The sequence below is a fragment of the Promicromonospora sp. NPDC090134 genome (assembly GCF_044746965.1).
Classification (GTDB): domain Bacteria; phylum Actinomycetota; class Actinomycetes; order Actinomycetales; family Cellulomonadaceae; genus Promicromonospora.
The window spans coordinates 1-53,424 of record NZ_JBIVCZ010000016.1; the positions used below are offsets into that span (position 1 = coordinate 1).

Annotated in this window: 59 protein-coding genes and 3 tRNA genes (1 of these 62 only partly in view); 23 read left to right on the top strand and 39 right to left on the bottom strand. The window is 70.7% G+C overall.

What is annotated here, in order from left to right; all coding sequences use genetic code 11:
* Positions 1-86 precede the first annotated feature (86 nt).
* The 9 genes from ACIPN7_RS28400 to idi all read right to left on the bottom strand — a co-directional run bounded on the left by ACIPN7_RS28400 (position 87) and on the right by idi (position 8,110).
* Complete coding sequence (locus ACIPN7_RS28400; protein ID WP_400550330.1) at positions 87-791, bottom strand: 2-keto-3-deoxygluconate permease; 705 nt, start codon at positions 789-791, stop codon at positions 87-89.
* Between the two features lie 420 nt (positions 792-1,211).
* Positions 1,212-2,549: a TIGR01777 family oxidoreductase gene (locus tag ACIPN7_RS28405; protein ID WP_400550332.1), complete on the bottom strand. Its 1,338-nt coding sequence runs from the start codon at positions 2,547-2,549 to the stop codon at positions 1,212-1,214.
* Positions 2,550-2,558: 9 nt separating this feature from the next.
* A complete protein-coding gene (locus ACIPN7_RS28410; protein WP_400550334.1) occupies positions 2,559-3,419 on the bottom strand; it encodes a prenyltransferase in 861 nt (286 codons plus the stop codon).
* Positions 3,409-3,738 carry a lycopene cyclase domain-containing protein gene (locus ACIPN7_RS28415; protein ID WP_400550336.1) on the bottom strand — a complete coding sequence of 110 codons (330 nt, stop codon included), beginning with the start codon at positions 3,736-3,738 and terminating at the stop codon, positions 3,409-3,411. The genes ACIPN7_RS28410 and ACIPN7_RS28415 overlap by 11 nt, the downstream gene beginning before the upstream one ends.
* A complete protein-coding gene (locus ACIPN7_RS28420) occupies positions 3,735-4,073 on the bottom strand; it encodes a lycopene cyclase domain-containing protein (RefSeq protein WP_400550338.1) in 339 nt (112 codons plus the stop codon). Before ACIPN7_RS28420 ends, ACIPN7_RS28415 begins: the two co-directional genes overlap by 4 nt.
* Positions 4,070-5,635: a phytoene desaturase family protein gene (gene crtI, locus ACIPN7_RS28425; RefSeq protein ID WP_400550340.1), complete on the bottom strand. Its 1,566-nt coding sequence runs from the start codon at positions 5,633-5,635 to the stop codon at positions 4,070-4,072. Before crtI ends, ACIPN7_RS28420 begins: the two co-directional genes overlap by 4 nt.
* Positions 5,623-6,513, bottom strand: a complete 891-nt coding sequence (locus tag ACIPN7_RS28430; protein ID WP_400550342.1) for a phytoene/squalene synthase family protein — start codon at positions 6,511-6,513, stop codon at positions 5,623-5,625. Before ACIPN7_RS28430 ends, crtI begins: the two co-directional genes overlap by 13 nt.
* Positions 6,510-7,553 carry a polyprenyl synthetase family protein gene (locus ACIPN7_RS28435; RefSeq protein ID WP_400550344.1) on the bottom strand — a complete coding sequence of 348 codons (1,044 nt, stop codon included), beginning with the start codon at positions 7,551-7,553 and terminating at the stop codon, positions 6,510-6,512. Before ACIPN7_RS28435 ends, ACIPN7_RS28430 begins: the two co-directional genes overlap by 4 nt.
* Entirely contained in the window at positions 7,550-8,110 is a 561-nt protein-coding gene (gene idi, locus ACIPN7_RS28440; RefSeq protein ID WP_400550346.1) for an isopentenyl-diphosphate Delta-isomerase, read from the bottom strand. The genes ACIPN7_RS28435 and idi overlap by 4 nt, the downstream gene beginning before the upstream one ends.
* Positions 8,111-8,260: 150 nt before the next feature.
* Between idi and ACIPN7_RS28445 the strand changes: the two genes are divergently transcribed.
* From ACIPN7_RS28445 to ACIPN7_RS28460, 4 genes are all read left to right on the top strand, one after another.
* Positions 8,261-8,839 carry a DapH/DapD/GlmU-related protein gene (locus tag ACIPN7_RS28445; RefSeq protein ID WP_400550348.1) on the top strand — a complete coding sequence of 193 codons (579 nt, stop codon included), beginning with the start codon at positions 8,261-8,263 and terminating at the stop codon, positions 8,837-8,839.
* Between the two features lie 97 nt (positions 8,840-8,936).
* The gene (locus tag ACIPN7_RS28450) at positions 8,937-9,839 is read left to right on the top strand and encodes an ATP-grasp domain-containing protein (RefSeq protein ID WP_400550350.1); all 903 of its coding nucleotides are present in this window, start codon (positions 8,937-8,939) and stop codon (positions 9,837-9,839) included.
* 16 nt (positions 9,840-9,855) lie between these two features.
* Positions 9,856-10,269, top strand: coding sequence for an HIT domain-containing protein (locus ACIPN7_RS28455; protein WP_400550352.1), 414 nt, complete (start codon positions 9,856-9,858; stop codon positions 10,267-10,269).
* A gap of 35 nt (positions 10,270-10,304) precedes the next feature.
* Positions 10,305-10,709: a GNAT family N-acetyltransferase gene (locus ACIPN7_RS28460; protein ID WP_400550354.1), complete on the top strand. Its 405-nt coding sequence runs from the start codon at positions 10,305-10,307 to the stop codon at positions 10,707-10,709.
* 23 nt (positions 10,710-10,732) lie between these two features.
* Here the strand turns inward: ACIPN7_RS28460 and ACIPN7_RS28465 are convergent, their stop codons facing one another.
* Both ACIPN7_RS28465 and ACIPN7_RS28470 read right to left on the bottom strand, forming a co-directional pair.
* Positions 10,733-11,026: a DUF4287 domain-containing protein gene (locus tag ACIPN7_RS28465; protein ID WP_400550356.1), complete on the bottom strand. Its 294-nt coding sequence runs from the start codon at positions 11,024-11,026 to the stop codon at positions 10,733-10,735.
* A complete protein-coding gene (locus ACIPN7_RS28470) occupies positions 11,026-11,361 on the bottom strand; it encodes a cupin domain-containing protein (RefSeq protein WP_400550358.1) in 336 nt (111 codons plus the stop codon). Before ACIPN7_RS28470 ends, ACIPN7_RS28465 begins: the two co-directional genes overlap by 1 nt.
* A gap of 86 nt (positions 11,362-11,447) precedes the next feature.
* On the opposite strand from ACIPN7_RS28470, the gene ACIPN7_RS28475 reads away from it, so the two are divergent.
* Positions 11,448-12,428 (top strand): DUF5937 family protein, encoded by a 981-nt coding sequence (locus tag ACIPN7_RS28475; protein WP_400550360.1) that lies wholly within the window; start codon positions 11,448-11,450, stop codon positions 12,426-12,428.
* 70 nt (positions 12,429-12,498) lie between these two features.
* A complete protein-coding gene (locus ACIPN7_RS28480) occupies positions 12,499-12,921 on the top strand; it encodes a hypothetical protein (RefSeq protein ID WP_400550362.1) in 423 nt (140 codons plus the stop codon).
* On the opposite strand, the gene ACIPN7_RS28485 is transcribed toward ACIPN7_RS28480, so the two are convergent.
* The 4 genes from ACIPN7_RS28485 to ACIPN7_RS28500 all read right to left on the bottom strand — a co-directional run bounded on the left by ACIPN7_RS28485 (position 12,902) and on the right by ACIPN7_RS28500 (position 15,997).
* Positions 12,902-13,729 (bottom strand): hypothetical protein, encoded by an 828-nt coding sequence (locus tag ACIPN7_RS28485; protein WP_400550364.1) that lies wholly within the window; start codon positions 13,727-13,729, stop codon positions 12,902-12,904. The genes ACIPN7_RS28480 and ACIPN7_RS28485 overlap by 20 nt on opposite strands.
* Positions 13,730-13,802: 73 nt before the next feature.
* Positions 13,803-14,540 carry a hypothetical protein gene (locus ACIPN7_RS28490; protein ID WP_400550366.1) on the bottom strand — a complete coding sequence of 246 codons (738 nt, stop codon included), beginning with the start codon at positions 14,538-14,540 and terminating at the stop codon, positions 13,803-13,805.
* A 123-nt stretch (positions 14,541-14,663) separates the two neighbouring features.
* Positions 14,664-14,736 (bottom strand) — tRNA-Asn (locus ACIPN7_RS28495).
* 274 nt (positions 14,737-15,010) lie between these two features.
* Positions 15,011-15,997 (bottom strand): aldo/keto reductase, encoded by a 987-nt coding sequence (locus tag ACIPN7_RS28500; protein ID WP_400550368.1) that lies wholly within the window; start codon positions 15,995-15,997, stop codon positions 15,011-15,013.
* Between the two features lie 186 nt (positions 15,998-16,183).
* Between ACIPN7_RS28500 and ACIPN7_RS28505 the strand changes: the two genes are divergently transcribed.
* Positions 16,184-16,558 carry a DUF2255 family protein gene (locus tag ACIPN7_RS28505; protein WP_400550370.1) on the top strand — a complete coding sequence of 125 codons (375 nt, stop codon included), beginning with the start codon at positions 16,184-16,186 and terminating at the stop codon, positions 16,556-16,558.
* A 43-nt stretch (positions 16,559-16,601) separates the two neighbouring features.
* Here the strand turns inward: ACIPN7_RS28505 and ACIPN7_RS28510 are convergent, their stop codons facing one another.
* Positions 16,602-17,171, bottom strand: coding sequence for a hypothetical protein (locus tag ACIPN7_RS28510; protein WP_400550372.1), 570 nt, complete (start codon positions 17,169-17,171; stop codon positions 16,602-16,604).
* A gap of 124 nt (positions 17,172-17,295) precedes the next feature.
* On the opposite strand from ACIPN7_RS28510, the gene ACIPN7_RS28515 reads away from it, so the two are divergent.
* Together ACIPN7_RS28515 and ACIPN7_RS28520 are read left to right on the top strand one after the other, a co-directional pair.
* Positions 17,296-18,417, top strand: a complete 1,122-nt coding sequence (locus ACIPN7_RS28515) for a M15 family metallopeptidase (protein ID WP_400550374.1) — start codon at positions 17,296-17,298, stop codon at positions 18,415-18,417.
* A gap of 120 nt (positions 18,418-18,537) precedes the next feature.
* A complete protein-coding gene (locus ACIPN7_RS28520; RefSeq protein ID WP_285103938.1) occupies positions 18,538-18,687 on the top strand; it encodes a hypothetical protein in 150 nt (49 codons plus the stop codon).
* Between the two features lie 72 nt (positions 18,688-18,759).
* On the opposite strand, the gene ACIPN7_RS28525 is transcribed toward ACIPN7_RS28520, so the two are convergent.
* The 3 genes from ACIPN7_RS28525 to ACIPN7_RS28535 are packed head-to-tail and all read right to left on the bottom strand — an operon-like array spanning position 18,760 to position 21,067.
* Positions 18,760-19,440, bottom strand: a complete 681-nt coding sequence (locus tag ACIPN7_RS28525; protein WP_400550376.1) for a CE1759 family FMN reductase — start codon at positions 19,438-19,440, stop codon at positions 18,760-18,762.
* Complete coding sequence (locus ACIPN7_RS28530; protein ID WP_400550378.1) at positions 19,437-19,877, bottom strand: MarR family winged helix-turn-helix transcriptional regulator; 441 nt, start codon at positions 19,875-19,877, stop codon at positions 19,437-19,439. Before ACIPN7_RS28530 ends, ACIPN7_RS28525 begins: the two co-directional genes overlap by 4 nt.
* Before the next feature lie 2 nt (positions 19,878-19,879).
* A complete protein-coding gene (locus tag ACIPN7_RS28535; protein WP_400550380.1) occupies positions 19,880-21,067 on the bottom strand; it encodes a CE1758 family FMN-dependent luciferase-like monooxygenase in 1,188 nt (395 codons plus the stop codon).
* 228 nt (positions 21,068-21,295) lie between these two features.
* Between ACIPN7_RS28535 and ACIPN7_RS28540 the strand changes: the two genes are divergently transcribed.
* Positions 21,296-23,998: a polysaccharide lyase family 1 protein gene (locus ACIPN7_RS28540; protein ID WP_400550382.1), complete on the top strand. Its 2,703-nt coding sequence runs from the start codon at positions 21,296-21,298 to the stop codon at positions 23,996-23,998.
* A gap of 87 nt (positions 23,999-24,085) precedes the next feature.
* Here ACIPN7_RS28540 and ACIPN7_RS28545 read toward each other — a convergent pair whose 3' ends face one another.
* The 7 genes from ACIPN7_RS28545 to ACIPN7_RS28575 all read right to left on the bottom strand — a co-directional run bounded on the left by ACIPN7_RS28545 (position 24,086) and on the right by ACIPN7_RS28575 (position 28,582).
* Entirely contained in the window at positions 24,086-24,568 is a 483-nt protein-coding gene (locus ACIPN7_RS28545) for a hypothetical protein (RefSeq protein ID WP_400550384.1), read from the bottom strand.
* Positions 24,569-24,616: 48 nt separating this feature from the next.
* Complete coding sequence (locus tag ACIPN7_RS28550; protein WP_400550386.1) at positions 24,617-25,429, bottom strand: HAD family hydrolase; 813 nt, start codon at positions 25,427-25,429, stop codon at positions 24,617-24,619.
* A 115-nt stretch (positions 25,430-25,544) separates the two neighbouring features.
* On the bottom strand, positions 25,545-26,051 hold the full coding sequence (locus ACIPN7_RS28555; RefSeq protein ID WP_400550388.1) for an Ltp family lipoprotein: 507 nt from the start codon (positions 26,049-26,051) through the stop codon (positions 25,545-25,547).
* A 70-nt stretch (positions 26,052-26,121) separates the two neighbouring features.
* Positions 26,122-26,937 carry an HAD family hydrolase gene (locus ACIPN7_RS28560; RefSeq protein WP_400550390.1) on the bottom strand — a complete coding sequence of 272 codons (816 nt, stop codon included), beginning with the start codon at positions 26,935-26,937 and terminating at the stop codon, positions 26,122-26,124.
* A 49-nt stretch (positions 26,938-26,986) separates the two neighbouring features.
* Positions 26,987-27,850, bottom strand: a complete 864-nt coding sequence (locus tag ACIPN7_RS28565) for a helix-turn-helix domain-containing protein (protein ID WP_400550392.1) — start codon at positions 27,848-27,850, stop codon at positions 26,987-26,989.
* Complete coding sequence (locus ACIPN7_RS28570) at positions 27,822-28,331, bottom strand: DUF6879 family protein (RefSeq protein ID WP_400550394.1); 510 nt, start codon at positions 28,329-28,331, stop codon at positions 27,822-27,824. Before ACIPN7_RS28570 ends, ACIPN7_RS28565 begins: the two co-directional genes overlap by 29 nt.
* Positions 28,332-28,348: 17 nt before the next feature.
* Positions 28,349-28,582, bottom strand: a complete 234-nt coding sequence (locus tag ACIPN7_RS28575) for a hypothetical protein (protein ID WP_400550396.1) — start codon at positions 28,580-28,582, stop codon at positions 28,349-28,351.
* A gap of 176 nt (positions 28,583-28,758) precedes the next feature.
* Between ACIPN7_RS28575 and ACIPN7_RS28580 the strand changes: the two genes are divergently transcribed.
* Both ACIPN7_RS28580 and ACIPN7_RS28585 read left to right on the top strand, forming a co-directional pair.
* The gene (locus tag ACIPN7_RS28580) at positions 28,759-29,400 is read left to right on the top strand and encodes a GNAT family N-acetyltransferase (RefSeq protein WP_400550398.1); all 642 of its coding nucleotides are present in this window, start codon (positions 28,759-28,761) and stop codon (positions 29,398-29,400) included.
* Between the two features lie 222 nt (positions 29,401-29,622).
* The gene (locus ACIPN7_RS28585; RefSeq protein ID WP_400550400.1) at positions 29,623-30,243 is read left to right on the top strand and encodes a hypothetical protein; all 621 of its coding nucleotides are present in this window, start codon (positions 29,623-29,625) and stop codon (positions 30,241-30,243) included.
* 47 nt (positions 30,244-30,290) lie between these two features.
* On the opposite strand, the gene ACIPN7_RS28590 is transcribed toward ACIPN7_RS28585, so the two are convergent.
* Together ACIPN7_RS28590 and ACIPN7_RS28595 are read right to left on the bottom strand one after the other, a co-directional pair.
* A complete protein-coding gene (locus ACIPN7_RS28590; protein WP_400550402.1) occupies positions 30,291-30,977 on the bottom strand; it encodes a hypothetical protein in 687 nt (228 codons plus the stop codon).
* Positions 30,978-31,173: 196 nt separating this feature from the next.
* Positions 31,174-31,247: transfer RNA gene (locus ACIPN7_RS28595), tRNA-Ile, on the bottom strand.
* A 158-nt stretch (positions 31,248-31,405) separates the two neighbouring features.
* Here ACIPN7_RS28595 and ACIPN7_RS28600 point away from each other — a divergent pair.
* From ACIPN7_RS28600 to ACIPN7_RS28620, 5 genes are all read left to right on the top strand, one after another.
* Positions 31,406-33,004 (top strand): MFS transporter, encoded by a 1,599-nt coding sequence (locus ACIPN7_RS28600; RefSeq protein ID WP_400550404.1) that lies wholly within the window; start codon positions 31,406-31,408, stop codon positions 33,002-33,004.
* Positions 33,005-33,125: 121 nt separating this feature from the next.
* Positions 33,126-34,364, top strand: coding sequence for an RtcB family protein (locus ACIPN7_RS28605; protein WP_400550406.1), 1,239 nt, complete (start codon positions 33,126-33,128; stop codon positions 34,362-34,364).
* Between the two features lie 97 nt (positions 34,365-34,461).
* Entirely contained in the window at positions 34,462-35,049 is a 588-nt protein-coding gene (locus ACIPN7_RS28610; protein ID WP_400550408.1) for a potassium channel family protein, read from the top strand.
* Positions 35,050-35,090: 41 nt separating this feature from the next.
* Positions 35,091-35,993, top strand: coding sequence for a DUF5819 family protein (locus tag ACIPN7_RS28615; protein WP_400550410.1), 903 nt, complete (start codon positions 35,091-35,093; stop codon positions 35,991-35,993).
* Entirely contained in the window at positions 35,990-36,889 is a 900-nt protein-coding gene (locus tag ACIPN7_RS28620; RefSeq protein WP_400550412.1) for an HTTM domain-containing protein, read from the top strand. The genes ACIPN7_RS28615 and ACIPN7_RS28620 overlap by 4 nt, the downstream gene beginning before the upstream one ends.
* Here ACIPN7_RS28620 and ACIPN7_RS28625 read toward each other — a convergent pair.
* The 7 genes from ACIPN7_RS28625 to ACIPN7_RS28655 all read right to left on the bottom strand — a co-directional run bounded on the left by ACIPN7_RS28625 (position 36,841) and on the right by ACIPN7_RS28655 (position 43,379).
* The gene (locus ACIPN7_RS28625; RefSeq protein ID WP_108493757.1) at positions 36,841-37,338 is read right to left on the bottom strand and encodes a DUF3145 domain-containing protein; all 498 of its coding nucleotides are present in this window, start codon (positions 37,336-37,338) and stop codon (positions 36,841-36,843) included. The two genes, ACIPN7_RS28620 and ACIPN7_RS28625, sit on opposite strands and share 49 nt — an antisense overlap.
* 277 nt (positions 37,339-37,615) lie before the next feature.
* Positions 37,616-38,101, bottom strand: coding sequence for a peptide deformylase (gene def, locus ACIPN7_RS28630; protein WP_400550414.1), 486 nt, complete (start codon positions 38,099-38,101; stop codon positions 37,616-37,618).
* Positions 38,102-38,215: 114 nt separating this feature from the next.
* On the bottom strand, positions 38,216-39,460 hold the full coding sequence (fabF, locus tag ACIPN7_RS28635; RefSeq protein ID WP_400550416.1) for a beta-ketoacyl-ACP synthase II: 1,245 nt from the start codon (positions 39,458-39,460) through the stop codon (positions 38,216-38,218).
* A 130-nt stretch (positions 39,461-39,590) separates the two neighbouring features.
* Positions 39,591-39,839: an acyl carrier protein gene (locus ACIPN7_RS28640; protein WP_020014121.1), complete on the bottom strand. Its 249-nt coding sequence runs from the start codon at positions 39,837-39,839 to the stop codon at positions 39,591-39,593.
* A 126-nt stretch (positions 39,840-39,965) separates the two neighbouring features.
* A complete protein-coding gene (locus tag ACIPN7_RS28645) occupies positions 39,966-40,967 on the bottom strand; it encodes a beta-ketoacyl-ACP synthase III (RefSeq protein WP_400550418.1) in 1,002 nt (333 codons plus the stop codon).
* Positions 40,964-41,950 (bottom strand): ACP S-malonyltransferase, encoded by a 987-nt coding sequence (locus tag ACIPN7_RS28650; RefSeq protein ID WP_400550420.1) that lies wholly within the window; start codon positions 41,948-41,950, stop codon positions 40,964-40,966. The genes ACIPN7_RS28645 and ACIPN7_RS28650 overlap by 4 nt, the downstream gene beginning before the upstream one ends.
* A 130-nt stretch (positions 41,951-42,080) precedes the next feature.
* The gene (locus ACIPN7_RS28655; protein WP_400550422.1) at positions 42,081-43,379 is read right to left on the bottom strand and encodes a PucR family transcriptional regulator; all 1,299 of its coding nucleotides are present in this window, start codon (positions 43,377-43,379) and stop codon (positions 42,081-42,083) included.
* 201 nt (positions 43,380-43,580) lie between these two features.
* On the opposite strand from ACIPN7_RS28655, the gene ACIPN7_RS28660 reads away from it, so the two are divergent.
* Positions 43,581-44,159: a hypothetical protein gene (locus ACIPN7_RS28660; RefSeq protein WP_400550424.1), complete on the top strand. Its 579-nt coding sequence runs from the start codon at positions 43,581-43,583 to the stop codon at positions 44,157-44,159.
* 91 nt (positions 44,160-44,250) lie between these two features.
* Here the strand turns inward: ACIPN7_RS28660 and aceE are convergent, their stop codons facing one another.
* Positions 44,251-47,016, bottom strand: coding sequence for a pyruvate dehydrogenase (acetyl-transferring), homodimeric type (aceE, locus tag ACIPN7_RS28665; RefSeq protein ID WP_400550426.1), 2,766 nt, complete (start codon positions 47,014-47,016; stop codon positions 44,251-44,253).
* Between the two features lie 435 nt (positions 47,017-47,451).
* Between aceE and ACIPN7_RS28670 the strand changes: the two genes are divergently transcribed.
* The 5 genes from ACIPN7_RS28670 (at position 47,452) to ACIPN7_RS28690 (ending at position 51,194) form a co-directional block, all read left to right on the top strand.
* A complete protein-coding gene (locus ACIPN7_RS28670) occupies positions 47,452-47,859 on the top strand; it encodes a DUF3052 domain-containing protein (protein ID WP_400550428.1) in 408 nt (135 codons plus the stop codon).
* Positions 47,860-47,865: 6 nt separating this feature from the next.
* Positions 47,866-48,357 (top strand): peroxiredoxin, encoded by a 492-nt coding sequence (locus tag ACIPN7_RS28675; RefSeq protein WP_400550430.1) that lies wholly within the window; start codon positions 47,866-47,868, stop codon positions 48,355-48,357.
* Between the two features lie 92 nt (positions 48,358-48,449).
* Positions 48,450-48,526: transfer RNA gene (locus ACIPN7_RS28680), tRNA-Val, on the top strand.
* Between the two features lie 158 nt (positions 48,527-48,684).
* A complete protein-coding gene (locus tag ACIPN7_RS28685) occupies positions 48,685-49,917 on the top strand; it encodes a tyrosine-type recombinase/integrase (protein WP_400550432.1) in 1,233 nt (410 codons plus the stop codon).
* Positions 49,918-50,366: 449 nt separating this feature from the next.
* A complete protein-coding gene (locus tag ACIPN7_RS28690; protein WP_400550434.1) occupies positions 50,367-51,194 on the top strand; it encodes a hypothetical protein in 828 nt (275 codons plus the stop codon).
* Between the two features lie 229 nt (positions 51,195-51,423).
* Here the strand turns inward: ACIPN7_RS28690 and ACIPN7_RS28695 are convergent, their stop codons facing one another.
* The 3 genes in view from ACIPN7_RS28695 to ACIPN7_RS28705 are tightly spaced (at most 58 nt apart) and all read right to left on the bottom strand, a layout consistent with a single transcriptional unit that may run on beyond the window.
* Entirely contained in the window at positions 51,424-51,945 is a 522-nt protein-coding gene (locus ACIPN7_RS28695; RefSeq protein ID WP_400550436.1) for a hypothetical protein, read from the bottom strand.
* A 39-nt stretch (positions 51,946-51,984) separates the two neighbouring features.
* Positions 51,985-53,001, bottom strand: coding sequence for a hypothetical protein (locus ACIPN7_RS28700; RefSeq protein WP_400550438.1), 1,017 nt, complete (start codon positions 52,999-53,001; stop codon positions 51,985-51,987).
* 58 nt (positions 53,002-53,059) lie between these two features.
* A protein-coding gene (locus ACIPN7_RS28705; RefSeq protein ID WP_400550440.1) for a hypothetical protein crosses the window boundary here: on the bottom strand, positions 53,060-53,424 show its 3' portion. The gene runs 610 nt beyond the window's last position; the window shows 365 of its 975 coding nt (coding positions 611-975); its start codon lies beyond the right edge, outside the window — the gene reads right to left on this strand; its stop codon occupies positions 53,060-53,062.

A 53,424-nucleotide genomic window follows, 5' to 3' on the forward strand; every position in this document is an offset into this window, starting at 1 on the left:
TCCTCGGAGTAGTTCTTCCTGGCCATAGTTCCTGATCATCTCGCTTCCCCAGCAGATGCTGGAATCAGCGTGTCCAAGAACCAGGGTCAGGCCCCGATGCCGCTCGCCCCGCCGGTCACGACGTCGCGCAGGTTGATCCCGGTGCCGAGCGCGAACGCGAAGAACGGGATGACGATGTTCGGCACGGGCCGCATGATCTCGGTCCAGCGCGGGTCCAGGTTGCCCACCACGAAGCCGAGCACCAGCGGGACGAGCGCCGCGAGGAACGCCGTCAGGGGGATGTCCGCCAGGCCCGAGGCGCCGAGGAACAGCATCGAGATGAACGGGCCGTCGTTGATCGCGGAGGCCATGTAGGCGCCACGGTCGCGCTCGTCGCCGTACCTGCCCGTGAAGGCGAGCCACAGCCCGCCGTTGCTGTTGTCGATGGTGGCCATGAGGGCCAGGATCGAGACCCCCAGGAACCCCTCGATCCCGAAGATGCTGCCGGCCAGCGCGACCAGCGCGGCGGGGATCAGGGACTTCGTCAGCAGCAGCGTCCCGGTGGCCGCGAGCACCGGCCCCGACGTGCGCGCCGTGATCTGCATGCCGGTCGCGAAGATGAGCACGGCGATGAGCGGCAGCGCCGAGTCCTTGAACAGGGCGGTGGTGAACGAGCCCAGTTCCAGGAAGCCGGGGAAGAACGTCCCGACCACTGAGCCGAGGACCAGCGGCACGAGCATGAGCCCGCCCGGGATCTTGTTCATCCAGTCGTAGAGGGGCACGGTCGACCTCGGTGTCAGTCCGGCATCCATGGCGGAACCTCTCGTTTGTGCGCGACCGGCGGTGGTCGCAATTGTCAGGACAAGAAAGTACGGACAAAGTACGGGACGATGCGGGCGGCAGGCAAGTCCCCTGCATACGCGCCCCGGCGCGCGCGTATTTCACCCGGCACTTAGCGTTTCCGGGTGACCGACGTGTGGACGTGGCCGTCCCGGATCGGCGTGCTCATCGGAACTGCCCTCTTCGTGGCCCTGCTCGTCCCGATCCTCGTGATCCAGGTGCGCCGGTACGGCGCCATCAACCCCGCCCGGCTGCTCGGCGCGGCGGCGCTCGCCGTCTACGGCACCGCGCTCGTGGCGTACACGCTGCTGCCGCTGCCGTCGGGCGACCTCGCCGCCTGGTGCGCGGGCCCCGTACCTCCTGGTCGACGCGCGGTCCCTCGCGCCCGAGGGTCAGTCGCGGGTGCGGGGGTCCCGGCCGAGCAGGTGACGCAGCGCCGGTTCCAGCGTGGGGTGCCGGAACCGGTGGCCCAGCGCGAGCAGCGCTCCGGGCGAGACCCGCTGGCTCGCCTGCGCCAGCTCGTCCGCGCCCTCCTGGCCCAGCAGCAGCCGCGGCCCCAGGTCGGGCACCGGCAGCAGGGCCGGACGGCGCAGCACCGTGGCCAGCGTGGCGGTGTAGGCGGCGTTGCGCACGGGGGTGGGCGCGACGGCGTTGACCGGGCCGGACAGGCGCTCGTCGTACAGCGCGCGATGGTAGACGTCCACCAGGTCGTCGATGCCGATCCAGGACTGCCACATCCGCCCGTCGCCCAGCCGGCCGCCCAGGCCCGCGGCGAACAGCGGGTAGAACAGGCGCAGCGTGCCGCCGCGCGGTGACTGCACCAGGCCGGCGCGCACGTTCACCACCCGCAGGCCGTCCGCGGCCGACGTCGCCTGCTCCCAGTCGTCGACGACGTCGGCGAGGAACCCGTCGCCGCGCTCGCTCGTCTCGGTGAGCACCTCGTCGCCCCGGTCCGGGCCGTAGAACCCGATCGCCGACGCGCTGACGAAGACCCGCGGCCCGTCGGGGGTGCGGCCGGCCAGCGCGGCGAGCGCCGTCGTCGGCCCGACGCGGGAGCCGCGGACCGCGGCGCGGTGCGCGTCGGTGAACCGGCCCGCGATCGACGCGCCGGCGAGGTGGATGACGGCGTCGACGCCCCGCAGCAGGTCGTCGGCGGGCGCCTGCGGGTCCCAGTGCCGCTCGTCGGGGCCGTGCGGCGCGCCGCGCACGAGCCGGATCACGCGGTGGCCCGCCGTGGTCAGGAAGGGCACCAGGGCGCTGCCGACCAGCCCGCGGCTGCCGGTGACCGCGACGACCTTGGGCCGGTCGCCGGCGTTGCGGGCCGACGCCTGGGCCGCGAGGTCCAGGCCGAGCTGGCGGTGCCGGTAGGCGAACATCGGTCGCAGCACGGCCTCGGGCACCCGGGTGTCGACCGTGTCGGTGATCCGGGTGCCGCCGCCCTCGTCGTGGAACTCGTGGGTGTGCCGCCACGGCACCACCCAGCGCAGCGGCGCGGAGACCAGCTCGTCCACGAACCGCTCCGGCGGCTCGTAGCCACTGTGGCGGGCCACCCACCGCAGACCCAGCGGCAGCCGCAGCACGGCCGCGCCGCCCGCGAGCGTGGACGCCTCGCGGACCACGTGCAGGGGCGACCAGGGCGGGGTGAGCCGCATGACCGCGCCGGGTCGCTCGTGCCAGGCGAACACCTCGGGGCGCGGGTGCCCCACGACGCTCGAGTACGTCAGCCCCATGGTTCCTCCCTACAGGTATCCGGCCGCGGTCGCGATGAGGAGGATCGTCACCGCGGCGCCCGCGGCGTAGTTGACCCACAGGAAGTGCCGCCAGCCGCCGTTCGCCCGCGCGGAGTCCTCGTCGCTCACACCCGCGTACGGCGCCGCGAGCATGAGGTAGGGGACGGCGAGCAGGCCCAGGAGCGCGGTGGGCCACCCGGTCGTGAGCATCAGCAGGCCCGCGACGACCCACGCGCCCAGCGCGAGCCGCACGGTGGTGGCCGCGCCGAACGCCGTCGCGATCGAGGAGATGCGGCCCTCGCGGTCCGGGACCACGTCCTGCACCGCGCCGAAGGCGTGGCTGGCCATGCCCCACAGCAGGAACGCGCCGAGCACCGCGAACGTCTGCGGCGTCGGGTCGGCCTGCGCCAGCGCCAGCCCGTAGACCGCCGGGCTCACGAAGTGCACGCTGGACGTCAGGGAGTCCAGCACCGGCACCTCCTTGAACCGGAACGGCGGCGCGGAGTAGGCGACCAGCGCGAACAGGCTGACCGCGAGCACCGCCCACGACGCCGGCGGGCCGAGCACCACGAGCGCGGCGACGAACGGCACGCAGGTCGCCACGGACGCGACGAGGATCGGCCGGTGCCGCCGGGGTGCCAGCAGTGCGCCCTCGACGCCGCCCTTGCGGGGGTTGGTCAGGTCGGACGCGTAGTCGAACACGTCGTTGATCCCGTAGAGCGCCAGGTTGTAGGGCACGAGGAAGAACAGCGTGCCCACGACCAGCGCGACGTCGACCGTGCCCGTGGTCAGCAGGTAGGCGGCGGCGAACGGGTAGGCCGTGTTGATCCAGCTCAGGGGGCGCGACGCACGCACCAGGTCAGCGAGCACGACGACTCCCGAACAGGGTCCAGAGGGCGGGCAGCAGCACGACGCCCGCCAGCGGGTAGGCGAAGTCCTCGACCGGCGCGAGCCCGATCCGGAGCCCGGAGATGTGCGCGTCGGCGTACGTGAACAGCCCGCTCGCGATCATCAGGTTGTCGAAGACGGCGGTGAGCACGAGCAGGGCGACGGCCGCCAGGACGACCGGCCGCCAGCCGATCGGGCGGGCGCCGGGCGGCGCGGCGCGGCGGGTCGCGATCCGGTGCGCGACGGCGGCGACCGCCGCCGCGATCGCGAGGAAGAGCACCGCGAGCAGCAGGTAGGTCATCGCGGCCCGTCCTCTCGGACGGCGTCCCGGCCCAGCAGCCGCTGGGCGCCCAGGACCAGTACCATCGTGAGCTCGCAGAGGAACGCCAGGAACACGATCTCCTCCACCGGCAGCTCGGGCGCGAGCAGGAGCCCGGTCATGTACGGGCCGGCGCCGTGCAGGAACACGCCGAGCCCGATGCCCGCCAGGTCCCAGGCCAGGAAGAACGCGGTGCCGGCGACCAGCACGGCCGCCGCCCGGCCCGGGGCGTCCCAGACGAAGAGCCGGAACCGCCGGTCGACCACGAGCACGCCCGCCGCCGAGACCAGCAGCACGGCGAGGTAGACGAAGCTCATGACTCCTCCCGCAGCGGCCCGGCGCTGGTGTCGCCCCGCAGCCGCTTGACCACCAGCTCCGCGCTGATGAGGCACATGGGCAGGCCGATCCCGGGGATCGTCGTCGCCCCCGCGTACAGCAGGCCCGAGACGCGCGACGACGCGTTGGACCCGCGGAACATCGCGCTCTGCCGCAGGGTGTGGCCCGGGCCGAGGGCGCCTCCGCGCCAGGCGCCGAGGTCGCGCTCGAAGTCCGCGGGCCCGATCGTGCGCCGCACGACGACGCGTTCGGCGAGGTCCGGGGTGTCCGTCCACTTCGCGATCTGCGCGATCGCGTCGTCCACGACCTGTTCGACGCCGAAGGCCCCGGCGCCGTCGACCCCGCCCGCGCCGATCGACGTGTCGGCCGGCACGGGGACGAGCACGAACAGGTTCTCGTGCCCGGGCGGCGCCACGGCGTCCGTGGCGCTCGGCCTGCAGACGTAGAGCGACGTCGGCGTCCGCACGGACGGGTTCGCGCCGTAGATGGCGTCGAACCCCTCCTGCCAGTCGCGGGCGAACAGCAACGAGTGGTGGGCCAGCCGGGGGAGCTCGCCGCGCACGCCCAGCAGCGCCAGCACGGCACCCGGCCCGGGGTCGCGGCGCTTCCACCAGCGGTCGCTCCGGCTGCGGTGCCGCGGCCCGAGCAGCTCGTGCTCGGTGACGCGCAGGTCCGCGGTCGAGACCACGACGTCGGCGGCCAGGTGGCGGGTGCGGCCGTCCGGGCCGGTGACGTCGACGCCGGTCGCGGCGCCGTCCGACACCGTGATGCGGCGCACCCGCTGGCCGGTGAGCAGCCGGGCGCCCTGGCGCTCGGCGAGGCGGGCCACCGCGTTGATCACCGCGCCGAACCCGCCGCGTGGGTACAGCACGCCCTGGGTCACGTCGAGGTGGCTCATCAGGTGGTACATGCTCGGCGCGGCGCTCGGCGACGTTCCCAGGAAGACCGCAGGGTAGCCGAGGATCCGGCGCACCCGCTCGTCCGTGGTGTGCCGGGAGATGAAGTGGTCCAGCGACTCGCCCAGCAGGCGCAGGAGCCGCGGGGCGCGCCGCACGACGTCGGGCGCGAGCAGGGGCGCGGGGGAGGCGAACGTGGCGTAGAGGAACCGCTCGGTGGCGATCCGGTAGGTCTCGGCGGCCGAGTCCAGGTACGCGTCCAGCCGCGGGGCCGACGCCGGGTCGAGCGCGAGCAGGGCCTCGCGCGCGCCGTCGGCGGGCAGGTCGAAGGGCTCGGCGTCGTCCTCGAAGAACACCCGGTACGACGGATCGAGGCGCACCAGGTCCAGCTCGTCGGCGGCGCTCGTGCCCAGGAGGCGGAAGAAGTGCTCGAAGACCTCGGGCATGAGGTACCAGGACGGGCCGGTGTCGAAGACGAATCCGTCGCGGTGCCAGCGTCCCGCACGTCCGCCCAGCTCGTACCGGGCCTCCAGCAGGGTGACCGACGCGCCCTCGCGGGCCAGCAGGGCGGCGGTCGCCAGGCCCGAGATGCCGCCGCCGATCACGACCACGCGCCGTCCGGGCTGCCCGTCGTTCATGCCGCCCATCGCTTGCCCGTCCGGGTGCCCGCGAGCGTGGCGACGACGATGCGCATCTTGACGCCGGCCGGCACCGAGACCCGCCGGACGTGCAGCTGCGCCGCCGGCATGTCGCGCAGCCGGTCGTTGAGCTCGGAGAACAGGCCCGCCGCCAGCGCCGTCGCCCGACGCGGCCCGACCGGCAGCAGCGGGAGCACGGCGCGCGCGGCGGCCAGGTCGGCGTCGATGTCGGCCACGACGGCGGCCTTGTGGTCCTCGTCGAGCCGCTCGGGACCGGCACCCGGGAAGTAGGTGCGGCCCAGCCGCTCCTGGTCGTCGCCGAGGTCGCGCAGGAAGTTGATCTTCTGGAACGCCGCGCCGAGCCGGCGGGCGCCCTCCTCCAGCCGGGCGCGGACGCCGGGCGGTACGGGGTGGCCGTCCAGGAACACGCGCAGGCACATCAGGCCCACCACCTCGGCGGAGCCGTGCACGTAGGCGCGGTACTCGTCGTCGCCGAGGGCGACCACGGGGTCGAGGTCGCGGCGCATGGACGCGAAGAACGGGCGCACCAGCGTCTCGTCGATGCCGACGGCGCGCGCGGTGGTGCCGAAGGCGTGCACCACCATGTTGGTGCTGAACCCGCGGCGCAGCGTCAGGTACGTCTCCTCCTCCAGCGCGTCCAGGGCCGCGCGCCGCTCGACGTGCGCGAGCCCGGCCTCCTGCGCCGGCCCGTCGACGATCTCGTCGGCCACGCGCACCAGCGCGTAGACGTCCTCGATCATGCCGCGCGTCGTGGGCGGCAGCAGCCGCGTGGCCAGGCTGAACGACGTCGAGTAGGCGCCGATCACCTGGGCGGCGGCCGCGTGGGCGGTGTGCGAGTACAGGGCCAGCGAGGACGACGGGATCACGACTCACGCTCCGCGAGCCGCACGGCGAGCCCGGTCAGCTCCCGCTTCAGCACGGTGGGCAGCCCGGACCGCTCCACCATCGCGACGGCGGCCCGCCGCTTGGCGTCGATGAGCTCCGCCACCGCCGCGCGGGCACCGCTGGCGACCAGGGCGGCGCGGAGCAGGTCGGCGTCGGCGTCGTCCAGCTCGGGACGACCCCACAGGTGCCGCACCGCCGTCCACTCCGGGTGGCCCTCGGCGCAGGCGACCAGCAGGGTCCGCTTGCCCTCGCGCAGGTCGCCGGTCGTGCTCTTGCCGGTGTGGTGCGGGTCGCCGAACACGCCGAGCAGGTCGTCGCGCACCTGGTAGAGCATGCCCAGGGCGATGCCGACCTGTTCGAGCTCGGCCGAGGCCTGCGGGCCGGCACCGGCCAGGGCGCCGCCGGCCCGCAGGGGGCCCGCGAAGGAGTAGCTGCCGGTCTTGTTGGCCATCATCCGCAGCACCCGGTCGGGGGTGGCCGGGGCGGTGCCCAGGCCGAACCCGACGTCGTCGTGCTCGCCGGCAGCGGCGCGGAACAGGCTCTCGGCGATGATGTCGGTCAGCTCGGCGCGGCCCTCGGACCGGATCCGGCCGACCAGCGCGTATGCCGAGCTGAGCAGCAGGTCGCCGCCGAGGATGCCCGAGGCGGTGCCCCAGGCCGTCGCGGCGTCGGGGGACAGCCCGTTCTGGCTCGCGTCCCCCGCGAACTCGGCCGCCAGGTTGGGGCGCCCGCGCCGGGTGAGGTCGCGGTCGAGCACGTCGTCGTGCAGCAGCAGGGCCGTGTGGAGCAGCTCGAACGCGGCGGCCGCGACGGCGGCGTCCTGCGGGTGCGGGCCGCCGAACGCGGCGTGCGCGTCGAGCAGCAGCCGGGGGCGCAGGCGTTTGCCGCCCTCGCTCGACCGGGCGAGCCGGCGCCACAGCAGCGCGTAGTGCTCCGCGAGGGGCGTGGCACGCCGGACCTGGTCGGCGAAGAAGTCGGCCAGCACCACGTCCACCGCGTCGTGGGTCAGCATCTCGGTCATGGCCAGGTCACGTCTCGGGCGGACCGCACGGCCAAGGCTGCGTACAGCGGCATCTCGTCGGCCTGCTCCACGAACCAGGGCGAGAACGCCCACGGTGTGGCGCGCAGGGCCTGGCCGAGCGCGCCGCCGTCGGTCCACCTGGCCTCCATGGCCTCGTACGGGTTGACCTGCGGCTCGTCCTCGGTGACCGCGACGTAGACCGGGCACAGCTCGTTCTCCACGATCCCGCTGGCGTCGACGGCGCGGTACCGGAAGCGCGGCAGCTCCACGCGGAGCTCGCGCAGGGTGAGGCCGAGCTCGTCGTGCGCGCGGCGCAGCACTGCCTCCTCGCTCTGTTCGCCCGGCTGGGGGTGGCCGCAGAAGGAGTTGGTCCACACCCCCGGCCAGGTCTGCTTGTGCAGGGAGCGCCGCGTGACCAGCACCTCGCCCGCCGGGTTGAGCACGTGGCACGAGAACGCCAGGTGGAGCGGCGTGTGCTCGGAGTGCACGGCACTCTTGAGCTCTGACCCGACGGGCGTCCCGTCGTCGTCGAGCAGGACCACTCTCTCGGTCGTCACTGTGACCCCTTCGTAATTTTGCTAGCCTGGCTATATTCAAGCACAGGAAGCAGTTTTTCTCACTGCTGATTCCGGACAGACCGCATGGGTTTTGACGGGAGTTCGGAGCGGGCGGGGGATCGGGTGGGTTCGGTGCGCCACAATCGTCCGGTGACCGGCGACCGCTTCATGCGTATTCACGATCCGGAGCTCGAAGCCAGGGGTGAGCGCGTCCTGGGACCCGAGTTCAGAGCCATGCACCAGCGGGTCATGGAGGTCACGGCGCTGACCTCGCGCCTGAACGCGCTTCCGTTCGACGACGAGGCGGGCAAGGCGGAGCTGTTCGAGCAGATCTTGGGCCGCCCGCTCCCGGACCGTGTCACGATCTACCCGCCCTTCTACACCGACCACGGCCTGCGGCTCGACCTGTCCGAGCGGGTGTTCGTCAACCAGGGCTGCACATTCCTCGACTACGCCGGCATCCGGCTGGGCGACGGCGTGATGGTCGGCCCCAAGGCCACGTTCATCACGATGGGACACCCCGTGGACCCCGAGGAGCGGCGGGCCTGGCTGACGGGCTCGCCCATCGACGTGGCCGAGAACGTGTGGATCGGCGCGGGCGCGACCATCCTGCCCGGCGTCAGCATCGGGCGCGACGCCGTCATCGCGGCCGGGGCCGTGGTCGCCGACGACGTGCCGGCGGCGAGCCTGGTGACGGGGCCGAAGGGGACGGTGTCGAGGCGGTGGTAGTGCCCTGACCGGGGTAGAACCAGGGGGCCAACCACGTGCCGACGGCCCGCGCCGAATCTTCTGGCAGCGCGGTGGCGCTGGTCGGTACCGTCCAGCAATGGCTGCGCCCCTGCTCCTGGTCCCCGCCGACCCGCTCGCGCCCCGACTACCCGACGAGCACTTCGCGCGGGAGGCCGAGGCCGCACGGGACGCCGGCCTGACGATCACCGTGGTGGACCACGACGCGATCGTCGCAGGCGAGCTCCGGGAGGCGCTGCGGCGGGTACCTGATTCCGACGTCGCGCGAACCGCCTGGTACCGCGGGTGGATGCTCTCCGCGGCGGCCTATACGCTCCTCGCGGCCGAGCTGGGGGCGCGGGGGATCCGACTGCTGACGAGCCCCGCTGCCTACGCGGCCGCCCACGAGCTGCCTGGCTGGTACGGCACGTTCGCGGGTTCGACGCCCGCGGGCGTCTGGTCGCCGTGGGAGCCGGGTCGGACGCCGACGCCGGCCGACGTCGGGCCGCTGATCGAAGCGCTGGGCGACGGTCCTGGCGTCGTGAAGGACTACGTGAAGTCGCGCAAGCACGAGTGGGACGAGGCGTGCTTCGTGCCCGACCTCACCGACGCGGCGACCGCCACGCGCGTGGTCGCGCGGATGGTCGAGCTCCAGGGCGACGACCTCGCTGGCGGGATCGTCGTGCGCGCCTTCGAGCAGTTCGTGTCCGACGCCGGCGGACGCGCCCAGGAGGTCCGGGTCTGGTGGGTCGAAGGGGCGCCGGTGCTGGTCACGTCGCATCCCGATTCTCCCGCGGGCATGGATACCGACGTGCCCGCGGAGGTGCTGGACACCGTCGGGCGGAACGTGGGTGCCTTGGGTGTCCCGTTCGTGACCACCGACCTCGCGCTGCGGGCGGACGGCGTCTGGCGGGTGATCGAGGTCGGCGACGGCCAGGTCAGCGACCTGCCTGGTGATCAGGACCCAGGGCCGTTGTTGCGAGCTCTGGCTGCGGCTGGGTGAGGGCGTGGAGGAGCACGTGGAAGGGTCTCTGAGTGGCGGACGGCGGTCGCCGTCGATCGAGCGGCATGCCGGTGAGGTGCACGTGGGTGAGGAGTACGCGGGCGACGACTTCTACTGCGACGTCGCGATTCCGCACGTCTCGCAGCTCCAGGTCGAGCACGACGACGAGTGGGTCCTGGCGTTCCACCACACCAGGCCGTTCTGGGCGAACCACATCGTGGTGGTCCCCAAGAAGCACATCCCCTCGCTGACGTCGGTCACGGCCGAGGACGAGGAGTGGATGCGGCGGTTGTTCGTCGTCGTCCAGACCCTGGCGGGCGTGCTCGAACGGCGTGACGGGGCGGCGTCCGTGCTGACCAACCTCGGGCAGTTCCAGGACTCGAAGCACCTGCACGTGCACATCCACGACGGCCGCCGGCTGCGGGACTGACCCCGGGCTTCCAGGGCTCGGCATAGGGTGCCGCGATGGAGATGACCCTGGAGCTCCGAGGCCTGGTCGACGATGCCGTCCTCTCAGCGCTGCACGCCCGCGCGTTCGAGAGCCCGTCGGAGGCGGTGACGCCGTGGTCCGAGCGCCTGACCCGGCACAGCCTGACCTGGGTCACGGCGTCCGACCCCGCGGGGAAGCTGGTCGGGTTCGTCAACGTGATCGGCGACGGCGGGGCGCACGCCGTGCTGCTCGACACGGTCGTCGACCCCGAGCACCAGGGACAGGGCATCGGGCGAGCGCTCGTCGCGGCGGCCGCCGACGCCGCCCGCGCCCACGGCTGCGAGTGGCTGCACGTCGACTTCGAGGCGGACCGGTCGCGGTTCTACCTCGACGCCTGCGGTTTCCGCACGACGGCGGCCGGACTCATGCGTCTCGCCTAGGTCCCGCCCGCTGGTTCGGCGAATCACCAGTCCGCGGGTCGGCTGTCCTTCCCGTCGAGCCACAGGCGGTCGCTCGCGTCCCGGTGTGTGCCGGACGTGCCGACGTGCTTGCTGGTGATCCGGTCGCCCTTGGTGATGACGTGAGTGACCGCCATCGCGTGACCATGGCCCAGCCCGTAGGTCTCCTTGAGCCACGCGACGACCGGCGTCGCTTTGCTGTCCGGGCCGAAGCCCTGAGCCTGCGCGAGCTCGACGAGCTGTCGCGGGGTCAGCCCGGTCTTGGTCTCGGCGTTGTCGAGGTAAGCCTGGAAGGACATCAGCGGTTCTCCTGGATCATCGTGTCCGAGGCGTGGATGCACATCATCCGCAGCGTGCCCGTGCCGGTGTTCTTGAATCCGTGCCAGACGTCGGGCTGGACCACGGCGGTGTCGCCGCCCCGGGCGACGACCGTCTCGTCACCGACGGTGATCGTGGCCTCGCCCTCCAGGACGGACCAGGTCTCGCTGTACGGGTGGCGGTGCAGCCCGGGCCCCTGGCCGGGGTCGTTGGTGACGAGGAAGAACGAGATGCCCGAGCCGTGGTCGCGACCCTCGTAGCGCAGGGTGCGCGAGCCGGGGATGCGGATCGTGTCGGCGGAGACCGTCGTGGTCATGTCTGCTCCTGGGAAGTCGGGCCGACCCGTGCGATCGGCGTACCCCAAGCCTCGTCGCGGGTCCGACGGCGCACTACGGTTTCGACGTGCATCGAAACATGGTGGAGTTCCGGCTCGCGCCCGACGACATCTCGGCGATCCGGTTCGGCGTCTCGCCTGGCCACGAGCTCGCCCATGCCGTGCGCGTGCTCGTGCAGCCGAGCTACCACCCGCTCCAGTGGGGCTGGCTGCGCCGGGCGCGCACCCAGGTACCGCAGCGGTCGTTCGACCTCATGCGGCTGCTCGTCGGCCCCGACGGGTACATGCCGGACTTCCTCACCTCGACACCTGGCTGGGACCTGAGCCCTGCCGAGGAGCTGGCGCGCCTGCGTGAGGCCGACCTCGCGCCTCTGCGCGTCGACCTCCTCAAGCGCGTCGACCGGACGAGCGGGGCCGAGCAGCGCCTGCTGCGCGCCATGGCGGACGACCCGGAGCGCACCCGGTCGGCCGTCGCCGAGGCCTGGGAGCAGTGCTGGGACGCCCTGCTCGCCCCGTACTGGCCGCAGCTCGAACGGATCCTGCGGGCCGACGTCGGCGTGCGCTCCCGGCGGGCGACGACGGACGGTCTGGGGCCGATGGTCGACACCCTGCACGAGGCCGTGACCTGGGCCCCGCATGCGGTGCGGGTGCGACTGCGCATGCACGGCGAGGTCCTCGACTGCGCGGGCAGCGGTCTCGTCCTGGTGCCGTCGGTCATGGCGCCCCGGTGCTCCGTGGTCACCGAGCAGCCGGCCCAGCCCACCCTCTTCTACCCGGCGCTCGGCGTCTCCGAACGATGGGCCGACGACGGTCCGGGTACCGCCGAGGCGCTCGCCCGTCTGCTCGGGGCGGGCCGGGCGGGAGTGCTGCTCGCCCTGAGGGCGCCGCTGTCGACGAGCGAGGTGGCCGCAACCTGCGGACTCGCCGTGTCGACGGCGTCGCACCACCTGGCGCTGCTGAGCGCCGCCCGCCTGGTCGACGCCCGGCGCGACGGCGCGCGCGTCCTGCACGTCCGGACGCCGCTGGGGGAGGCGCTGGTCGGGGGTTGAGGCAGGCCCAGCGAGCCGAAGGGGCTCATGCTGGTGGCAGGTCCATCACCGCCTAACCGTCAGGAACTCGATGCTGAACTCCGACTCCGTTCCGCAGCTCGCCCGCGATCTGATCTCCCGTGGCGGCCAGGTTCTGGACCACATCGCCGTCGACGCCCAAGAAGCCCGTGCACTCGTGCGGGTGTCACCCGATATTGCTCCGGTGGAGTTCGTCATCGACCTTCGGGGCCTCGCGCGATACATCGAATCGGCGCGAGGGAGCGCACACGATGTCTTTCCCGATGTCGACTGGATCGAGGGTGGGCTCCGGCTGGCATCCGAGAATCTGTGGGCGGAGGTCGGGTCCGGAGACGCAAGAGTGCTAACTGTTGGCGTCGACCGGGAAGGCCGGATCTGGCGTCGTGCGGAGCCTGCGCTGCAGCGGAGCGCCCTTCCTGCGGGCGACTACCGCTGGACTGTGGAGCGCGAGGGGTTCATCGGGCCTGCGTCGTGATCACTGGCTTGCCGGTGCTGGTCTCCACGATGTGCGCAAGAAGATCTCGGACGTCCCCGAGCAGCTCGGCCTGATCGGAGTACGCCGAGATGCCACCGCCATCGCGAAGTCGCAGGCCCTCGACCAGCACTCGATGCCAACGCTCGTCGTAGTGCGTCAGCGCCCAGCGTCCGGCGCGAGACTTCGCGGTCATCTGGTCGGTGACCAGCAGGTGGTGCAGGCGCACCGAGGCGAGGACGCAGTGCGAGAGCAGATAATCGCGCTCGCGCTCGTCGGCCGGAAGATCGGCAGGAGTTGCCCGGGACAGGCCCTCGGCCTTACGCCGCCAGTAGGTGTCGAGATTGTCCGCGGTGTAGTCACGCAGCGCTTCCAGGTCGGTCCACATCGTGAGCGTGGACAGCTCAGGCCCGGTGACCGTGATCCCGGCCCGGGCCAGCTCGTGCCAGACGATCATCCACGACGGCGACGCGACCACCTCAAGCTTCCGGGTGAACATGACCTCTGGCATCGGCGGCACCGTGCGCGGGTCGTGCGCCAGATCGGAGGCAAGGACGTGGGGTCCGTCGAACCGGACCGAGGAGTAGCTGGTCATCTGCGCGTGCACGCCCCGCAGTGCCTCGATCTCCGCCGGCCCCGGCCGGCGCGCCATGGTGGCGACGAAGTCGACGTCGGACTCCCGCGGGGCCCACTCGCCGAAGACCACTCCGCCGTGCAGGTACAGCCCGGTCAGAAGACCCGTGGGCAGCTCCCGTTCGGTCAGTTCGAGAAAGCGGTCGCACAGGCCTTGGACTGGGGCTGGCAACGTCATGCGTCTCTCCTGCTGTCAGGGGTGCCCAAAGGGTACGGCGAGACGCAGGTCCCTTGGTTCGTACGAGCAGCGATCAGTCTTCGGCGGCCTGGTGCTGGTTGCCGCCAACCTGACTGACTCGGTCCTCCCACGAGGGGTGGGCAAGCAGGCTCGCCTTCTCCGCCAGCTCGACCGCTCCCGCCCGTCGTAGCTTCCCGACGCCGACGTCCAGGTACCACCGCTGCGCCGTCACGACGAGCTGCTGCTCGTCGTGCAGGTCTCCGAGCCACCCGAACGGGTTCTCGTCGACGAGGAGGTCCTGCACCCACCACTCGTCGACCGCTACGAGGTGCGCATCAGCAACGTCGTCGTCAGGCCACGCGGCGAGCGCCGCCTCGAGCCCGACGATTGCCGCGTACTGCTCGAACGCGTCAGTGACGGAGTGATTCGGCTCCGGGTTCCGGACCAGGTCCTGCCACCAGGCATCGATGAATCGCTGGATCGGATCCTTCTGCCACCGAGGCCAATCGCGCCAGTCACCCCGTACCAGCGCATGCTGAGCGGCCCAGAAGACGTGGACGGCTCCGTCGGCCATTCCTCGGGCCATCTGCGGCAGGATGCGGCGGACGAGCGCTGCATGGTCATCCACCATGAAAGGACTCTTGTACGTCCACGACGCGAGCACCTCCGGGTCGATGGGTGCGCCGGGCAGTGCAAGCGGCGATCGGGCCTCGTTCGAATAGCAGTGCGAGCAGACATTGTCCGCGTCGCAGGTGCTCCCGGCGAACACGCGATCGATCTCCGCGAGCGCGGTCTCGAGATCAGGCGTCACGCCGCGGATCCTTCCATGCGTGGCACTGCCCCGGGCGGGGGAGCAGGGTCCTTGACCGTCCTTGCCGCCGAGGATTCCGGAAACAGCGAAGCCCGGAATCCAGTGGGATTCCGGGCTTGGTTGCTCCCGCGGTTGGACTTGAACCAACGACCGTCCGATTAACAGTCGGATGCTCTGCCAGCTGAGCTACGCGGGATCGCGTTCGCCCGTCCCGTGGACCGGGTGGGCGACCGGTGAAAACTCTAACAGGTTCCCGGGGGTAGTCCCGACTCATATCTGATCTGCGCGGGAGCGGCGTCGATCACACCGCGCGGCCCCCGTGCGGATGTCACGGTCTACCCAGTCATTGGGCCGGAATCACCTTGGTTCCGGGCCCAATGACTGGGTAGACCATGACATCCGCACCGGCGCCCGCCCCGCCCCGGCGCCCCGCACCGCCACCCGCCCCGCTCACACCGCACGACCAGACCTCACCGCCCCACCATCCCCATCCCGGCCTCGTTGTACCGGTCGCCCTCCACCCCCACCCGCGCGGCCAGCCCGTTCAGGTCGGCCACGTCGTCGGCGGAGAGAGCGACACCCGTCGCCCCCGCGTTCTCCTCGACCCGCGCGATGCGCCGCGTCCCGGGGATCGGCACGATCCACGGCTGCTGCGCCAGCAGCCAGGCGAGCGCCACCTGGCCCGGCGTCGCGCCCTGGGCCTCCGCGAGGGCGCGCACGTGATCGACGAGCACCTGGTTCGCCGACCGGTTCGACTCCGAGAACCGCGGGATCGAGGCCCGCATGTCGTCGCTCGTGAACGACGTCGTCGCTTCGACCGCCCCCGTCAGGAACCCGCGCCCGAGCGGGCTGAACGGGACGAAGCCGATCCCCAGCTCGGCGAGTGTCGGCAGCACCTCGGGCTCGGGGTCGCGGGTCCACAGCGAGTACTCGCTCTGCACGGCGGTGACCGGGTGCACGGCGTGCGCGCGCCGGATCGTGGCCGGGCTCGCCTCCGACAGCCCGAAGTGCCGCACCTTGCCGGCGTCGACCAGCTCCTTGACGGCGCCCGCGACGTCCTCGATCGGCACGTCGGGGTCCACGCGGTGCTGGTAGAAGAGGTCGATCACGTCGGTGCGCAGGCGCCGCAGGGACGCGTCGGCGACGGCGCGGATGTGCTCGGGCCGGCTGTTCAGGCCCACCGTGGCGCCGTCCTCGATGCGCCAGCCGAACTTGGTGGCGATCACCACCTGGTCGCGCACCGGCTCCAGCGCCTCGCCGACCAGCTCCTCGTTGACGTACGGCCCGTAGACCTCGGCGGTGTCGACGAGGGTGACGCCCCGCTCCACGGCGCCCCGCAGCACGCCGATCATCTCCTCGCGCGTGCCCGGGTTGGGGCCGTAGCCCTCCGACATCCCCATCGCGCCCAGACCGATCGCGGAGACCTCCAGGCCCTGGCCGAGCGTTCGCTGATGCATCGTGACAGTCTCCTTCGCAGTGTGTTCGCGGTCACACGCTAGACCCGCGGCACCACGCCGAGGGGTTCCGCCGGTACCGGTCACGCCAGGGACTCCTCGCGCCCACCGATGTGTTGCACCGTGGGAGGGCTGGCCGCGCCCCGCGGTCGGCGCAGACGGCGCCAGGGGTGCCCGGAGGGAGCAGCGATGAGCTGGACCGAGCAGGAGCTGAAGCAGGTCGACGGCACCGACGAGCTGCAGGTCTCGTCCTACCGGCCGGACGGGACCCTGCGCCCGTACGTGATCATCTGGACGGCGCGGCTGGGCGACGGCGTGTACGTCCGCTCCGCCTACGGCCCGGACAACGGGTGGTTCCGCCGCGCCAAGGCCTCGGGCTCGGGCCGGGTCCGGGTGGGCGGCGTCGAGCGCGACGTCCGCTTCGAGGTCCCGGACGACGGCGTCCACGCACCGCTCGACGACGCCTACCGCGCCAAGTACGCCAGGTACGAGAAGCGCATCGTCGACACCGTGGTCGGCCCGGCCGTGGTGGGGACGACGTTGCGCGTGGTCCCGCAGGACTGAGCGAGACCGCACGGGGCAGGCAGGGCAAGCAGGGCGAGCAGGCTCAGGCCGGCAGCCCCGCCGCGCTGCGCACCCGGGCCTCGGCGGCGTCGATCGCCTCCGCGGTCGCGGGGTCGGCGAGGTCGACGTCGTTGCCGCCGATCACCTGGGAGAACAGCTCGCCGTCGACCCGGCGCCGGACCGCCACGCGGGCGGACCGCCCGCCCGGCAGCCTGACCGGCTCCGCCAGGACCACCGACCACTGCACCCGCTCGCGCAGCACCTGGGGCAGCACGGTGCGGCGGCCGTCGAGCGTGAGCGGCGTCGGCTCGTCGCCGTCCACCCAGTGCACCCGGATCACGTTGGAGTCCGTGTCGTAGGTCGCCCGGTCCACGTCGGCCCACTCCCGGTGCACGACGACGGACGGGGCGCCCCGCGACTCCGTGTCGCCCTGGCCTGTGGCCGCCTCCGGCGCGGAGATCAGCAGGAGCTCGGCGCGTGTGGCGAACGCCCACGCCTCGCCCGTGGACGTGACCAGTGGCGCCTGGGCCAGCACCGAGTCTGTGCGGTGCGAGCGGACGGCGCGGCGGACGGCCTTCTGCGGGCGGTGCGCGAACCAGGTACGGAACCCCATGGGCCCCACGTTAGTGGGGACCGGCGCCCGGGCCGCGCAGCCCGTGCGCAATCGTGCCAAGGTGGCACAGTTCACCCCCTGATCGGTCGGCGGGCACCTCCCGGGTGCCGTAGGTTCTGGCCTCGTGACCTTGTCGAACGCCGCGCCGCCCGCCAAACCGACGGACGTGAGGGCCGACGGATCGGCAAGAGAGCGGCGGGAGGCGAAGGCCCGCCGTCGGCGCGCCCTGCGGATCTCCCTCGCCGCGACGATCGTGGTGGTCGTGCTGCTCGGCCTGGCCGGGCTCGGCTGGTACCTCGTCTCGGACGTCGAGGACCTCGGCGACCAGAACGTCGTGGCCGCGCAGCTCCTGGCCACCTCCGCGGGGCGGGTCGCCGACCCGGGGACCCGCGTGGCCCTGTCGGCCGAGATCGCGGAGGCGGACAACCTGCTGGACGAGCCGTTCCTCACGCGGCTCACCCTCGGCACGGCGGACGCCGCCACATCCCTCGCCACGGCGTCGGACGCCGTGCGGGCCTCGATGGTGGACCTCGCCCGCAGCGAGGTCACCTCGGCCCGCGAGAGCTTCGCGGGCGCGGGCAAGCGCGCCGAGAAGATCTACGCGGCCACGGAGGGCAAGGGGGTCGACGACGACGTCCGCTCCCAGCTGCGGGAGGCCCTGGACTCGGGCACCGCGGTCGACGACGCCGCGAACGCGACCCTCGCCGGGACCGACCTGGCCGACCTGGCGCAGGCCGAGCACGACCTGACCACGACCCGCTCCGTCATCACCATGGCCACGGAGGCGCTGACCACCGCGCAGGACGCCGTCAGCTGCCCCGCACCCGACCAGGTCTGGGACCCGGACAGCGGGCTCCTGCCGGACGATGCGCTGGCGCCCATCCCGTGGGCGCCCGACTTCGTCGTGCGGGCGGACGTGCTGGAGGGGCTGATCGCACTGGACGCCGCGTACCAGGCCGAGTTCGGCCAGCACCTGACGATCAACTCGGCCTACCGCTCGTACGCCTCGCAGGAGGAGCTGTACGACCCGTCCTCGCCGATCGCGGCCCCGCCCGGCTGCTCCAACCACGGGCTCGGGCTCGCGGTCGACATCGGCGGGGGCGTCGAGACGTTCGACACCGTGCAGTACACCTGGCTCAAGGCCAACGCCGGGGCCCACGGCTGGACCCACCCCGCGTTCGCCGAGCCGGACGGTCGGGTGCCGGAGCCGTGGCACTGGCAGTCGGTGCTCGCTCGCGAGAACTGACGGGCCACGCCACGCGCGTTTTGACCGCGTTGTCTTTTTCGTCGTGCGAGTGAACTCGAACCGGGTGAGGGTCGAGAGAACGCGGCGCGACCCAGCGCCCGCGCGTGGAAGGAGATAGACATGCCCGGCTGGCTCATCCTCATCCTGATCGGTGTGGCCCTCGTGATTCTCGGGGTCGCCACCGAGATCGGTCAGTTCCTCATCTGGATCGGCGTGATCGTCCTCGTGGCGAGCCTGATCATCGGCCTGGTCGGCCGCAGGCGCGTCTGACGCACGACGAACCGCTCGATCTTCCGCCGGTCCGGCGCCCGCTGCAGGGGCGCCGGGCCGGCGTTCGTCCGGTCAGCGCCCGCCCCCGGCGGCGAGCCGCATGAGGTCGGTCGTGAAGTCGACGTCCGCGGCCGACCGCTCGGCCCGCGTCGCGTTGCCGGAGAACTGGTGCTGGTACCCGTCCCAGGCGGTGTCGGCGATCTCCCGGCCCACGCCGCTGCGCAGCAGCAGCGCGAGCTCGGTGGACGCGCGTGCGATCCGTCTGCCGAGGTCGGGCGAGCCCCAGTCCTCCGGCGTCGCGTACACGGACGTGGGCACGGGCATCGCGCGGAGGAAGGCGAAGAGCGGGCGGAGCTGCTCGTCGGGCACCATGGCGTGCCGGGCGCTGCCGCCGGTCGCGGCGAGGATCACGGGCTTGGCCACGAGCAGGTCGTTGTCCAGCACGTCGGCGAACGACTTGAACAGCCCGCTGATCCCGGCCTTGTAGACCGGGGTGGCGGCGATGACGCCGTCCGCCGCGGCGAGCCGCGTGACGGCGCGCTTCAGGTCCTCGCCGGGGAACCCGGAGACGACGGCGCGGGCGATGTCGACGGCGAGCGGCCCGAGGTCGAGCACGCTCGCCGTCGCGGGCACCCCGGCGTCCCGGAGCGTGTCGAGCGTCTTCTGCGCGATCCGGTCGGTCAGCAGCCGGGTCGACGACTGCTCGCTGACGCCGGCGCTGACCACCACGAGGTCGAGCGGGGTGGTGCTCATGGGTGACTCCCTTCGAGCAGTGCGGTGCTGAGGTCCCGGAGCGTCTCGAGCTGGCTCCGGTCGAGGGCTCTGGTCATGGCCCGGGTGATGTGGCGGGCGTGCTCCGCGCCCACTCGGCGCTGGACGGCCTCGCCCTCCGCCGTGAGGCGCAGGCGACAGGCGCGGCCGTCGTCGGGGTCGTCCCCGCGGGCGACGAGGCCGCGCTGCTCCAGGCGGGCCACGAGCCGGGACACGCCCGCCTGGGTGAGCAGCACGTCGTCGATCAGGTCGGTGATGCGCAGGCCGTCCGGGGCGGTGGACAGGGCGTAGAGCACCCCGTACTCGCGGGGCAGCAGGTCGCCCCAGATGTCCGCGGCCTCGAACTCGCGGGCGATCGTGGCCTGCGCGCGGAAGAGCGCCTCCCAGGCCTCGTTCGCGAGCCGCGCGGTGCCGGCCACTGTCACACCACCGCCGGGAAGTGCGCCTGCACGGCCGCGTCGGTGTCCTGGTACGGCGAGGCTCCCGAGAGGTTGTCGCCGCGGTTCGGGTTGGGGCGCGGCTGGCGCGGCTCGGCGTCGCCGTACTTGGCGGTCACCAGGCTCGCGTGCGTGGGCGCGTCGGGGACGCCAGGGGCACGGCGGGACGCCAGCTCCTTGCGCAGCACCGGGACCACCTCGGTGCCCAGCAGCTCCACCTGCTCCAGCGCCACCTCGACGGGCAGCCCCAGGCCGTCCATCGCGAAGAGCTGGCGCTGGTAGTCGCCGAAGCCTTCCTGGAAGGTCAGGGTCTTGTCGATGATCTCCTGCGGGCTGCCGACGCTCAGCGGGGTGTCGCGCATGTAGTCCTCGAGCTTCATGCCGCGGAACAGCGCGTAGTTCTCGAAGTAGGGGCGGAACGTGTTCACCGCGTCCTGCGAGCGCCGGGCGATGAACGCCTGGCCGCCGAGCCCGACGATCGCCTGGTCGGCGCGGCCGTGGCCGTAGTGCTCGAACCGCTGCCGGTAGAAGTCGACGAGCGGCTTGAAGTGGAAGTTGGGCGCCAGCACGTTGTTCGCGAAGTACCCGTTGCCGTAGTAGGCGGCCTGCTCGGCGATCTCCGGGGTGCGGATCGAGCCGTGCCAGACGAACGGCGGCACGTCGTCGAGCGGGCGGGGTGTGGCGGTGAAGCCCTGCAGCGGCGTGCGGTACTGGCCCTCCCAGTCCACGACGTCGTTGCGCCAGAGCTGGTGCAGCAGGTTGTAGTTCTCCAGGGCGAGGCCCACGCCGTCGCGGATCTTCTTGCCGAACCACGGGTAGACCGGCGCGGTGTTCCCGCGCCCGACCATGAGGTCGAGCCGGCCCTTGGCGAGGTGCTGGAGCATTGCGTAGTCCTCGGCGATCTTCACCGGGTCGTTGGTGGTCATCAGGGTGACCGAGGTGCTCAGCACGATGTTCTTCGTCAGCGCGGCGATATGCCCCAGCAGGGTGGGCGGGGACGAGGGGATGAAGGGCGGGTTGTGGTGCTCGCCGATGGCGAAGACGTCCAGGCCCACCTCGTCCGCGCGCTGCGCGATGCGCACGAGGTTGCTGATGCGCTCCGCCTCGCTCTGGGTGCGGCCGGTGACCGGGTCGGGCGCGACGTCGCCGACGCTGAAGATTCCGAACTGCATGGGTTCGCCTTTCCGAGCGTGACCTCGATGGATCGCATGACTGGTCATGCATCTTGGTCAACAGCATGACTGGTCATGTATTCCCGGGTGCTTCGCAGCGCGCCGAGGGCAGGGGGGTTGCCATCTGAGAAACCGGTTACTAGGATCTGGGAAACCGGTTACCCGTATTCACCCGCTGCGCGCACCACAGCAATGTCCCGCATTCAACGACGAACGTGAGGCAATGAGATGAGACGACCAAGAGCTGTCCAGATCCTCTCGGCGGTGGCCGCGACGGCCCTCGCCGTCGCGATCGGGGTGACCGCCCAGTCCGTGCCGGACGCCGCGGCCGCCACCGGCTCGGCCACCGGCTATGCGACCCAGAACGGCGGCACCACCGGCGGCGCCGGCGGCCAGACCGTCCGGGCCACGACGGGCACGGCGATCCACACGGCGCTGTGCAGCCGCGCCAGCAGCAGCACCCCGATCATCATCGAGGTGTCGGGCACCATCAACCACGGCAACACCAGCCAGGTCTCGGGTGACAGCTGCAGCACGGCCGACGACGTGATCGAGCTCAAGCAGATCAGCAACGTCACGATCGTCGGCGTCGGCAGCGGTGCCGTCTTCGACCAGATCGGCATCCACATCCGCGAGTCCAGCAACATCATCATCCAGAACGTGACCGTCCAGAACGTGAAGAAGTCGGGCTCCCCGACGTCGAACGGCGGCGACGCGATCGGCATGGAGAGCGGCGTCCGCAACGTCTGGGCCGACCACCTCACGCTGCTGGCCTCGGGCGGCGAGTCGGAGGGCTACGACGGCCTGTTCGACATGAAGAACGACACCAAGTACGTGACGCTCTCGTACAGCATCCTGCGCAACTCGGAGCGCGGCGGGCTCATCGGGTCCAGCGAGAGCGACCTCTCGAACGGGTTCGTCACGTTCCACCACAACCTGTACCAGAACCTCAACTCCCGCACGCCGCTGCTGCGTGGCGGCATCGCCCACATCTACAACAACCACTACGTGGGCCTCGTGGAGTCGGGCATCAACTCGCGGGCCGGCGCCAAGGCGAAGGTGGACAACAACTACTTCGAGGACTCCAAGGACGTGCTCGGCACGTTCTACACCGACCAGGCCGGCTTCTGGCAGGTCGCGGGCAACGTCTTCGACAACGTCACGTGGTCCAGCCCGGGCGAGGACAACAACCCCGCGGGGCCGAACCCGACGTCGAACACCTCCGTGAGCATCCCGTACTCCTACCCGCTGGACGCGGCGAGCTGCGTGCCCGCGGTCGTCGCCGAGACGGCGGGGGCGAACACGGGGCTGCAGGTCTCGGACGGCAGCTGCACCCCGACCGACCCCACGGACCCGCCGACCGACCCGACCGACCCGCCCACGGACCCGACCGACCCGCCCACGGAGCCGCCGACCGGCACCAACCTGAGCGTCGGCGCCGGGGCCGACGGCTCCAGCAAGGCGAGCGGCACCAGCTACGGCAACGTGCTCGACGGCGACACGGGCACCTACTGGTCCCCGGCGAGCTCGACCGGGCGCGTCTCGGTCAAGTGGGGGTCCGCGACCACGGTGTCGTCGATCAACGTCCGTGAGGCGTCCGGCGCCGTCGGGAACATCGGTTCGTGGCGCGTCGTGAACAACGACAACGGAGCGGTGCTGGCCACGGGCAGCGGCGCCGGCGTCATCAGCTTCGCGGCCACCTCGCTGAGCAAGCTCAACTTCGAGATCACCTCCTCGTCGGCCACGCCGAGGATCGCCGAGCTGGAGACGTACGCGGGTACCCCGTCCGGTGGTGAGGATCCGGGCGAGGAGGAGCCCGGTGGTGAGGATCCGGGCGAGGAGCAGCCGACCGCGGACGCGCTCTACGTGGCGCCGGGCGGCAGCTCCGGCGCCGCGGGCACCGAGTCGGACCCGACCACCCTGGCCTCCGCGATCGGCCGGATCGCGGCCGGCGGCACCATCTACGCGCGGGGCGGCACCTACAACCTGTCGCAGACGGTCGACATCCCGCCGGGCAACAGCGGCACCTCGGGCAACCGCACCGAGCTGTTCGCCTACCCCGGTGAGACCCCGGTGCTGAACTTCTCGGCCCAGAGCGAGGACCCCGCCAACCGGGGCATCGCGATCGGCGGCGACTGGTGGCACCTGCGCGGCATCGTCGTCGAGCACGCCGGCGACAACGGGATCATGCTGGGCGGCGACAACAACGTCATCGAGCGGGTGGTGACCCGGTTCAACCGCGACTCGGGCCTCCAGATCTCCCGGTACACCGCCGGGGCGCCGAGCAGCGAGTGGCCGTCGAACAACCTCGTCGTCTCCTCGGAATCGCACGACAACGCCGACTCCGACGGCGAGGACGCCGACGGGTTCGCGCCCAAGCTCACCGTGGGCTCGGGCAACGTCTTCCGGTACACCGTGTCCCACAACAACATCGACGACGGCTGGGACCTGTACACCAAGGACGACACCGGGCCCATCGGGGCGGTGACCATCGAGGACTCGCTCTCGTACGAGAACGGCACCCTGTCCGACGGCTCGCAGGCCGGCAACGGCGACCGCAACGGCTACAAGCTGGGCGGCGAGGACATCTCGGTCAACCACGTCGTGCGGCGCAACATCGCGTACGACAACGGCAAGCACGGCTTCGGCTACAACCGGAACCTGGGGTCGCTGACGGTCTCGAACAACCTGAGCATCGGCAGCGCGGAGCGGAACTTCAACTTCGACGGCGGCTCGTCGACGTTCCGCGACAACACGTCCTGCAACAGCGGGTCGAACGACCGCATCATCGGCACCGACGCGGGCGGCAACCAGTGGTGGTCCGGCTCGAACGGGTCCCGGTGCGCGCAGTACTCGGGCGCGCTGGACTGGTCGTTCGCCTCGGACGGACGGCTGGTCGTGACGATCGGAGGACGCACCGTCACCCTGTGACCGCGCCGGTCCGAGCGGCCGGTGCCTGAGACGAACGCCCTGGGGAGTGCGGAGATACCTCCCCAGGGCGTTCCTCGTCGCGCGTTGTCAGTTCACCGGCCGTGGGTCCGCCTCAGCGGCCTTCGGCTCGGTGTCGATCCCGGCGACGGCGGCGTCGAGCTCTGCGATCCACCACCAGAACCGGGGCCCCGCGCCGGCGACCAGCCAGCCGGGCAGGAGCGTCAAGGACAAGAGCGACCACTCCAAGAAGGACACACCGGTCAAAGTCGTCAGGAGCGTGGCAGTGCCGAAAACCAGGACGGCCGAGACCAAGGAGACGACCAGCAACTTCCCCGCTGGCTTGCGCACCCGCCGAGCGAAGACCTCACCGAGGAGGGCGGTCGCCACTATCGCCAGGGTGAGCGGTGCGGCAGCGAGGATCCAGCCGGCCACCACCCCGATCGGAAGGAAGTCCTCCTCGCCGCCGGCGGCGTCACTCTGCGCGGTCAGTGACAGGATTGTGAGGAACGGCCCCGCCACCACATAGACGACCGACGACACGACGCCCGCGTGCAGATACCGCTTCCACATGGGCTGACACTAACGGTCGGGCGGAGTGGCGATGTCGTACCCGACCATTCAGCTCAGGAGAGACCGCAGGACGGTCGCGGCGCCGTCGTCGTCGATCGACCCCGTGCCGTAGGACGCCGCCGCGACGACGAACGGCGGGGCGTGCCCCATGGCGACGTCGTACGCGGCCCAGCGGAACATCTCGACGTCGTTCTCGCCGTCGCCGATCGCGACCGTGCGGCTCGCCTCGACGCCGAGCTCCATGCGCACCTTCTCCAGGGCGGAGGCCTTGGAGATGCCGGGCGGGGTGACGTCGACCCAGTCGGGCCGGGTGGCGATCGCCGTCAGGCCCCGCACGACCAGGGCGGGCACCATCTGGTCGGCGCTGGGCCCGTGCAGGACGATCCGGGGCGTCGGGTTGACCAGGAACTCGCCGATCGGCGCCTGGCGCTGGGCGCCGTTGAGCTCGTGGGCGGGGAACGGGGCGCTGACTCGCCAGCCCTCGCCGACGATCTCGGCGGCGACCCGCACGGCCGGCGCCTCCTTGAGCGCCACGTCGATCACCAGGACGGCGTCGACGGTGTGCTCCTCGACCACCTGGTAGTGCTCGCCGAGCAGGTGCGCGGTCACCGCGCCGTTGCTCGAGACGATCCAGACGTCCGTGAGGCCGAGCAGCAGGGCGGCGGAGACCGCGCCCAGCACCGACCGCCCGGTGGCCAGGACGACGTGATGGCCGGCCCCGAGGACCTCGCCCATCGCGTGGCGAACGGCCGACGTCGGCGGGTGCCCCGTGCGCAGGAGCGTCCCGTCGATGTCGCACGCGATCATCAGCCGGGTGGCGAAGCTCGCGTCCGGCGCCGCGCTCGGGGGCGTGCTCGTCATGTTCTGGAGGCTATTGGCGCTCTCCGGCTCAGGCGAGGAGCGGACACGGCGAGGTGCCGATCCGCCAGGCTGAAGTTTCGCGCGGGTTCGGAGGGCTGGACCAGCTCGTTGCGGGCTACAAGCCGTTCTGGTCGACGCCGAAGGTTGCTTGCTCCACGGTGAACTGGTCGCCAAACTTGGACGAAAGTTGATCGATGAGGCCCTGTCGGCTGAACGAGTCGTAGTCCAAGTAGTCCTGTGCCGCCTTGGCGGCTTGCTCGTTCCAATCGACGTCCAGCGAGTCGACGGCGAACTCTGCGTCCTTCACGGGGAAGGCCTCGCCGTACTCGCTGGAGAGCTGGTCGATCAGGCCCTGCCGTGAGAACGCCTGGTAGTCGAGGTAGTCCTGCGCCGACGCAATGGCTTGTTGCTGGGACTCAGTGAGTTCGGGCTCGGCCTTTTCCTCCTTGGTGGGTTCCTCGGCCTTCTTCTCGGCGGACGCCTTCGGCTTCGACGCCGGGGCGGAGGTCGTGGTCTCGGCGGACGGCGCTTCGTCTGCGACAGGCTCCTCCGGCAAGGAACAAGCCGCGAGGCTGAAGACCAGGGTCAGGGCGCTCAGACTCGCGGCGATCGGGGTACGCATGGGCTTGCCTCCCTGGGACGAGGGTTTGTTACCCATGTAGGGAGGCCTGAACGGGCGCGGAGATGACGCGCTATCCGAGCAGCGACAACAGGGCGCTCGCGGCACCCTCGTCGTCGATCGACCCCGTGCGGTACCTCGCGGCTGCCAGCACGAACGGCGAGGCGTGTCCCATGGCGACGGCGTGCGCGGCCCACCGGAACATCTCGATGTCGTTCTCGCCGTCGCCGATCGCCGCAGTGCGGCCCGCGTCGATGCCGAGCTCGATGCGGACCTTCTCCAGCGCGGAGGCCTTGGAGATCTGGGGCGGCGTGACGTCGACCCAGTCGAGCCGCGTTGCGATGGCGGTCAGACCCCGGGCGAGCAGTGCGGGAACCAGGCGGTAGGCGTCGGGTCCGTGCAGGGCGATCCTGGGCGTCGAGTTGGTCTGGAACTCCGCGATCGTGGCCTGGCGCTGGGTGCCGTTGAGCTCGTGGCCAGGGAAGGGCGCTGACACATGCCAGCCGGCGCCGACGATCTCGCCGGCAATCCGGACGGCCGGGGCCTCCTTCTGCGCGACGTCGATCACGACCGCGGCGTCCACCGTCTGCTGCTCGACGACCCGGTAGTGGTCGCCGAGCAGGTGCGCGGTCACCGCGCCGTTGCTCGCGACGATCCACACGTCGCGCAGGCCGAGCTGCAGGGCGGCCGTGACCGCGCCTGTCAGGGACCGGCCGGTGGCGAGGACTACGTGGTGGCCGGCCCGGAGGACCTCGCGTGCCGCGTGCCGCACTGCCGCCGTCGGTCGTTGCCCGGTGCGAAGGAGCGTCCCGTCGATGTCGCACGCCACGAGGAGCGGCGCGGTGGGCTCGGTGTTCGCTGTGGGCGGCTGCGCCGTTGCGGGGGTCATGCCGGGGAGATTATTGACGTGGAATTCGGTCTGCGAGGATTATTCTCGGTTATTCTCGGGCGGCAACCTGCTGGCCCATCCGCCTCAGCGCCTTGCGTGCTTTTTCTTCGTAGACGGCGTCGAGCGCCATGGCTTCGAACACCTTCGTGTACTGCTCGATCTCCTGGGGTTGTGCCAGGTTGAGCTGGGCTGAGACAGTCTCGACCATGACCAGCTGATCGTCGTAGACCCAGAACGCATGCAGGGGTACGACGGCGAAGGGTGTGTCGTACGGGATGACGCCGAGCCGAACGTTCGGCAGCATCGTCAGGTTGATGAGCCGGTCGATCTGCCCGTGCATCGCCGCGGGCGGGCACACGTAGTTGAGCAGCGCCGCCTCGGTCAGGACCAGGCGGAACTTCTTCGAGGCGTTGTAGAGGATGTTCTGCCGCTGCATCCGCGCGGCGATCACCTCGTCGACCGCTTCCCGAGAGGCTGGTCCGTTGCCGGCACGCTCGATGATGCCGCGCGCGTATTCAGGCGTCTGCAGGAGGCCGGGCACGATCGTGGGCTGGAAGCCACGGAAGATCCGGGTGTCCTGCTCCTTGCGTCCCATTGCGGTCTGCTCGGCGGCGAGGCCCGTCCGCATCACCCGTCGCCACTCGCGATGGCGGGTCTGGAGTGTGTGCAGGTCCGCGAGCAGTGCCTCGGTCGCGCCGTCGTCGCCCGCGGCGCGGCACCACGAGCGGACGTCGTCGTCAGTGGGTGTCTGCCGGCCGTTCTCGATCTTGGAGACCTTCGGCTGGTTCCACGACAACGAGGCGGCGAGCTGCTGACCAGTCAGGCCGGCAGCCCGCCGCAGGTCCCGGAGGCGGGCACCCAGCTCGTTGCGAGCGGCCCGGATGTCAGGGTTGGTCGAGGTGTTCCGCGGCAAAGTCGTCTCTCATGATGGCGCGGTGCCAGGCGGCGTCGCGCTGGTAGTTGAGGTCGACCAGGGCGGCCGGGTCCTCGATGGGCTCGGCGTCGAGGGCGACGCCGTCGTCGAAGTGCATCCTGGCTGCCGTGCGGGAGTCGAACAGCCAGTAGTCGAATTCCGGCAGTCCAGCCGCGTCGTCGCGGGCGAGGTAACGGATGTCCTCGCCGGCCTCGTTGTTGAACGCCGCCGTCCACAGCCCGAAGCGGTTGTAGTCCGACAGCGGCAACGACACGACCCGAACACGCCGGACGGCCCGGCCCTCACGGGTCCGGACTCGAACGGTCGTCAGCCACCCGTCCAGCCAGGCCATGTCGGTGGTCCCGGTCGCCAGGTACCGCGTCATCGGCTCACGCAGGTTCGGGGAGTTGTACCTGTCGAGGGTCTCGAGGCGGTAGGCGGTGTGCTCGAACTCGGCGAAGAGCTTGCCGAGGTCAGGCATCGACGGGTTCTGAGAAGTCAGGGCCGGCCCTCCTGCGCCTTGTGCGCGATGTACATCTCAAGGATCTCGTACGGCACCTCGACGATGCCCTCGTGGCCGGGGATATTGCCGACGTCGGCCAGTGCGGCGCGGTCGGTGACCTTCCAGCCCTGGACGAGGAACGTCTTGCGGTCGGAGCGGTCCGTGGCGAACAAGGTGGGGGAGTTGACGTCGGGCGACTCAGGGTCCTTGCCGATGAAGCGTGCGCGCATTATGGGCTCCCATGCTCGAATATTCGACAATCCTTGTGCAAGCATGGTCGGTGGTAACGCCAGGCCCCGTCAAGGGGCGGTCGTTCGACTGCTGCGCCGGGCACGGCAGTTGGACCGGGGTGTGGGCGACAGAAAATCAGGGGCGTCTGGTGCAGCGCGGCCGTACGGTGCGTGACATGGCGCATGCGTATCCCCCGCTCGGTGTCGAGGTGCGCACACCGAGGCTGGTGCTTGCCGGTGCGACCGACGAACGCCTCGCGCGGCTGCTCCCGGTGGTCCGGGCCGGCGTCGTCGGCCCGGAGCCCCTGCCGTTCGACGACCCGATGTCGCTCTACGCGGACAGCCCGGAGCGCGAGTGGCGCTGGCTCCGTGGCATCTGGGCCGGCCGCGCCCGGGTCGATCCCGACCAGTGGCGGCTGTACTTCGTGGTGCTGGTCGACGACGAGCCCGTAGGGATGCAGGATCTCGTCGGCGCCGGCTTCAGCCGGTTCGGGTCCGTGACGACGTTCTCGTGGCTGGCTCCTGGCGTGCGGGGGAGCGGCATCGGCTCGGAGATGCGGGCGGCGGTCCTGCACCTCGCGTTCGACGGCTTCGGCGCCCGGGAGGCCACGAGCGAGGCGTTCGTCGACAACACCGCGTCGAACCGCGTGTCCGAGCGTCTCGGCTACGAGCCCAACGGCAGGGACTGGGCCACCCGTCGTGGGGACGCCGCGATGCTGCGGCGCTGGCGGCTCACCCGGGATCGCTGGGCCGAGTCCCGGAGGGCCGACATCGAGCTTGCCGGGGTGGAGGAATGCCGGCCGGTGCTCGGCCTGTGACCCGTCATACGCCGCTCGGTTGCGGGACTCCGGGCCTGGAGTGGTGCCCCGTACAGGACTTGAACCTGTGACCGAGAGATTCTGGAGCGGTTCGGCGGGTGACGGCTATTAGTTCTACATGACGGAACGGCGAGGCCCAGCATCTTGATGATTCTGGGCCTCGCTGAAATTCACTCGCTTGCGCGTCGCGCGGGTAGGGAAGCTGGTTCTAACCTCGCTGGCATGGATGAGGTCGTCGCGGGCGCACTGATCGGGCTTGTTGGTGGCGTCGTCGGCGCTGGCATCGGTGGTGCTACATCGCTGCTCGTCGCAGCCCGGGAACGCAAGCAACAACGTGAGGACCGAGACGTCCTCCTTTGGACCGAGCAGCGTCGAGTCGTCTACTTGCGATTTCTGTCGGAAGCGGCTGACCTGGAGCGGCGTATCGAGGCATCAGCGCACACAGAGGCTGAGCCAGCGTGGGGTCTGGTTGCCCATGAGGACCGCGCAGACCTCATGGCCACTTTCAACGAGATGCGGTTGATAGCTCCGAAGGACGTCGTCGAGCCTGCCAACAACTACCTGTACAACCTGAGCTGGCCGCTGAACAATGGCTACGCATATGTCGCGCTCGCCTTCGACGCGCGACCACTCGACATGGAGAGGGTCGGCAAGACCCAGAAGGTACTCAAGGAGGCCCTGGAGGAGGTTCGGCGCTGGGAGCGTGAGACCCGGGCTGCGATGCGCGAGAATCTCGGAACAGGCCCGGAGTACGACCTGCCCGCTGTCGAGCAGCAAGGCGACGAACCGCCCTCGCCTGGTGGGGGCAAGATCGCTTCGAGGGGATACCCGCCGGGCGAATAGCAGCGTCCGCCCGGAGAAGCGCCTGGAGCCCCGCGGTAGCGAGTGAATCACGCCCCTCTGATTGCCACGATCGACATCACGAGACCAGCGAGTCCCAGGAAACCCGCGACGGCGATCCCGATCCACTCGCGTCGAGCGGTGCGCGCAGCAGTGGCCCGGTCCGTAGCGCGAGCCTCGTCCGCCGCAACCTTGGCATCCGCTGCGTCGGCCCGGTCGGCGTCGTAACCGTTCTGGAGCAACTCAATCTGATCGCGCTGCAGCGACAGGAGAGCCTCCCTCCAATCGGGAATCTCGACCACGTCGGCTGCGGCCGGCTGGACATCTGTGGGCTCGGTCTGCCGCCAGGCAAATCTGAAACTAGGTAGGTCGACCAGCGACGAGGCAGGGAAAGTCGGCAGAGTTGCGGTGGCGAGTTCTCGGTAACGTCGCCCGAGTGAACCCGCCGTTGTGGCAGCCCTGCCAGCCTTCGTCACTTTCGCAAGGTACGACTCAACTCCTGGCTGCATGCGGCTCCGCAGCAGCTGGTCGTACTTGAGGGCGTTCGCATAGTCAGGGTCGTTCTCGTCTTTGAGGATCTCCGCAAGCTCTCTGAGGCTCCGCTTGCCGATTGCGTTCACCGCAGGGGCGTCGCTTAGAGGGGAAGTAGGAGGCAGGTCCTCCCATTGACCACCTGGCCGCTGGACTCTGATCCGGCGCTCCGTTGATCCGTCGCTCTCTGAGGCTTCCTCAGTCATACTCGCTCACTGTACGCAGCCGCATCTGTGACCGCGCTGGGTAAAGGTGTGATCGGCGCGGAGAGACCTTTGGGGCGGTTCATGTGGAGGTCGCACTTGCCGCCCGTTCGCCGGGGATAGCGCTGGGTTTCCGCTGGGTCGGCACTGGGTAATGGGAACAGAGAGACCCGGAATCCGCGAGATTCCGGGCCTACGGTGCCCCGTACAGGACTTGAACCTGTGACCGAGAGATTATGAGTCTCCTGCTCTGACCAGCTGAGCTAACGGGGCGTGCGGCACAAGCCGCGCAAGGATCCTACTGCTTCGGGCAGTCGGCGCAGGTGAGGACCCACACGGCGGGACGGCGTCCGCCTCGGTACGCTCCAAAGTGAGCGACGGGTGGCACAGCCGGGGGCTGCCGACCCGCCACCTGAGCCAAGGGCGGCCACATGGGTACCGAGCCGGGCGAGAGCACCGCGGCCGTGACCGCGCGGAGCCGGCGGCTGATGCTGCTGCTGGCGGCGGCCATGTTCGTGCTGGTGGTCGACACCTCGTTGATGAACGTGTCGATCTCCGCCGTCATCCGGGACCTGGACACGACAGCCGGGGGAGTGCAGTCCGCCATCGCGCTCGAGGCGCTGGTCTCGGCCGCGTTCATCCTGATCAACAGCAAGGTCGGCGACCTGATCGGGCGCAAGCGCGCCTACGTGCTGGGGCTGCTGGCGTACGCGACCGGGGCGGTGGCCATGATGCTCGCGCAGAGCCTCACGGCGATCGTCATCTTCTGGGCGATCATCGGCGGGCTCGGGGCCTCGCTGCTCCTGCCCGCGATGCAGTCGCTGATCCACGGCAACTTCGAGGGCGCGGCACAGAAGCAGGCGTACGCGATGGTGGGCGCGGCGGCCGCCATCGCCGCCGCCGTCGGCCCGCTGCTCGGCGGGTTCGTCACCACCTACCTGTCGTGGCGGGTCGGGTTCGGGCTGGAGGCGCTCATCATCGCCGTCGTCCTGAGCCAGATCCGGCTGGTGCGCGACGTCCCCTATACCGGCTCCCGCCAGGTCGACGTCGTCGGTGCCGTGCTCTCCGTCATCGGCATGGGCGGCGTGGTGCTCGGCATCCTGGTCTGGCAGGAGGGTGGCGAGCTCGTCGGCCTGCTCATCCTGGTCGGGATCGTGGCACTCGTGTCGCTCGCCCGCTGGCTCGTGCGCCGCGAGCGCGAGCGCAAGGTGCCGCTGATCGACCCCGACCTGTTCCGTCACCCCACCTTCACCACCGGGGTGACCGGGCAGATGCTCCAGCAGATCACCCTGGGCGGAGCCATGATCGCCCTGCCCCTGTTCCTGCAGATGACCCTCGAGTACAACGCCCTCCAGGCGGGCCTCGCCCTGACCCCGCTGTCGCTGACGATGTTCGCCGCGGCGCTTGTGGCGGGCCGCAGGGGCGGGAAGCGGCGTCCGGCCGCGATCATTCGCACCGGGTTCCTGCTGGCCTGCCTCGGCATCGCGGTCATCATCCCGTTCGTCCCCCGCGTGGACAGCGGCTGGTACCTCGCGGTCCCGCTCGCCGTGACGGGCTGCGGCCTGGGGCTGCTGGTCTCGCAGCTCAACAACTACACCCTCGCCCCCGTCGAGGAGGAACGCGTCAGCGAGGCCGCCGGCGTCAACTCCGCCGCCGGGTCCTTCGGTCTCTCCTTCGGGCTCGCCATGTCGGGCGGCATCCTGCTCGCCGCCCTTGCGGTCGGCTTCAACCAGCTCACCGCGAACAACCCGGTCATCCCTGCGGCCGAGCAGCAGCAGATCGCGGCCGCGCTCGAGACCGACGCCGAGGTCATGAGCAACACCGCGCTGGCCGAGCAGATCACCGGACAGCCTCCGGACGTCGAGGCAGAGGTGCTCGCCATCAACGACGAGGCCCGCAACCGCTCCCTCCAGGTGGCGCTGCTCGTCCCGCTGCTCGCGAGCCTCGTCGGGCTCGGCAACTCCTTCCGCATGCTGCGGCTGCCCGACCGCAAGCCGTCGACCTCCCTCGACGGGACCGACCTCAGCTGAACCCCGGTCCGGCCCTGGCCCACCCCGCACCGCACCGCACCGCGGGAAATGTCCTGGCGTGCGCCCGACGTCCGCCCATAGGTTCTGCGAGCCACACCCCCAACACGACTGGAGCACTCCCATGTCCTCGAACTTCCCGGTCGCCCTCTCGGGCGCCCGGGCCCGGACCCTCATGTGGGCGCACGAGCACGACGTCGACCACGCGGCCCTGAACCAGCTCCGCAACATCTCCGCCCTGCCCTGGGTCGAAGGCGTCCGCGTGATGCCCGACGTCCACCTCGGCAAGGGCGCGACCGTCGGCTCCGTCATCGCCATGCGCGACGCCGTGTCGCCCAACGCCGTCGGCGTCGACATCGGCTGCGGCATGATCGGCGTCCGCACCTCGCTCACCGCCAGTGACCTGCCCGACGACCTCTCCCGCCTGCGCAAGCGGATCGAGGCCGCCATCCCGGTCGGGTTCCACTCGCACGACGAGCAGGTGGACCTGCGCCGGCTGCGGCCGGTCAAGGGGTCCGGGGGCCAGGAGCGGCTGCGCGGCGAGCAGGTGTTCTGGGACCGGTTCGAGACCCTCCACCCCAAGGTCAGGCAGCTCGAGACCCGGGCACGCAGGCAGCTCGGCTCCCTCGGCGGCGGCAACCACTTCGTCGAGGTGTGCCTGGACCAGGACGACCAGGTCTGGCTCCAGCTCCACTCCGGCTCCCGCAACATCGGCAAGGAGCTCGCCGAGCACCACGTCCGCATCGCCAAGGACCTGGAGCACAACAAGGGCCTCGTGGACCGCGAGCTCGCCGTGTTCCTCGCCGGCACGCCCCAGATGGACGCGTACCTCAACGACCTGTGGTGGGCGCAGGAGTACGCCGCCCGCTCGCGGGCGGTCATGATGGCGCTCGCCGTCCAGGCGGTCCGGGAGGAGTTCGCGGAGCTGCCCGACGGCGGCCGGGAGCTCACCTTCGACGAGGGCGTGAACGTGCACCACAACTACGTGGCGCGCGAGCAGATCGACGGCGCGGAGCTGATCGTCACCCGCAAGGGTGCGATCCGGGCGGGCCAGGGCGACCTGGGCCTCATCCCCGGGTCGATGGGCACGGGCTCCTACGTGGTGCGCGGGCTCGGCAACCCGGAGTCGTACTGGTCGGCGTCGCACGGCGCGGGCCGGCGGATGTCGCGGACCAAGGCCAAGAAGGAGTTCACCCTGGAGGACCTCGCGGCGCAGACCGCGGGCGTCGAGTGCCGCAAGGACCAGGGTGTGCTCGACGAGATCCCCGGCGCCTACAAGGACCTCGACGCGGTGATCGCGGCCCAGTCCGACCTCGTCGAGGTCGTGGCGCGGCTGCGGACGGTGCTCTGCGTCAAGGGCTGAGCCCGCGGCGGCCACCCCGGCCCGATGATCTCGGGGTCGCGGTGGCCGCCACGGACGTCCGGGGCGAGAGTTGTCCCAAGTCCAGGAGGTGGCCGACGTGTCAGCACACGAACCGCAGCAGGACGGCGGCGGGGTCGGCGCCGGAGACGACGACCTGATCGTTCCGTCCGGCGTCGTGAGCGACCGCCGTCGACGGGTGATGATCGTGGTCGGACTGCTGCGGGCCGGGGCGACGTCGGCCCTCCTGGTGCTGCTCTACTACGTGGTGCCCCTCGACCGGGAGTCGGTCTCGCACCTCACGCTCGTGCTGACCATCGGACTCGCGGCGTTCGCGGCGACGGCGTACTGGGAGGTTCGCGCCATCGTCCGCTCCAGGTACCCCGGCATCCGGGCGATCCAGGCTCTGGCGATGCTCGTCCCGTTCTTCCTGCTCCTGTTCGCCTCGACCTACTTCATGCTCAGCTTCCAGATGCCGACGACGTTCAACGAGTCCCTCGGCCGGACCGACTCCCTCTACTTCACCGTCACCACGTTCGCGACGGTCGGATTCGGGGACATCGTGCCCCGGACGGACGCCGTCCGCCTGCTCGTGACCGTGCAGATCCTGCTGGACCTCGTCATCCTCGGCCTGGGCATCCGGGTGATCCTCGGCGCGATCAAGAAGGGCCGCACGGGCGAGCTGTGACGGCTGGATCCGGGCGGGGTGCCTCTGGCACCCTGTGCGCGGTGAGCAGCACACTCGGTGACCGGGACACCCGCCACGTTCTCGCGGAGCCGCCGGAGCCGCCGGAGCCGCCGGCGGTCTCGGGCCGGGCCCGCGGGATCGTCGTCGCGGTCTGGGTGGTGCTGTTCGCGCACCTGGTGGCCACGTTCGTCTGGGCCGCGCCGGGCTACCTGACGGGGCGGCCCTCCGGCGAGTCCACCGGCGACGTGCCCACGACCGCCGTGCACCGGGCGCTGGAGGTCTACCTGACGCCGGTGTTCGCGCAGAACTGGTCGGTCTTCGCGCCGTCGCCGCTGCACGTCGAGTACTCCCTGCGCGTGCGGGGCATCTATGCCGGCAGGCCCGGCGCCGACCTGGTGCCCGGGCCCTGGATCGACGCCACGGCCGTCGAGGCCCGCGCGCTGACCGGGCACGTGCTCCCGGCGGCGACCGAGCGACCGTCCCGCCGGCTCGCGACGGAGCTGCGCACGGCGTTCCTGGAGCTGCCCGAAGACGGGAGGGCGGCGCTGCTGGTCTCGCCGGTCGCGGCGGACACTCCTGCTGAGCCCTTGCCCGTGCTCCGCGCCGCGCTGCTCGACGCCGGGGGCGTGCCCGACGTCGTCGACGACTACCTGGGCAAGGATCGAGCCGTGACCGCCTACGCGACGCAGGTGCTGCGGGCCTCCGGGGACGACGCGGTGCCGGTCTACGTCCAGGCGAGCATCCTGCGACAGGAGGTCGCGCGCCAGGGGAGCGGTGCACGGCACGCGCCGTCCGAGCTCGTGCTCGGCGCGCGCCCGCCCGTCGTCGTGCCCGGCCAGGACGACGCCGCGTTCCGTCGCACGTGGACGGCGCTGCGGGGCGACGTCGTCGGCGAGGGCGAACCCGGCGACGTCGGCCCGGTCGGTCCGGAGCCCACCCCGTGACCAGGCTGCTCGACGCCGGCGTCCGCTGGATGACCGTCCGCGCTCACGCGACCTACGGCATCGCCCTGATGCGCATCGTCCTGGGCCTGGGCATCGCCGGGTACGTCGCGGTGAACTTCCCGGCACGCCAGGCCCTGTGGGGTACCGGCGCCCGCTGGGCGACCCCGCTCGGCGCGCACGCCCTGGCCGGCGGCCCGCTGCTCACGGCCGGCTGCGTCGCGCTGCTCCTGGTGGCGGTGCTCGTGGCGCTGGGCTGGCGCGCCCGCTGGACGGTGCCGCTGCTGCTGCTCGGCTGGTCGGGCCTGACCGCGATCAACCCCCTCGTCGCCGACCAGGGCGACAACATCGCCCGGATCCTGCTGGTCTACCTCTGCCTCGCGGACACCTCGGCCCGCTGGTCCCTGGATGCCCGACGCCGGGGGAACCGACCGGGCCGGACACAGGTACGCAACGTGCTGCACAACGCCGCGGTGCTGGCGGTGGGCACGCAGATCTGCCTGGTCTACGTGCTCTCGGGGCTGTTCAAGCTCCAGGGGGAGCAGTGGCGCGACGGTTCGGCGGTGTACTACCCGCTCTCGCTGCCGCAGTTCCGGCCGTGGCCCCCGCTGGCCGACCTCGTGGCCGGCACCGAGTGGCTCGTGGCCGCCGTGACGTGGGGGACGCTCGCGCTGCAGCTCACGTTCCCGCTCCTGCTGCTGCAACGCCACACGCGGATGGCCGCCGTCGGCGGGGCGCTCCTGATGCACGCGGGCATCGCCGTCGTCATGGGCCTGCCGTTCTTCTCGCTCTTCATGATGGCGGGCGACTGCGTCTTCCTCACGGATGACGCGGTCGCCCGCCGATCAGGTCAGCCCACCTGGTGGAGCCAGCGGACCGGCGCGCCCAGGCCGGCGTAGCGGAACGGCTCGAGCTCGTCGTCCCAGGCGGCGCCCAGGGCGAGGTCGAGGGCGTCCCGCATGGCGCGCGGGTCGGCGAGCTCGAGCGCGGCGCGGACCCGGTCCTCCTGCACCACGACGTTGCCGTGCACGTCGGTCATGGCGTGGAAGATGCCGAGGTCCGGGGTGTGGGACCAGCGGGCGCCGTCGGCGCCGTTGCTCGCGTCCTCGGTCACCTCGTACCGCAGGTGGGACCACCCGCGCAGGGCGGACGCCAGCTTGGCGCCCGTGCCCTGCGGACCCTGCCACGAGTACTCTGCGCGGTACAGACCACGCCCAGCAGGCTGCGCGGTCCAGTCCATGGAAACGCGCACTCCAAGGACGTTCCCGGCGGCCCACTCGATGTGGGGGCACAGGGCACGAGGTGCGGAATGCACGAAAAGCACACCCCGCGTGATGACACCGGCCATGTCTTCCTCCCTGGATCGAGGTACGTCTTCCCCTACGTCCTCACCAGGGCGGTGACGCTGTGGTCGGCTGCACAGCGGTGCTTCGGACCACATCCTGCCCGATCCATCGGAGACATGCGAGGCGAAACGACGCACATGTCTCCGAAAGAATCACTTCGTACGACGAGTTCGTGCGGCACATTCTTGCCTAAAAGGACGTACCGCCACTAGAGCCCGGACGAATCTCTTGAGGATTCATCCCACATGCATGTTTTGTACGAAATGAAGCCGAAGTCCCTCACAGGCGCGCGCGAAGCTCCCGCATCGCGGCCCGCCGGGTCTCCTTCTGGAGCCGGTCCAGGTAGACCATGCCGTCGAGGTGATCGGTCTCGTGCTGGAGGGCCCGCGCCATGATCCCGGTGCCCTCGACCGTGACCGGCTCGCCGTCCAGGTCGATGCCCTCGACCCGCGCGTAGTTGGCGCGCACGGTGGGGTACCAGAGCCCGGGAACGGACAGGCAGCCCTCGCCGCCGTCCTGCGGCTCCTCGCCCAGCTCGACGATGCGCGGGTTGATCACGTAGCCGATCTCGCCCTCGATGTTCCAGGAGAACGCGCGCAGCGAGACACCGATCTGGTTGGCGGCCAGCCCGGCCCGCCCCTCGTCGTCCACGGTCTCGACCAGGTCGGCGATCAACCCGCGTACGCGGTCGTCGATCGTCGTCACGGTGTCGCACGGGGTGCGCAGCACGGGGTCGGGAACCAGTCGGATCTCACGCATTGCCATGCGCACATTCTCCCATGTCAGGGCCGAGGGGAGCCGTCGGTACACCCCGGCCACGTCAGACGCTCAGGTCACCGGGGTGACCTGAGCGTCCGACACGGGGCCGACGGTGTCGGCTCAGGCGTTCTTGATCACCAGGGCGACGTTGTGCCCGCCGAACCCGAACGAGTTGTTGATCGCGGCGATGTCGCCGCCCGGCAGCTTGGCCGGCTCGTTGCGCACGAGCGGCACCTGCAGCTCGGGGTCGGGGTTCTCCACGTTGATCGTGGGCGGGGCGAGCCGCTCCGCGACCGCCTTGACCGCGAACACGGACTCGATGGCGCCGGCGCCGCCCAGCAGGTGGCCGGTCATCGACTTCGTCGCCGAGAGCTGCACGTGGTCGGCGTCCGACCCGAAGAGCTTGCGGATCGAGGCCGTCTCGGTGAGGTCACCCACCTTGGTGGAGGTGGCGTGCGCGTTGACGTGCACGACGTCGGAGGCCGTCACGCCGGCGTCCTCCATCGCGAAGCGCATGGCCGTCACCTGGCCCGTGCCCTCGGGGTCGGGGGAGGTGATGTGGTACGCGTCGGACGAGAGGCCCACGCCGCTGACCTTGGCGTAGACGCGGGCGCCGCGGGCGGCGGCGTGCTCCGCGCTCTCCAGCACCAGCACGGCGGCGCCCTCGCCGAGCACGAAGCCGTCGCGGTCGATGTCGTACGGGCGGGAGGCGTGCTGCGGGTCGTCGTTGCGCAGCGAGAGCGTGCGGGACGCCGCGAACGCGCCGAGCGGCATCGGGTGGATCGACGCCTCGGTACCGCCGGCGACGACGACGTCGGCGCGGCCGGAGCGGATCATCTCCACCGCATAGCCCACGGCCTCGGCGCCGGAGGCGCAGGCCGAGACCAGCGCGTGCGTTCCGGCGCGGGCGCCGAGCTCGAGCGACACGTAGGCCGACGGCGAGTTCGGCATGAGCATGGGGACGGTCATGGGCAGCATGCGCCGGGCGCCGCGCTCACGCAGCGTGTCCCAGCCGTCCAGGATGGTCTGGATGCCGCCGATGCCGGACGAGACCACGGCGCCGAGCCGCTCGCCCGGGACCTCGGGGCTGCCCGCGTCGGCCCAGGCCTCGCGGGTCGCGACGATCGCGTACTGCGCGGACGGGTCCATGCGCTTGGTCTCGGGGCGGGACAGGACCTCGGCCGGGTCCACCTTGATGGTGGCGGCGAAGTTCACGGGGATCCCGTACTTCTCGGCCCAGTCGTTCTCCAGGGTGCGCGCACCGGACACGCCGGCGAGCGCGGCCTCCCACGTGGAGGCCACGTCACCGCCGAGCGGGGTGGTGGCGCCGAGGCCCGTGACGACGACTTCGCGTGCGGAGGTCATGATGATGCTCCCGAGGGTGGTGGGACGAAGGGGGCAGGTGCTCTGGGTGCTGCCTGTGGGCAGCGGGTGCCCGACGGCGGCGCGGGCCGGTGGATCTCAGCCGGCCGCGCGGCCGCCGTCGGGGGGCGGCTCAGTCCTGGGCGCCCTTGATGAAGCTCACGGCGTCGCCGACGGTCGCGAGGTTCTTGACCTCCTCGTCCGGGATGCGAACCCCGAACTTGTCCTCGGCGTGCGTGACGATGGTCATCATCGACAGGGAGTCGATGTCGAGGTCGTCCGTGAAGGACTTCTCGAGCAGGACGTCGGCCGTGTCGAGGCCCGTCTCCTCGGCGACGATCTCGGCGAGGCCCTCGAGGATCTCCTGGTCCGTGTTGGCCATGGGACTTCCTATCTTTCGTTAACGGTCACCGGCGCCGTCGGGCACCGGAGTCTTGCTGGTCAGATCTTGGCGCATCCTGCGACCGGAATGCACAACGGGCCGTCCTGCGACCCGGCCGCACCCTGGCTACGGCAGCACCACGACCTGTGCGGCGTAGACCAGGCCCGCGCCGAAGCCGATCTGGAGGGCGAGGTCGCCGGACTTGGCCTGTCCCTCGGACAGGAGCCGCTCGGCGGCCAGCGGGATCGACGCCGCGGACGTGTTGCCGGTCTCGGCGATGTCGCGCGCGATCACCACGCTGTCGGGCAGGCCGAGCTGCTTCTTCATCTGGTCGATGATCCGCATGTTGGCCTGGTGCGGGATGAAGACCTGGATGTCCTCGGCCGTCACGCCTGCCTCGGCCATGGCCTTCTCGGCGATGGGCGCCATCTGGAAGCTCGCCCACTTGAACACCGTGGGGCCGTCCTGACGCAGCGTGGGCCAGCCCAGCTCGGGGTCCTCGCGCAGCTCGGTCCACGAGTGCGTCTGGCGGATCGCGGTGGCCTTGGAGCCGTCCGAGCCCCACACCGTCGGGCCGATGCCCGGAGTGTCCGACGGGCCGACGATCGCGGCGCCCGCGCCGTCGCCCAGCAGGAAGGAGATGGAGCGGTCGGTCGGGTCGATGATCTCGCTGAGCTTCTCTGCGCCGATCACCAGCACGTGCCGGGCCAGACCGGCCCGGACCAGGGCGTCCGCCTGGCCGATGCCGTACGCGTAGCCGGCGCAGGCCGCGGACACGTCGTAGGCCGCCGCGGGCGTCGCGCCGATGCGCTCGGCCAGGATCGCGGAACCCGACGGCGTCATGTGCATGTGCGTGATCGTCGACAGGATGATCGCGTCGATGTCCGCGCCGACCAGCCCCGCGGCGTCCAGCGCCTTCTTCGAGGCGGCCTCGGCCAGGTCGAGCACGTCCTTGTCGGCGCCCGCCCGACGGCGCGTGACGATGCCGGTGCGCTGGCGGATCCACTCGTCCGAGGAGTCGATGGGGCCCGCGATGTCGTCGTTCGTCACGACGAGCTCGCCACGCTCCGCGCCGATCGCGAGGATCTTCGAGAACTGCGTGGGCTGGGCCTGCTGCAGGGTGGTCACTGGGCTGCTCCGGTCGCGCTCGTGCCGCTGGAAAGGGCGTTGCTGTGTGCCGCGATGAGCTCGCGGGCCGCGTCGAGGTCGGCGGGCGACTTGACCGCCACCGTCTCGACACCCTTGAGGCCGCGCTTGGCCAGACCGGTCAGGACGCCGCCGGGGGCGAGCTCCAGGAGGCCCGTGACGCCGCGCTCGGCGAGGTTCGTCATGATCAGGTCCCAGCGCACCGGGGCCGTGACCTGGCCCGCGATGTTGCGCAGCACGTCGGCGCCGGTCCCGTGGCCGTGGGTGCCGCCGGTGTAGGCGGTCCCGTCCAGGTCGGCGAGGAAGGGCAGCATCGGGTCGGCGGCGTCCCAGCCGAGGGCGACGGGCTCGAACTCCGCGCGCGCCGCGTCCATGAACGGGGTGTGGAAGGCGCCCGCGACCTGCAGCGGGATCACGCGCGCCCGGGTGGGCGGGTTCTCCGCGAGCTTGGCGAGGTTCTCCAGCGCGCCGGCCGCGACGGTCTGACCGGCGCCGTTCACGTTGGCGGGCCACAGGCCCGCGGCCTCGATCGCGGCGAGCACCTCGTCCGGGTCGCCGCCCACGACGGCGCTCATGCCCGACGGCGCAGCCGCTGCCGCCGTGGCCATCGCCCGGGCGCGGCGCGCGACCAGGCCGGCCGCGCCGTCGTCGGTCAGGGCGCCCGCCACCGCGGCGGCCGACAGCTCGCCGACCGAGTGTCCGGCGGTGACGTCCACGACGTCCGCGGCGGCACGGCCGTCGAGCAGGGCCCGCAGCGCGAGCAGCGAGGTGGTGACGATCAGCGGCTGGGCCACGGCGGTGTCGCGGATCGTGTCCGCGTCCGACGTCGTGCCGTGGGCCACGAGGTCCAGGCCGGCGGCCTCGGAGGCCGCGGCGAGGCGTTGTTCGGTACCGGGCAGCTCGAGCCAGTCGCTGAGCATCCCGGGGGTCTGAGAGCCCTGTCCAGGGCAGACGACGGCGAGCACGCGTCCACTCTGCCAACCCGAGCCGCTCCCGGGACGTCGCGACCTGTACCAACCTGGTCGGGGGGCCTTGTCGGGAACCTACAAGGCGTTCACCCTGGCCAGCGGTTAGTGGCCCAGGTCTCCCTCGCGCTCAGCCCCGGCCGAGCTGGCCCAGCGCCAGCGCCACCTGCAGCACGAACGACTCGCGGGCGTCGAGCGGGTCCCAGCCCGTGATCTCGGAGACCTTGCGCAGGCGGTAGCGCACCGTGTTGGGGTGAACGTACAGATGGCGCGCGGCGGCCTCCAGCGAGCGGCCCGTGCCGAGGTAGGCCGAGAGGGTCTCCAGCACGGCGCCGCCGGCATCCTGCAGCGGGGTGAACGCCTGGGCGATGAGCGTGGCGCGGGCCGTGTAGTCGCCGGTCAGCACGCGCTCGGGCAGCAGGTCGTCCGCCATGACCGGCCGGGGCGCCTGCGGCCACGCCGGCGCTGCCGTGAGGCCGGCGAGCGCGGAGCGGGCCGACCGTGGGGCGTCGGTCAGGCTGGGCACCTGGGTGCCGATCACCACGGGCCCGGTGCCGAACCGCGACATGAGCGCCGTCGCGGCGGCCACGAGGTCGCCCTCGCCGCCGAGCACGAGCACGAGCCGGTCGCCGTGGATCCCGACGAGGGCGTCGCCGGCGGCGCGGCGGGCGACGCGGCGGATCTCGGCGGTGCGTATCTCGTCGAGCTCCTCGGTCGCGAGCCCCACGACCACGAGGGCGTTGCCCCGGCCGCTCCAGCCGAGCGCCGAGATGCGGGAGCGCAGGGAGTCGTCGCCGTCGCCGCGCACCAGGGCGTCGACCACGAGCGCCTCCAGGCGGGCGTCCCAGGCGCCGCGCCACTCGGCGGCGCGGGCGTAGACCTCGGCCGCGGAGAACGCGACCTCGCGGGAGTAGCGCAGCACGGCCTCGCGCAGGTCGCGCTCACCGCCGGGGGCGGCGATCCGGTCGGAGTGCGTCTCGACGACGTCGACCACCACGCGCACGAGCTGCAGCGTGTGCTGCAGGGAGATGGAGCGGGTCAGCTCGGTGGGCGCCGCGGCGAAGATCTCGCTGACGCCGTGCGGCGGCCGGTCGGGGTCCGTGAACCAGGACGTGAACGCGTTGATGCCGGCCTGGGCGACGAGGCCCACGTACGAGCGGTCCTCGGCGGGCAGCTCGCGGTACCAGCCTAGGTCCTCGTCGAGGCGGCGCATCGCCGCGGCCGTGAGCAGGCCGCTGGCCTCGCGGACGCGCTGGAGGTTCATCGGGAAGCCGGCGGGGTCCAGACCGGCGTCGGGCCCCGGGGTGCCCTCGGCGCCGGCCTCGGGTGCCTGACCGGTGTCCTGGTCCGCGCTGCGGTCGGTCGCCTGCCCGGCCTCCCGGTCGGTCTTCTGGGCGCTGCCTCGAGCGGCCCGTCGCGTAGCTGGCACACCGGCAGCATACGAGCCCGAGTTGTGGGGAGTCCACAAACGGACTTTCGCGACAGTGCTATTCCAGTGAGCGCGGGTGAGAAACTGTAGGGTCGAGGCATGGCCCTGATGCACCGGCTCCGTCGCCTCATCCGTCGGCCCTTGTCTGCGTCCACGGTCGGCGCTCGCCGGCCGTCACCGTCGGCACCCCGACGTGGGGACGTGGGGCACGAGGACGCGCTACGAGCGCAGCTGACCGACGATCCCAACAACGAGGAGGCGTTCGCCGCCCTGGCGGAGATCGTCCGCCGGCGGGCCGCCGAGGACCCGACGCTGGAGGACCCGCTGCGGGACTCCGACGAGATCCCGGAGTCGAAGCAGCGCGAGGCCGACCTTGCGGTCTGGTCCCTCGCGGAGGAGCTGGCCGGGCACCCGCGGGGCTGGTACCCCCTGATCGAGCTGGGGCGGCTGTCGCTGGCCGACGACCCGGAGGGCGCCGTCCGCCGGTTCATCACCGCCGCCGAGCGAGACCCGGACGGCAACGCCCTGGCCGAGGGTCTGGCGATCCTGCGCGGCGCCGGGATGCCCGTCGAGGCCCTGGGCCTGGGTGTGGGGCACTGGCGGGTGCGGGAGCACTCGCCCGTCGTCGGCAAGCACCTCGTGCTGGCGGCGCTCGAGGCAGACCGGGTGTTCGAGGCGAAGCAGCACCTGCGCGCCCTGGACCTGCACCCGGACACCAAGGCGGTCAAGCCGCTGCAGGCGGAGCTGGCGAAGGCGATCGCGGAGGCCGAGAAGGGGTAGCAGGCCGGGCCGCGCGGAGTGCGTGGTGAACAAGAGAGAGCTGCGGCGCACCGGTGAACCGGTGCGCCGCAGCTCTCTTGCTACCCAAGGGTCAGCTGTCGCCGCCCGCGTTGCCGGACGTGCCGGCGGTGACGTCGAGCAGGCTGTACTTCTCGACGGCCTTGCTCACGACGTCGGCGGGGACCTCGCCACGGCGGGCGAGGACCTGCAGCGTACGGACCACCATCGACGGGCCGTCGATGAGGAAGTAGCGCCGCGCGGCCGCGCGGGTGTCGGAGAAGCCGAAGCCGTCCGCCCCGAGCACCGCGTAGTCGCCGGGGACCCACGCGCGGATCTGGTCGGGGACCAGGTGGTCGTAGTCGCTGGTGGCGACGAACGGCCCCTGGGCGCCGGACAGCTTCTCCGTGACGTACGGCGTGCGCAGCGGCGCCGACGGGTCGACGAGGGCGTCGTGCTCCGCCGCGAGGGCGTCGCGACGCAGCTCGTTCCAGCTCGTCACCGACCAGACGTCGGCCGAGACGCCCCAGTCCTCCTTGAGGAGCTGCTGCGCCTCCAGGGCCCACGGCACACCCACGCCGGAGGCGAGGAGCTGGGCCTTGGGGCCGTCGTCATCGGACACCGAGATGCGGTGGATACCGCGCTTGATGCCCTCGACGTCGACGTCCTCCGGCTCGGCCGGCTGGACCATCGGCTCGTTGTACACCGTGAGGTAGTACATGACGTCCTGCGCGCGCCCGTCGGGCGTGTGGCCGTTCTCGCCCGGGCCGTACATGCGCTCGATGCCGTCGCGCACGATGTGCCGGATCTCGTACCCGTAGGCCGGGTCGTACTGCACGATCGCGGTGTTCGTCCCGGCGATGAGCGGGCTGTGGCCGTCGGCGTGCTGCAGGCCCTCACCCGTCAGGGTGGTGCGGCCCGCGGTGGCGCCGATGATGAAGCCGCGCGTGAGCTGGTCGCCGGCCGCCCAGAACTGGTCGCCCGTGCGCTGGAAGCCGAACATCGAGTAGAAGATGTAGACCGGGATCATCGGCTCGCCGTGCGTGGCGTACGACGTGCCGACCGACTGGAACGCGGCCGCGGAACCGGCCTCGTTGATGCCGGTGTGCATGATCTGGCCGGACTCGGACTCCTTGTAGCTCAGCATGAGCTCGCGGTCCACGGCGAGGTAGTTCTGGCCGAGCGTGTTGAAGATCTTGGCGCTCGGGAAGATCGAGTCCAGACCGAACGTACGGGCCTCGTCCGGGATGATCGGCACGATGCGGTTGCCGAAGTCCTTGGCCTTGAAGAGGTCCTTGAGCAGCCGGACGAACGACATGGTCGTGGCGACCTGCTGCGTGCCGGAGCCCTTCTTCAGCAGCTCGTAGGACTTGTCCTCCGGCAGCGTCAGGGTGGTCTTCGCCGTCGTCCGGCGCTCCGGTACGAAGCCACCGAGCTGACGGCGGCGCTCCAGCATGTACTGGATCTCCGGTGCGTCGGGGCCCGGGTGGTAGTACGGCGGCAGGTACGGGTCGGCCTCGAGCTCGGCGTCCGAGATCGGGATGCGCAGGGAGTCGCGCAGCGTCTTGAGGTCGTCGCCCTTGAGCTTCTTCATCTGGTGCGTCGCGTTGCGGCCGGCGAAGCCGGCGCCCAGGCCGTAGCCCTTGACGGTGTGCGCCAGGATGATGGTCGGCTGGCCCGTGTGCGCGCGCGCCGCGGAGTAGGCCGCGTACAGCTTGCGGTAGTCGTGGCCACCGCGCTTCATGTTCCAGATGTCCTCGTCCGTCATGTTCTCGACGAGGGCCTTGGTGCGCGGGTCGCGCCCGAAGAAGTGCTCGCGGATGAACGCGCCGGACTCCGCGCGGTACGTCTGGTAGTCACCGTCGGGGGTGACGTTCATCAGGTTGACCAGCGCGCGGTCCTTGTCGGCGTTGAGCAGGGCGTCCCACTCGCGGCCCCAGACGACCTTGATGACGTTCCAGCCGGCGCCCTTGAACTGGGCCTCCAGCTCCTGGACGATCTTGCCGTTGCCGCGCACCGGGCCGTCGAGGCGCTGCAGGTTGCAGTTGACGACGAACGTCAGGTTGTCCAGCTGCTGCTGCGCGGCGTGCTGGATCATGCCGCGGCTCTCCGGCTCGTCCATCTCGCCGTCGCCGAGGAACGCCCAGACGTCCTGCTGGCTGGTGTCCTTGATCCCGCGGTTGTGCAGGTACTTGTTGGTCCAGGCCTGGTAGACGGCCGACGCCGGGCCGAGGCCCATGCTGACCGTCGGGAACTCCCAGAAGTCCTGCATGAGGCGCGGGTGCGGGTACGACGGCAGGCCGCCGCCCACGTGCGACTTCTCCTGGCGGAACCCGTCGAGCTGGTCCGCCGTGAGGCGGCCCTCGAGGAACCCGCGGGCGTAGACGCCGGGGGAGGCGTGGCCCTGGAAGTAGATCTGGTCGCCGCCGCCCGGGTGGTCCTTGCCGCGGAAGAAGTGGTTCAGGCCCACCTCGTAGAGCGTCGCGACGGACGCGTACGAGGAGATGTGGCCGCCGACGCCGAGGCCCTCGCGCTGGGCGCGCGTCACCATGACCGCCGCGTTCCAGCGGATCCACGAGCGGTAGCGACGCTCCATCGCCTCATCGCCCGGGAAGTACGGCTCCTCGTGCACACCGATGGTGTTCACGTAAGGCGTCGCCATCGACGCGGGGATGCTCACGTTCCGCTCCCGCGCGCGGCGCAGCAGGTTGAGCATGACGTATCTGGCGCGGGGTCCGCCCTTGTCGTCGATCAGCCCGTCGAAGGACTCGACCCATTCCTCGGTCTCGGCCGGGTCGATGTCAGGTACGGCGCTGAGCAGACCGTTGATCAGCGGTCCGGTCTCGTCAAACGAAGCCACCAGCAACCTCTCTCGGTGTCGCGCGGCGCGGTCGCGGTTCGCGCTCCTCGCCGCCTCGTCAGGACCCGTCGCGTCGGCAGCGTCGCCACAGCTGGGGTTGCGGCTGTGCACGCCCACGCACAGGTGGTCCTATCTATTCTGTCCCCTCACAGCCTCCGTCCACACCATAGGGCGGTCAAGAGCGCGTGATCTGCGTTACGTCTGTGGCGGTTCGCACCAGTATTGATACTCGGTATCGCAATATTGAGACTGAGTGCATGACCAGGGCGTTGCCGAGGTCGGATCGAATCATCAAAAAGGCACCACACGTCCTGGTTGCGAGGCATGGCCGGGGTGCGTGCACTACCTTTGGCGACGGAGGGCCCGACGGCGGGCCGACACAAGACGGACACGACCCGGCACCAGTGCCGGACAGAGAGAGGAACGATCAACCAAGTGAGCACGGACACCCAGGGCGCGGGGCGCCTCGGCTTCGAGGCCGGCCAGGTCGTGCAGGAGTTCGGCTGGGGAGACGACGTCGACGAAGCACTCCGCGCCGAGATCGAGAAGATCATCGGCAGCGAGCTGGAGGACGAGGACTTCGGTGACGTCACCGACGGCGTCATCCTCTGGTGGCGGGAGGACGACGGCGACCTCACCGATGCACTGGTCGACGTCCAGACCGTCCTTGACGATGGTGGGCTGATCTGGATCTTCACGCCCAAGCCCGGGCGCGACGGCGAGGTCGGCCACGGTGACATCCAGGAGGCGGCCACCACCGCCGGCCTGCAGACCACGAGCACCTTCGCCATCGCGGAGGACTGGTCGGCCACGAAGCTCGGGTACCGGGGCCGTGGCAAGTAGCGGGTCATGACCGAGGCGTTCAACGGGCAGGCCGCCGCCGCGGTCGCGCTGAAGCCGGGTGACCCCGCACCCGACTTCACGCTCCCCGACACCCACGGCACCCCGACCACGCTGTCCGACCTGCGAGGCACCCCGGTGCTGGTGGTCTTCGTGCCGTTCGCCTTCTCCGGCACCTGCACCGGCGAGCTGTGCGAGCTGCGCGACAACATCGAGGACTTCGAGACCGCCGGCGTGCGGCTGTTCGTGATCTCGACCGACGCGGTGTTCACGCTCAAGGCGTGGCAGGCCGCGGAGGGCTACCAGTTCGACCTCCTGTCGGACTTCTGGCCGCACGGCGACGTCGCGCGCGCCTACGGCGTGTTCGACGAGGGCTCGGGCATCGCGCTGCGCGGGTCGTTCCTGATCGACGCCGACGGGATCGTCCGATGGACCGTGGTCAACCCGCGCGGGCAGGCGCGTGACCTGGAGGACTACCGGCGGGCGGTCGAGGAGATCTGACCCTGCCCGGCCCGAAAATCTGGCTGGGTCTCGGGTGCCGGGCAGGTATTGTTGTCCGCTGCTGGTGGTGTGCTGCTGAGGCAGTGCTGCCGGGGCTCGTAGCTCAGTTGGTTAGAGCGCCACGTTTACACCGTGGATGTCGGGGGTTCGAATCCCTCCGGGCCCACCAACAGGCATTTCTTGCCTGCGACCTGCACCGATACCAACTCGCTCCGTGGACACGAGTGCCCACGAACGGACGCCTGCGGACTCCGGTATCCCCTCACTATCCCCGCACCATCCCCGCGGCCGACGGTTCGCACCTCCTTGCACAAGGGGGTCTTGGACATGGCCGGTAAAGCTGGACGGCGCCCGTTCGGTGGCGTAGAGGCGCGCAAGTCACGGTCGAGCGGCAAGGTCGTGTCGTACCGCGCGACCTACATCGGCCCGGACACCGACAAGCATCACCGGACGTTCGGTGACCGAATCCCTGCGGAGATGTGGCTGGGTGAGGAGCGCAAGCTGATCGACGCGGGCGAGTGGACACCGCCGAAGATGCGGGAAGCTGCGTTCCAGCGCCTGACGCTGTCGGAATGGGCGACCGAGCATGTGGAGTCGCGGACGCTTGCGCCGGGCACGTACAGGAACTACATGCGGATGATCCGGGTGTACCTGGACCCGGGTCTGGGGAAGAAGTACGTCGATGAGGTGACTCTTGCGGACGTCTCCGCATGGCACGCGCGAACCAAGACCGAGCTGCGCGCTCGAGCTCGGGCTTCGGGCCGCAAGAACGGCGACGGTGCGGGGGAGGCGGCGCAAGCGTACAAGTTCGTCTCGAGCGTCTTCCGCAGCGCGGTCGCCAGAGGGCTGATCGACGCCTCGCCAGCCCGGGTCACGGGTGGTGGGAAGTATCGGCGAAAGCGGAAGCCGGTGGTCCTGACGAGTACCGAGGTGAAGGCCATCGCGGAGGCTCTTCCTGAGCGGTTGCGTGGTCTGGCGGACCTGTTGTCGTCATCCGCGCTGCGGATCGGGGAGGCACGGGCGTTGCGCCGCCGAGACCTCGATCTGCGTGACTTGAAGGCGGCGAGCGTCATGGTCCAGCAGAACATCTCCGAAGGCGGCAAAGGCGTGGGCTCGGTGATCGGTCCTGTGAAGACCGAAGCTGCCAACCGCCCCGTGGCGATCGGCGAGGAACTTGCCACAGTGCTGGCAGACCACGTCAAGCGGTTCGCGGAGAGCGGGCGCGACGGTCTGGTGTTCCCCAAGCCTGGCGGTGGACTGCTCCCGGAGAGCACATGGCGCTATGCCTGGATCAGGGCACGGAACGAGGCAGGGCTGCCGGACGTGAAGACTCACGACCTGCGGCACACGAGCCTGACGATGGCTGCGCGAGCCGGGGCGACTACGGCGGAGCTGATGCACCGTGCAGGGCATTCCGAGGCGCGGGTCGCGATGATCTACCAGCATGCTTCCGAGGAACGCGACCGGATGATTGCTGAGCGAGTCGAGGCTATGGCACGCGAGGACGAGTTGGCTGCGCGCCGTGAGCAACGACGCCTGCAGAGGGACGAGGCCTCGTGAGCGCGACTGGGTAGTTGTGCACACCTTGTCGGCAACGACGAGTTGCCGACAAGGGAGTGCCGTTATGCCTGCTCATCGTGAACCTCATCGCGAACGTGGTGTCTCGTCTCGGCAGAGCGCTGAGGCGGGTGGGCCCCGATCGCGCCTCGTTGGGCTCGCCGTCGCGGCACAGACGTTCGGCGTCTCGACCAAGACGTTGCGGCGTCGTATTGCAGACGGCACCGTGCGCGGTTACCGGATCGGAAGACTGATCCGGGTCGACCTGGACGAGGTGCGCGCGGCTCTCGTCGTGACGATCGCATCACCTCGCAGATCTGGTGGGTCGTGACCGCGGGGAATCCTCGCGGTCGATCTTGCTGCACAAACCGTTCGAGCTCGCGCGACGTCAGATCCCTGTACTTGGGTAGCTCGTCCGGCTCGGTGTCAGACAGCACCCGTACCTTTCGTGCATGTGGAACGTGATGGTGCTGCGATCACCGGTCATTCATCCGCGCCGTCCGGCAGGCGAGGGGGCACCGGCAGCCGGCTGGACGACGAGCGAACGACGGCGAGTCGGTCTGGGTCGATCCGGGGCGTCACGCCTCGCTGGTGTCGGTGTGACGGCGCGGACCGCAGCTTCACTTCCCAGCGGTGGGGCACGCAGCCTCGCCATATGGTCGGACATCAAGGTCAGCCGCGGGCAGAATCTAGCGGTTCTTGCCGTTGCGTTCTCTTACGGTCCGATCGCCGCGGTGCTGTTCGGTGTTGACGGCTGGATGATGTTCATGATCTGGACCGCAGTTGCCGGCGTCGTGCTGTATCCCGGATTCCGATTCGGGGCCGCGGAGGGGCTGGAACGGGTATTCCGCCGGTTCGACAACTACCGCGAGTACGGCCAAGCCGGATTCAGATTGATCTATGCCATCCAGGATTCAGGTCTCCTGGCCGGTTCAGGGCGGATGAATCTGCGCCAGATGGAGACCGCCGTCCGGTCTGCCCACACCTGGAGGAAGCTGGGCAGCGACACCGGTGTAGACCACGCTTGGCGCAGCCGTCGAGTCTTTGACCTGTTGCACCAGTATCCACTCGACTCGGCCGCTGCCACCGAGATCTGTGACCTGACCAGGTCTTCGCTGGTGGATACGGCGGGAGCTCGTGTGGATCCGTTCACCTACCGGGTAACCAAGAACTTCCGGCGTAGCAGTCCACGATTCGAGCTGGCTAACAGCCTCATGACGTTGGTTGCCGCGGCCCTTGGCCTGCTGGTCGTGGTCCTTCCAGTTCTGCTAAGCCGATGAGTACTTCTGAGTGGCAGGGCCCGGCACGCACTACTGCGGTTCGTGGGGCTGCAGTGGCGCACCAGGCGGTGACGCCCGGACTCTCAACCTGGACACCGACGTTCGTCGCCTCACTGTCAGACTGCGTAGGCCCCATGCGGCAGACACGACGTACCTCCTCCGCGTCTCACCTTCGAGCTGTCCTGCCACGGCCACGTCGGACGAGCCGAGCACGGGCGGCCGGCGTTGATCAGAACGGGGGCTCGATACCCAGGTTGCCGAGTGGTTCGTCCCGGGGCGGCAGGAACCTGTAGGTCACCGCGCGCCCGCGTGAGCGGGGCGTGACGAGGCCGTGGAGCTCGAGCTGGGCACGGATGTGGGCGGTCTCTCGTGCTGCGGCTCGGTAGCCGTCGACTGTTGGGCTGAAGCGTTCCCAGCGGGTTCCGTCTTCGTCGGACACGATCTCTTCCCGGTACCCGCGGCCCAAGTCCTGCAGGACATCGGCGGCGAAGTCGGGGGCGTCGATCACTCGTTGGATGTTGCCGTGAGCCAGGATCAGCGGGTGGAGGCAGAACGATGGTCGCGGGTCCGGGTCGTATGTCCAGATCTGCGAGTCGTAGACCTTGTGGCTGTAGGCCTCGTACTCGTGCCAGACGCGGCGTGCGGTGCGTAGTCGGGAGGCGTCCGCTCCGCGACTCATGCCGGGGATGCCGAGGGTGAGCGCCTGCCAGCGTTCGGCGCGCAAGGCTTGGTCGAAGTTCATCGCGGGCATGACAGCTCTCTCCTCAGTGCCGGTCGGTGAGCGGGCCAGCTACAGCGCATGTCCGTCGCTGTCGGCCGCCGGCCCGTGCGACCCGTTCGCCGACTGGGGCGACTGGGGCTCGGGCCGGGGTGCAGGGCGTGGCGCCGCGTGCAGCCTGTAGTCGATCGCGATGTCCGTGAGCTCGTGGAGCACGTCGCCCAGATCGACGCCGAACGACCCACCGAACGGTGTGGCGGTGGTCATGTCTGGCTGGACGGGGTCGGGGACGATGTTGCCGAGGACCGCCTGCGGTGCGAGGGCGTAGCACTCGTTGATAAGCATGTTCGGGTGCTCATGAACCCGGACCGGGGTGCGGCGGATGAATGGGATGCCGCTGGGCGGGTGGTCGGGTTCGCGGTGGCGCAGCATCAGTAGGTCGACTGGGCTGTCGAGCAACGGTGCCTGGCGCAGTGCGCCGGCGGGCAGGCGGACGGCGGCGATCAGGTCGGCTTGCTTGGCGATCGAGCGCCGCGGCTGGGCGTCGGCGCCTTCCAGGAGCTGGCGGTGGGCCAGCGCGACCAGGAGCCCGCCGGGCCGCAGCCAGGTCAGGGCCTCACGGATCAATCCGTGGTGGGACATGGTGACGCCGATCCGCCGGTCGCGAGTCAGCGCCCTGGTGTCCGCGTAGGGCAGGCTCGCGATCACGACGTCCGCCCCGTTGAGGTCAGCGGCCCCGACCGGTGAGGCATCGACCGGTTCGAGGTTGAGGTCGGGGTGGGGCCATTGCGTCGCCGAGGGCAGGTCACCGGCGAGCGGGATCTGATCGGCGATATCGCTGGGCAGGTCGGAGTCGCTTAAGACCGTCAGGCCGTCGAGTGTGCGAGGCGCGTCCGGTGGAGCACCGGCAAGAAGCTCGGCGTCGCGCCCTACGACCAGGAGGCGACCGCCGGTGTACTCCAGGGCCTTGATGTGTCCCCACATCTGCTTCGCGATCGTGTGGTGCGCCTCGACCGCGGGCGTGTGGAGGTGCAGGTGGATGGCCATGTCCTGGAGTGCCGCGTCCATATCGGCTCTGTTGAAGTCCATGCTGTTCTCTCCGTCGATTGGTCAGGTGATCTGGTGGCCGGTGGCCGGTGGCGAGGGGTTACAGGTCCAGTGCGGGGGGCTCGCCGCCCGGGCGAGGGAAGCTGTGCCGGGGTGTAGCCGGGCCGTGAAGCGTGGCCCGGTCCGAGGCTGTGTGGGCAGAACGGTGCTGCTGTGCGATCTCGCTGAACACGCTGGCCAGGCGGCCGGGCCAGGTGCGGTCGGGGTCGTGGACAGCGAGCTGCTGTAAGCCCCAGTAGTCGGTGCCCACGTCAGGAACACCCAGCACTCGGTCGGGGTGGGTGGTGAAGTAGGTGCTCTCGTGCAGGCCGTCCTCGGTCGACCAGTCCACGTCGGGGAACTGCAGGCCCGCGTCCGGGTAGCCGCCGTCGCGGCGCCGCAGGACCAGGACGTCGACTGGTGCGT

Excerpts from the sequence above, each read along its gene's own strand:
- ACIPN7_RS28570 (WP_400550394.1), bottom strand. The coding sequence starts at position 28,331 with ATGCCTGACCTCGGCAAGCTCTTCGCCGAGTTCGAGCACACCGCCTAC.
- ACIPN7_RS28435 (WP_400550344.1), bottom strand. The coding sequence starts at position 7,553 with ATGACCGAGATGCTGACCCACGACGCGGTGGACGTGGTGCTGGCCGAC.
- ACIPN7_RS28585 (WP_400550400.1), top strand. The coding sequence starts at position 29,623 with ATGGATGAGGTCGTCGCGGGCGCACTGATCGGGCTTGTTGGTGGCGTC.
- ACIPN7_RS28700 (WP_400550438.1), bottom strand. The coding sequence starts at position 53,001 with ATGGACTTCAACAGAGCCGATATGGACGCGGCACTCCAGGACATGGCC.
- ACIPN7_RS28555 (WP_400550388.1), bottom strand. The coding sequence starts at position 26,051 with ATGCGTACCCCGATCGCCGCGAGTCTGAGCGCCCTGACCCTGGTCTTC.
- ACIPN7_RS28510 (WP_400550372.1), bottom strand. The coding sequence starts at position 17,171 with ATGGGGTTCCGTACCTGGTTCGCGCACCGCCCGCAGAAGGCCGTCCGC.
- ACIPN7_RS28605 (WP_400550406.1), top strand. The coding sequence starts at position 33,126 with ATGTCCTCGAACTTCCCGGTCGCCCTCTCGGGCGCCCGGGCCCGGACC.
- ACIPN7_RS28590 (WP_400550402.1), bottom strand. The coding sequence starts at position 30,977 with ATGACTGAGGAAGCCTCAGAGAGCGACGGATCAACGGAGCGCCGGATC.
- ACIPN7_RS28535 (WP_400550380.1), bottom strand. The coding sequence starts at position 21,067 with ATGCAGTTCGGAATCTTCAGCGTCGGCGACGTCGCGCCCGACCCGGTC.
- ACIPN7_RS28525 (WP_400550376.1), bottom strand. The coding sequence starts at position 19,440 with ATGAGCACCACCCCGCTCGACCTCGTGGTGGTCAGCGCCGGCGTCAGC.
- ACIPN7_RS28550 (WP_400550386.1), bottom strand. The coding sequence starts at position 25,429 with ATGACGAGCACGCCCCCGAGCGCGGCGCCGGACGCGAGCTTCGCCACC.
- ACIPN7_RS28520 (WP_285103938.1), top strand. The coding sequence starts at position 18,538 with ATGCCCGGCTGGCTCATCCTCATCCTGATCGGTGTGGCCCTCGTGATT.
- ACIPN7_RS28580 (WP_400550398.1), top strand. The coding sequence starts at position 28,759 with ATGGCGCATGCGTATCCCCCGCTCGGTGTCGAGGTGCGCACACCGAGG.
- ACIPN7_RS28500 (WP_400550368.1), bottom strand. The coding sequence starts at position 15,997 with ATGCATCAGCGAACGCTCGGCCAGGGCCTGGAGGTCTCCGCGATCGGT.
- ACIPN7_RS28640 (WP_020014121.1), bottom strand. The coding sequence starts at position 39,839 with ATGGCCAACACGGACCAGGAGATCCTCGAGGGCCTCGCCGAGATCGTC.
- ACIPN7_RS28405 (WP_400550332.1), bottom strand. The coding sequence starts at position 2,549 with ATGGGGCTGACGTACTCGAGCGTCGTGGGGCACCCGCGCCCCGAGGTG.
- ACIPN7_RS28505 (WP_400550370.1), top strand. The coding sequence starts at position 16,184 with ATGAGCTGGACCGAGCAGGAGCTGAAGCAGGTCGACGGCACCGACGAG.
- ACIPN7_RS28560 (WP_400550390.1), bottom strand. The coding sequence starts at position 26,937 with ATGACCCCCGCAACGGCGCAGCCGCCCACAGCGAACACCGAGCCCACC.
- ACIPN7_RS28575 (WP_400550396.1), bottom strand. The coding sequence starts at position 28,582 with ATGCGCGCACGCTTCATCGGCAAGGACCCTGAGTCGCCCGACGTCAAC.
- ACIPN7_RS28600 (WP_400550404.1), top strand. The coding sequence starts at position 31,406 with ATGGGTACCGAGCCGGGCGAGAGCACCGCGGCCGTGACCGCGCGGAGC.
- crtI (WP_400550340.1), bottom strand. The coding sequence starts at position 5,635 with ATGGGCGGCATGAACGACGGGCAGCCCGGACGGCGCGTGGTCGTGATC.
- ACIPN7_RS28485 (WP_400550364.1), bottom strand. The coding sequence starts at position 13,729 with ATGACGTTGCCAGCCCCAGTCCAAGGCCTGTGCGACCGCTTTCTCGAA.
- ACIPN7_RS28420 (WP_400550338.1), bottom strand. The coding sequence starts at position 4,073 with ATGAGCTTCGTCTACCTCGCCGTGCTGCTGGTCTCGGCGGCGGGCGTG.
- ACIPN7_RS28450 (WP_400550350.1), top strand. The coding sequence starts at position 8,937 with ATGGCTGCGCCCCTGCTCCTGGTCCCCGCCGACCCGCTCGCGCCCCGA.
- ACIPN7_RS28540 (WP_400550382.1), top strand. The coding sequence starts at position 21,296 with ATGAGACGACCAAGAGCTGTCCAGATCCTCTCGGCGGTGGCCGCGACG.
- ACIPN7_RS28695 (WP_400550436.1), bottom strand. The coding sequence starts at position 51,945 with ATGCCCGCGATGAACTTCGACCAAGCCTTGCGCGCCGAACGCTGGCAG.
- fabF (WP_400550416.1), bottom strand. The coding sequence starts at position 39,460 with ATGACCTCCGCACGCGAAGTCGTCGTCACGGGCCTCGGCGCCACCACC.
- def (WP_400550414.1), bottom strand. The coding sequence starts at position 38,101 with ATGGCAATGCGTGAGATCCGACTGGTTCCCGACCCCGTGCTGCGCACC.
- ACIPN7_RS28400 (WP_400550330.1), bottom strand. The coding sequence starts at position 791 with ATGGATGCCGGACTGACACCGAGGTCGACCGTGCCCCTCTACGACTGG.
- ACIPN7_RS28470 (WP_400550358.1), bottom strand. The coding sequence starts at position 11,361 with ATGACCACGACGGTCTCCGCCGACACGATCCGCATCCCCGGCTCGCGC.
- ACIPN7_RS28480 (WP_400550362.1), top strand. The coding sequence starts at position 12,499 with ATGCTGAACTCCGACTCCGTTCCGCAGCTCGCCCGCGATCTGATCTCC.
- ACIPN7_RS28415 (WP_400550336.1), bottom strand. The coding sequence starts at position 3,738 with ATGACCTACCTGCTGCTCGCGGTGCTCTTCCTCGCGATCGCGGCGGCG.
- ACIPN7_RS28625 (WP_108493757.1), bottom strand. The coding sequence starts at position 37,338 with ATGGCCGGTGTCATCACGCGGGGTGTGCTTTTCGTGCATTCCGCACCT.
- ACIPN7_RS28465 (WP_400550356.1), bottom strand. The coding sequence starts at position 11,026 with ATGTCCTTCCAGGCTTACCTCGACAACGCCGAGACCAAGACCGGGCTG.
- ACIPN7_RS28460 (WP_400550354.1), top strand. The coding sequence starts at position 10,305 with ATGGAGATGACCCTGGAGCTCCGAGGCCTGGTCGACGATGCCGTCCTC.
- ACIPN7_RS28675 (WP_400550430.1), top strand. The coding sequence starts at position 47,866 with ATGACCGAGGCGTTCAACGGGCAGGCCGCCGCCGCGGTCGCGCTGAAG.
- ACIPN7_RS28545 (WP_400550384.1), bottom strand. The coding sequence starts at position 24,568 with ATGTGGAAGCGGTATCTGCACGCGGGCGTCGTGTCGTCGGTCGTCTAT.
- ACIPN7_RS28685 (WP_400550432.1), top strand. The coding sequence starts at position 48,685 with ATGGCCGGTAAAGCTGGACGGCGCCCGTTCGGTGGCGTAGAGGCGCGC.
- ACIPN7_RS28690 (WP_400550434.1), top strand. The coding sequence starts at position 50,367 with ATGTGGAACGTGATGGTGCTGCGATCACCGGTCATTCATCCGCGCCGT.